The following is a 56,407-nucleotide window of genomic DNA, read 5'->3' as shown; positions in this document are numbered from 1 at the left end:
TTCAATATCGCACCGGCCGGAGGCCGCGGGTTCCACTCCGACGGACTGTGCGGTTAGGCTTCACCGGCCAGACCGACCGCCTCGATCCCGGCCATGGCCGCGGCGGCATCGTTGTCCGACGTGTCGCCGGTCACGCCCACGGCCCCGATCACGGCCCCTTTCTTGTCCCGCACCAGAACGCCGCCGGGCACCGGAACGACCTGGCCGCCATAGACACCGTTCACCGCCGCCATGAAATAGGCCTGCCCCTCCGCCCGCTGCATCTGCGCGGTTCCCGCCATGCCCAGCATGACCGAGCCGTACGCCTTGCCATGCGCGATGGCGAACCGCCCCGGCGCGGCGCCGTCCTCGCGTTCGAAGGCGATCAGGTGGCCGCCCGCGTCCAGCACCACCACCGAGAGCGGTTTCAGCTCCATCTCCCGGCCCTTCTCCAATGCCTTGCGGATGATCGTCCGCGCCCGCCGCAATGCGATAGCCATACCCGGTATCCTTCATCTGGCCACAAATATCCTCGGGGGAGCACGAGGGGGCAGACAGCCCCCTCGTTTCCGCCCTTGCCATCCCTATCCCAGGCTGGCCTTCAGTTCCAGACGCCGCGCATGCAGCACCGGCTCGGTATAGCCCGAAGGCAGTTCGCGCCCCTTGAAGACAAGATCGCAGGCGGCCTGAAAGGCGATCCCGTCGAAACCGGGCGCCATCGGCCGGTACGCGGGATCGCCCGCGTTCTGCGCATCGACGACGGCCGCCATCTTCCGCAGCGCCGCCATCACGTCCTGCCCCGAGACGATGCCATGATGCAGCCAGTTGGCGATGTGCTGCGCCGAGATCCGGCAGGTCGCGCGGTCTTCCATCAACCCGACATCGTTGATGTCGGGCACCTTGGAACAGCCGATCCCCTGATCGATCCAGCGCACCACGTAGCCCAGAATGCCCTGTGCGTTGTTCTCGACCTCGCGACGGATCTGGTCGGGCATCCACTTGCGGAAGGCCGCCAGCGGGATGTCGAGGATGCCGTCCACATGCGCGCGCCGTCCCCCCGCCCGCAGCCTGTCCTGCACGGCAAACACATCGATCTTGTGGTAATGCAGCGCGTGCAGCGTCGCGGCGGTGGGACTGGGCACCCAGGCGCAGTTGGCGCCGGATTTGGGATGCTCGATCTTGGCCTCCAGCATCGCCGCCATCCGGTCGGGCATCGCCCACATGCCCTTGCCGATCTGCGCCTTGCCCTGCAACCCGCATTCCAGTCCGATATCGACGTTCAGGTTCTCGTAGGCGCCGATCCACGCCTTGCGCTTGATGAAATCCTTGCGGCTGAACGGTCCGGCCTCCATCGAGGTGTGGATCTCGTCGCCGGTACGGTCGAGAAAGCCGGTATTGATGAAGGCCACCCGCGACTTCGCCGCGCGGATGCATTCCTTGAGGTTCACCGAGGTGCGCCGTTCCTCGTCCATGATGCCGATCTTCACGGTGTTGCGCGGCAGGCCGAGGATGTCCTCGACCATGTCGAAGGTTTCGACGGCAAAGGCCACCTCTTCCGGTCCGTGCATCTTGGGCTTGACCACATAGACCGAGCCCTGCACCGAGTTGCCGCCGTCACGGCCCAGGTCGTGCCTGGCGATCAGGACCGTGACCAGGGCATCCATCAGACCCTCGAAGATCTCGTTGCCGTCGGCATCCAGTACGGCCGGATTGGTCATCAGATGGCCCACATTGCGCACCAGCATCAGCGCGCGGCCCTTCAGGGTTGCCGTCGTGCCGTCGGGCCTGGTATAGCTCAGATCCCCGGCCAGCCTGCGGGTGAAGGTCTTGCCGCCCTTGCTCACCTCCTCGGTCAAATCGCCCTTCATCAGGCCCAGCCAGTTGGAATAGGCCAGCACCTTGTCCTCGGCATCGACGCAGGCCACCGAGTCTTCGCAATCCATGATCGCCGAGATCGCGCTTTCCAGCCGCACATCGGCCAGGCAAGCCTGATCGCGGCTTCCGATCGGATGGGCGCGGTCGAAGACCAGTTCCACATGCAGGCCGTTGTTGCGCAGCAGGACCGCGTCCGGCGCCCGCGGGTCGCCCCGGTAGCCTGCGAATTTCCCGGGCTGTTCCAGCGGCAGGTCGTCCACCAGCAGCTTGCCGTCCTTGACGTGATAGCGCCGCGCATCCGCGTGGCTGGTGCCCGCGACCGGAAAGGCGTCGTCCAGAAACACCCGTGACCAGGCCACGACCCGCGCGCCGCGCCCGCGGTCATAGCCGCCGCCCGGCGGCGGGCTGCCCAGCGCATCCGTGCCATACAGGCAGTCGTAGAGGCTGCCCCAGCGGGCATTGGCCGCATTGAGCGCGTAGCGGGCATTGGTGATCGGAACCACCAGCTGCGGCCCCGGAATCGAGGCGATTTCCGGATCGACATTGGCGGTCTCGATCTCGAAATCCTCGCCTTCGGGCAGCAGATAGCCGATTTCGGTCAGGAACGCCTTGTAGGCGTCGTGATCATGCGGCGCGTCCCGGTGTTCGATGTGCCAGGCGTCGATCCGGGCTTGCAGCGCGTCGCGTTTTTCCAGCAGCGCCCGGTTTTTGGGCGTCAGTTCTGCCACCATGCGCGCCAGCCCCTCCCAGAACGCCGCGGCCGTCACGCCACTGCCGGGCAGGGCCCGCGCCTCGATGAACTCCGCCAGTTCCGGGGCCACCTGCAGCCCGCTCCGTTCCTGCCTGTCGCTCATGCCCATGCCCCTCGGTTGTGTGCCAACGAATGCAGATGCTACTAACCCAGCCGCGAAACCTCGGCAACCGGAACCGGTCGGCCCCGATCGGACCCGGCTTGCGGGGCACCGGAAAACCGGCATAGGGTCGGCGCGCAATGCAACCGACATGACGCGAGGCCCCGAGATGCGCGATGCCGCCCCGACCACGATCCATCTCAAGGATTACACGCCGTTCGGATACCTCGTGGACAGCGTCCATCTGACCTTCGACCTGGCGCCAAATGCCACGCGGGTCGCCGCGCGCATCGCCTTTCGCCCCAACCCGGAAGCCACCGATGCGACCTTTTTCCTGCATGGCGAGGATCTGAAGCTGATCCGCGCCGCAATCGACGGTGCCGACATAACGCCGAATGTCACGGAAACGGGCCTGACCGCGGACGTGCCGGATGGCCCGTTCACCTGGGAGGCCGAGGTCGAAATCGACCCGGCGAACAACACCGCGCTGGAGGGGCTCTACATGTCCAACGGCATGTATTGCACCCAATGCGAAGCCGAGGGCTTCCGCAAGATCACCTATTACCCCGACCGCCCCGACGTGATGGCCCCGTTCACCGTGCGCATCAACGGCGACCTGCCGGTGCTGCTGTCGAACGGCAACCCGACCGGAGCGGGCGACGGCTGGGCCGAATGGACCGATCCCTGGCCCAAGCCCGCCTATCTCTTTGCGCTGGTCGCGGGCGATCTGATCGCGCATTCGGACGGTTTCACCACCCGCTCGGGCCGGGACGTGGCGCTGAACCTCTGGGTGCGCCCCGGCGACGAGGACAAATGCGCCTTCGGCATGGAGGCGCTCAAGAAGTCGATGACCTGGGACGAGGAGGTGTACGGGCGCGAATACGATCTCGACGTGTTCAACATCGTCGCCGTGGACGACTTCAACATGGGCGCGATGGAGAACAAGGGGCTGAACATCTTCAACTCGGCCGCCGTCCTGGCCAGCCCGGAAACCTCCACCGACGCCAATTTCGAGCGGATCGAGGCGATCATCGCGCATGAGTATTTCCACAACTGGACCGGCAACCGCATCACCTGCCGTGACTGGTTCCAGCTGTGTCTCAAGGAGGGGCTGACCGTGTTCCGCGACGCGCAGTTCACCTCGGACATGAGGTCGGCTCCGGTCAAGCGGATCCATGACGTGATCGAACTGCGCGCCCGCCAGTTTCCCGAGGACAACGGCCCGCTGTCACACCCGGTCAGGCCCGAAAGCTTTCAGGAAATCAACAACTTCTATACGTCCACCGTGTACGAGAAGGGCGCCGAGGTGATCGGCATGCTCAAGCGGCTGGTCGGTGACGACGCCTATGCGGCGGCGCTGGAGCTCTATTTCGACCGCCATGACGGCCAGGCCTGCACCATCGAGGACTGGCTGCAGGTGTTCGAGGACGTGACCGGTCGCGACCTCAGCCAGTTCAAACGCTGGTATTCCCAGGCCGGAACGCCGCGCGTGAAGGTCGAGGAGGACTGGACCGACGGCACCTATACACTCACCCTCAGCCAATCCACCCCGCCCACGCCCGGCCAGCCCGACAAGCTGCCGCAGGTGATCCCGGTCGCCGTCGGTCTGCTGGGTCCGAACGGCGACGAGGTGCGGGGCACCGAAATCCTGGAACTGACCGAGGATCGCCAGAGCTTTGTGTTCACAGGGCTGGCCGCGCGGCCGGTTCCCTCCATCCTGCGCGGTTTTTCCGCCCCGGTGATCCTGGAGCGGGACACCACCGACGGCGAACGCGCCTTTCTGCTGGCCCACGACACCGACCCTTTCAACCGCTGGGAAGCCGGCCGGACGCTGGCGCAGGAGTCGTTGCTGGCGATGATCACCGAGGACGCCACCCCCAACGCCGATTATCTGGACGGGATGCTGGCGGTGTTGCGTGACGACTCGCTCGATCCCGCCTACCGGGCCCTGATGCTGGGGCTGCCGACGCAGTCCGAGCTGGCCGGCACCCTTTTCGACCGCGACACAACCCCCGATCCCATGGCGATCTGGACCGCCGTCGAGACCCTCAGGCAGGCCACGGCGCAACACCTTCAGGACTTTCTGCCGCGGATACACAGCCAGTCGCAGGTCGATGCGCCCTATCGCCCCGATCCGGACCAGTCGGGCAAACGGGCTCTGGGCAGCGCCGCCCTGGGCCTGATCTCGCGCCTCGACGGAGGGGCGCTGGCGGCGGCGCAATACGCCCGGGCCGACAACATGACGCTGCAGCTGACCGCGCTGGCCCATCTGCTGAAGTCGGGCAAGGGCGAGGCGGAACTGGCCGCGTTCCACGACCAGTGGCGGCACGAGCGGCTGGTCATCGACAAGTGGTTCGCCCTGCAGGTTTCGATGGCGCCGCCTGAAGAGACGCCGGAAATCGCGCGCCGGCTTACCGAACATCCCGAGTTCCACTGGAAGAACCCCAACCGGTTCCGCGCGCTGATGGGGTCACTGGCCATGAATCACGCCGGATTTCACCATGACAGCGGCCTGTCCTATGCGCTGCTCGCGGACTGGCTGATCCGGCTCGATCCGGTGAACCCCCAGACCGCCGCCCGCATGTGTACGGCCTTTCAGACCTGGCGGCGCTATGACGCGCGCCGACAGGAGCAAATGCGCGCGCAGCTGCACCGCATCGCCGAAACCCCCGGCCTGTCCCGCGACACAAGCGAGATGGTCACGCGCATTCTCGGCCGCTGAACCGCGAGCAGGATCGGATGCAGGAGCCCTTTGTCTTTACCCGGCACAACCGCAATCCGCGGACGGTCACGATCCTGATCGCCATCTACGGCGCCCTGATCGCGCTGGTCATCCTGTTCGACGCGGCATGGTGGCTGGTCGCCCTCATGGCGCTGCCCACCCTGCCCAGCCTGTGGGATCTGTGGGCCGACACCAGCGCCGGCATGTCCCTGGATCACGAGGCGCTGCGCTGGTTCACGGGCCGGCGCAGCGGCGCGCTGGAGATCGCGGACATCGACCACATGCGCTTTGACACGCGATGGGACTTCTCGGTGCGCGTTTCCGCCTGCCTGACCTCGGACAAGCGCATCCGGCTGCCCGACGAGGCCATGCCGCCCCATCGCCTGTTCGAACGGGTTCTGGCCAAGCGCGGGATCCGCGTCGAGCGCCATCATTTCCGGGTCTTCTGACCAGGATTCAAACCAGTCGGAGACCGAATGGCGTCGTGCAACGATTTAATGACCCTGCCGCGTTTTGTCCTGCCCTGGCCTTGATTACGCCGCATTGGCCGGTCATCAAGGCGCATGTTCATGAGTGCGTCCACCACGGATTTCGTTATGTTTGGTTTCGCCAAGAGGTTCGCCTCGGCCATTCCCGGTGTTCCGGGTCTCCGCCGCACCGGTGCGGTTCACAATCCCGGCTATGAGCCGGTCAAATCCAAAAGCGCCGAAATGCAGTTGAGCATTCCGGTGGCAAAGCGCAGTGCCGACGATCTCGTGGGTCAGCAGATGCTGGAACGCGGCCGCCATCTGGCCCGTCAGGAAAACTGGCACGCCTTGTCGCAGGAACTCTCCGCGGCCGACGCCGCCCGCGCCAAGGCGCCCGGCGGCACGCCGATTGCCGAACTGCTCGCCTATGGCGCCAGATCCGACGTGGTTCTGGCCGTGGAGCACGCCTTGTCCGAAGGCGTGGCGGCCGATGACGCGGCCCTGCTTGGCGGGGTGTCGGAACTCGAAGCCATCCTGAATGAACACGGGGACGATCCGATGATCGCGCTGGTCGTCGCCCAGGCGCATATCGACATCGCCTGGGCCTGGCGCGGCACCGGGTGGGAAACGACGCTGCCCCAGATCAACCGCAGCCGTTGTGCGGCCCATTTCGACCGGGCCGCCGACATTCTGTCCCGTAGCCGCCAAGCGGCCCCGGAAAGCCCCGCGGTGCTGGCCGCCTTCTGTGCGCTGCTGGCCGGAGGCCGGACCCCGGGCGTCAAGGTCGCCGACCAGTACGAGGCGCTGATCTCCCTCGATCCGAAGAACCAGAAATCCATGCGCGCCATGGGCAATCACCTGCTGCCCCGTTGGTTCGGCAGCCATGCCGAGCTGGAGCTCGAAGCGCGCCGGGCCGCCTCATACACCCAGGATCATTGGGGCGCGGGGGGCTACACCTGGGTGCAGTTCGATGCCATCGCGCTGGACGAGGCGGCCTGCGCCCGCGTCGATGTGGATTTCTTCATCGACGGGCTGCGCGACATCGCCAAACGGCGTCCGGATCAGGAGATGATCAATCTGCTGGCCGCCTATTGCACGATCACACTGCAGAACGGCCTCGGCCTGAACGAAGAGGCCGACCTGGCGCGCGACCGGATCGGGCAAGCGGCCAACTGGCTGATCCGCGACCACCTGACCGAGCTGCACCCGCTGATCTGGGCCCATGCCGCCGACGGGTTCAACAACAACGCCCGCATCAATTCGCCCGCCCGGTTCGCGGCGCGCGGATACAATCAGGCGGTTGAGGCGATCTCGACCCTGTTCCGCGACGAATTGCGGGGCGGGCAGAGCATCACCTTCACCCCGTCCGGGCCGCAGTTCTGGACATCGTGACCCGCCCGGCACCGTCCGGATCGATCTGGCCCGCCCTGCTCGTGTTGCCGTTGCCCCTTGCTCCTCGCGCGCGCCGGGCCTAATACGCAGGCTCAAGACTTCTGCGGACAAGAGGCGCGCCATGCTGGACCTGACCTACGACCTGCCGAAACCCAAGACCATCGCCGGGGCCAAGCACGATTGGGAACTGGTGATCGGGATGGAGGTGCATGCCCAGGTCTCGTCCAATGCCAAGCTGTTCTCGGGGGCTTCGACGAAATTCGGGGCCGAGCCGAACGCGAACGTGTCTTTCGTCGATGCGGCCATGCCGGGCATGCTGCCGGTGATCAACGAGTTCTGCGTGGAACAGGCCGTACGCACCGGGCTGGGGCTGAAGGCGCAGATCAACCTGAAATCGGCCTTCGACCGCAAGAACTATTTCTACCCCGATCTGCCGCAGGGATACCAGATTTCCCAGCTTTATCAGCCAATTGTCGGCGAAGGCGAAGTGCTGGTGGAACTGGGCGACGGCACCGCGCGCAAGGTGCGCATCGAGCGCATCCACATGGAACAGGACGCGGGCAAATCGATCCACGACATGGATCCGAACATGTCCTTCGTCGATCTCAACCGCACCGGCGTCTGCCTGATGGAGATCGTCAGCCGCCCCGACATCCGCGGCCCGGAAGAGGCCGCCGCCTATATCGCCAAGCTGCGCCAGATCATGCGGTATCTGGGCACCTGCGACGGCAACATGCAGAACGGCAACCTGCGGGCCGACGTGAACGTGTCGATCTGCCGACCGGGTGATTACGAGAAGTATCAGGAAACACAGGACTTTTCCAATCTCGGCACCCGCTGCGAGATCAAGAACATGAACTCGATGCGGTTCATCCAGCAGGCCATCGAGGTCGAGGCGCGCCGCCAGATCGCCATCGTGGAAGCGGGCGGCGAGGTCGAGCAGGAGACGCGGCTCTATGACCCCGACAAGGGCGAGACGCGCTCGATGCGGTCCAAGGAAGAGGCGCATGACTATCGCTATTTCCCCGACCCCGACCTGCTGCCGCTGGAGATCGAACAGGCCTGGGTGGACGACATCGCCGCCAGGCTGCCCGAGCTGCCGGACGAGAAAAAGGCGCGTTTTATCAATGACTTCGGCCTGACCGACTATGACGCCTCGGTGCTCACCGCCGAGGTGGAATCGGCCGCCTATTTCGAGGAAGTGGCCAGGGGGCGGAACGGCAAGGTGGCGGCGAACTGGGTCATCAACGAGCTGTTCGGGCGGCTCAAGAAGGAAGACCACGACATCACCGAGTCGCCGGTCTCGCCGACGCAGCTGGGGGCGATCATCGACCTGATCGCGTCGGACGCGATCTCGGGCAAGATCGCCAAGGAACTCTTTGAGATCGTCTATGTCGAAGGCGGCGATCCCATTGAAATCGTTGAGAAACGCGGCATGAAACAGGTGACCGACACCGGCGCCATCGAGGCCGCGCTGGACGAGATCATCGCCGCAAATCCGGCCCAGGTGGAAAAGGCCAAGGTGAACCCGAAACTGGCGGGGTGGTTCGTGGGTCAGGTGATGAAGGCCACCGGCGGCAAGGCCAACCCCAAGGCGGTGAACGAACTGGTGAGCGCCAAGCTGGGGCTCTGAATCGTCCGTTTTGTACCGGCTCCGGCAGGGGCTGTGTCCGGTTTGTACATCTTGGAAGGGGCACCCGATCGGGCCGGTTCTTTTCCAGGAGTGTTGAAAACGGCGCGACCTAGTTTCCGAAAAACACTTGGGGAGCTAGGTCGCGAAAACAATTGTCCGACTTCAGCTTTGCGGACGAAGCTGACCTTTGTCATTTTGCTGTCAGCGCATAGTGTCCTTGTGTTCGTCATGAATTTATCTTGGAGATTGAGAAAATGAGCGAAGTGACGATCTTCGGTCTTGGATTGATGGGATTGGCACTTGCCAAAACCTACCAAAGAGGCGGCGTCCCTGTAACGGTTTGGAACCGCACGATCGAAAAAGCAGAGGCGTTGGAGCCTGTGAATATCGTCGTCGCTCAAACGGTTTCAGAAGCGATGGCTGCAAGTCCGGTTTCAATCATCTGTGTAGACAATCCCAATTCGGTTCTTACCCTCTTTGGGAACAGTCAGATCGAGCCGCTGCTGGATGGTCGAACAATTATTCAACTCAGCACCAGCCTGCCAAGACAGGTGAGAAAAGACCAAACATGGCTGGCAGAAAGAAACGCTGACTTTCTATACGGAGCTATTCACTGTGGCCCCCAAGAATTGGGAACGAAAGACGGTAATATCCTGATTTCCGGCCCTCGTTCCGTCTACAAGTCGGTTGAAGGTCTCCTGAGCCATCAGGGCGGGAAGATTGAGTATCTTGGCGACGACATCGCAGCCGTATCCGTGCTTGACCTGGCATGGTTATCGACCCGTTTCGGTGAGTTTATGGGAATGCTGCACGCTTCCAACATATGCCAATCAGAGGGGATCGAACTGCAAAAATTCATTTCGATGTTTCCTGATAATGCACGCATTCAGCATCATGTCGGAACGATACGGGATGGCACTTACGATCAAAGAACGGCCACGTTATCCGTTTGGCGGGCATCGCTCGAACTGTTGAAGCAGCAAGCCGATGACGCTGGCATGGATGCCGGCTTCCCAAACCACGTTGGCGGCCTTTTCGAAAGGGCAATCAAAGCCGGCTACGGCGAAGAACATGTGATGGCGTTGTTCAAAGTTCTGAAAGGCGATGGAAGAACGGTCGATTGACAGTTTGGCCTCAAAGTTCACCTTCGCCCCGAGTTCGCTTCCGACGCTCCCGACCATTCCTGAAAACCGGCAACATTGACCACAAAGGGCTGGCCGATGGACTCCCAATTCTGGTCGGCCCGCCCCTACCCCTCGAACAGCCTGCGCAGGGCGTCGGTGTCCGCTCCGTGCGTCAGCAGGCCCAGCATCAGGAGCAGGCGGGCCTTGCTGGAGGGCAGGTCTCCGCCCAGGATGCAGCCGGCCTTTTGCAGCGTCGCGCCGCCGCCCTGGTCGGCATAGATCGGCTCGACCCGGCCATGGTAGACGCGGGTGGTGATGACGACCGGGATGCCCTTGCCCAGCGCGTATTCGATGGCCTTGAAGGTCGGGGCGTTCACGTTGCCCGCGCCGACGCCCTGCACCACCAGCCCCTGCGCGCCGCCATCGACCGCCTGGCGCAGCAGGCGGCCGTCGGAGCCGGCATAGTCCTGCACGATCGGCACCTCGGGCAGCGCGGCCGGCAGCGGATCGGGCAGCGGCAGGCGGAGCCGGTGCAGGCGGTCGTTGAAGCGCCGCACCCTGTCGTCGAAGACATAGCCCAGATAGCCCTTTTCGCCGGACTGGAAGGTCTGGACATTGGTGGTCTGGGTCTTGCGCACGTCGCGGGCGGAGTTGACGTAGCGGTTCAGCGTGACGGTCACGCCCCAGTTCCGCGCATCGGGCGACAGCACCTGCGCCACCGCGTTGTGGATGTTGCCCGGCCCGTCGGCATTGGGGCTGGAGGCGACGTTCATGGCCCCGGTGAACACCACCGGCTTGTCGCTCTGCAGGGTCAGATCCACGAAGAACGCGCCCTCGGCCATGGTGTCGGTGCCGTGGGTGACGACGGCCCCGGCGATGTCGTCGCGGGCCAGGATCGCGTCGAGATCGGCGCTGAGCCGGGCCCAGTCCAACGGGGTCATCTGCGAGGAGTCGATGTTGCTGAACTGCAGCACGCCGATATTGGCCAGCCTGGACAGGCCCGGCACGGCGGCGACCAGATCCTGGGCCGAAACCGCCGGCACCGCGCCGCCGGTCTTGGGGTCGGTGCGTTCGGCGATGGTGCCGCCGGTGGCGACCACCGCCACGTTGGGCAGGTCCGGGCTTTGCGCCGCGAATTCCAGCTTGAGCGCCGCGTTCTGCGCCCTTGTCGGGCCGGTCAGTGCGGCGCCCAGGGCAAGGGCCAGCAGGGCCGCGGCGGCGCAGCGGATCGTCGTCGGCATGGAGTCCCCCCGTCTTCGGTCTCGAAACGCCAGTTTGGCAGGGCGCGGGGATTTGGCAAGCGTCAGGATTTCTCGGGGGCCGGGCGGGTGCGGTCGAGGACGCGCAGCGCGTAGAGCAGCACCGCCAGCGACAGGGCGGCGGTGATCCAGAACACCGCGGCGAAACTGCCGGTGGAGGTGTAGACCGTGCTGCAGATCGCCATGCCGACCGTGCCGCCCAGCAGCTGGCTGCTCAGCACGATCCCGCCCGCCTGCCCCTGCATCTCGGGCGGCACCGACATCATCACGGCGCGCTGCGGCGGCACGAACAGGAACGAGACCGCGATGCCCCAGAGCAGCAGGCCGCCGAAGACCGGCAGCGTTGCGCCCGCCGCCATGCCCAGCGCCATCGCGGCGATGCCGAGCGTGGTGCCCGCCACTCCCAACAGCGACGGCGCGCGGGTGCCGTAGCGGTCGGCGGCCTTGCCGGCGAAGGTGGCCATGAGCATCGGCGGCGCCACCGCCGGCAGCAGCGCCACCCCGGCCATCAGCGGCGACAGGCCCATCGCCTTCTGGAAATACATGGCGCCGAAGACGAAGGTGGCGATCTTGACGAACTGGGCCAGCAGCACGATCAGGTTGGAGGCGGCGAAGGTGGTGTTGGCGAACAGCCGCACCGCGATCAGCGGCGTCGCCGATTTCAGCTCGGCCGGGACCAGCAGGCTCAGCATGGCGAGGCCCAGGACCAGCGGCCCCCAGACATCCGGCCGCCCCCAGCCGCGGTCGGGCCCTTCCATGATCGCAAACACCGTCAGCGTCAGGCCGCCGACCAGCAGGAACAGGCCGGGCCAGTCGAACGCCTCGTCCGGCAGGTTGGGCGGGTCGCGCCAGTAGCGCCAGGTGACGACGGCCACCGCCAGGACGATCGGCGGGTTGATCCAGAAGATCCAGCGCCAGGACAGGTACTCGGTCAGCAGACCGCCGACCAGCGGGCCGAGGGCCAGAAAGGTCGTGCCGATCGCGCCGTAGATGCCCAGCGCCATGCCGCGTTCGGACTCGTCGAAGGACAGCGACACCAGCACCAGCGACAGCGGAAAGATGATCGCCGCCCCCACCCCCTGCACCGCCCGCGCCAGGGTGAGCGTGGTGCCGTCGCCCGCAAACCCCGCCACCGCCGAGGCGAGGCCAAAGACCATCAGGCCGCACACCACCAGAACCCGGGTGCCCAGAATGTCGCCCAGGCGTCCCGCCGCCCCGGCCAGCGCCGCCAGCACCAGCAGATAGATGTTGACCACCCAATGTGCCCCAAGTGCGGTCAGGCCGATCTCGCGCTGGATCGTGGGCAGCGCCACCCCGACCACCGTCTCGTCCAGCAGAATGACGCCGAGGATGACGCCCATCGCGCCCAGTATCCACCAGCGCGTGTCGGAAATCTCGGCCATTGTCGGTCTGCCTTCGATGACTGCGGGGCAAGGGGCGGTGGATCCGTGCATTAGGCCCGATGGCCGGACGCGGCGTCAAGGTCCGGCCCGGCGGAAATGCCGCCCCTGCCGCGGCAACGTCCCCGTGCCCTCTGGCCTTTCCGCGCCGGGTTGGAGTAGGGTGCGCGCAATCGACAGAGGCCCGAGCATGACCCGTTTCGAATACAAGGTGGTTCCCGCCCCTCAGAAGGGCACCAAGGCCAGGGGCGTGAAGACGCCCGAGGGGCGGTTCGCGTTGTCCGTGGAGCAGCTGCTGAACGCCATGGGGGCGGAGGGCTGGGAATATCTGCGCGCCGAACTGCTGCCCAGCGAAGAGCGCACGGGGCTGACCGGATCGACGGTGAACTGGCGCAACCTGCTGGTGTTCCGGCGCCCGGCGGAGGCCGCCGTGGTCCCGGCCCCGTCGCCCACCGAAACGCCCGAAGGGGTGCCGCTGGCCCGTCCGGTTCCGGGGCCGCAGACCGTGGCCGCGCCGGCGCCGATTTCGCAGGCGCCCGAGGATCCGCCGCTGTCGTTCAAATCGGAGCGCGAAGGCGACGGGCCGCCGGCGCCCGAGGATGACGCCGGCAAGGACGACAAGACCTGAGCGGCGGCGCCGCGCGGGCTGGATTTGAACCAAGAGCTTCGGGGAGGTGCGGCATGGACCGGTTCACCGGCGGCTGCCTTTGCGGCGACGTTCGATTCGAGGCGGCGGGGCGTCCCCATCGCGTCGGGCTGTGCCATTGTCTGGACTGCCGCAAGCACCATGGCGCCCTGTTTCACGCCTCGGCGATCTTTCCGGCCCACGCGGTGTCCGTCACCGGCGAGACCCGGGCGTTCCGGGGGCGGCATTTCTGCCCCCGCTGCGGCTCGTCCGTGTTCGGGCGCTCGGGCGACGAGACCGAGATCAACCTCGGCGCGCTGGACGCGGCCAACCGGTTCGAACCGACCTATGAGCTCTGGACCGTCCGGCGCGAAACCTGGCTGCCGCCCTTTCCGGTCGCCCGCCGGTACGAGACCGATCGCGGCCCCTCCGGGCGCACCGGGGCGTGAGGCCCCCGGCGCGCGCCCTCAGGCGTCGATATCCAAGGCCAGCGCGTGGATGCGCGGCACGATGTCGCCCAGCGCCGCATGCACCGCGCGGTGGCGGGCGACGCGCGACTGGCCCTTGAACGCCGCGGCGCGGATGCGCACGTTGAAATGGCTCTCGCCGCCCTCGCGATAGCCGGCATGGCCGCGATGGCTTTCGCTGTCGTCCACGACCTCCAGTTCGCGCGGATCGAAGGCGGCGGTCAGCCGGGCCCGGATGTCGTCGGTTATGCTCATTTCCGCTCGGCGGCAAGAATTTTGCCGCCCCCCTCTTCTATCTTCGGCCACTTACTTTAAACTGCTGCCTCCGAGTCGAGAAGACGAGTTCGCAAGGAGCCGCGCCATGGTAAAACCAGACCCGTTCGGGTTCGACATGTCCGTTTCGAGCGCCAAGAAAAAGAACCCGCGCGGGCGGCGGGGCATGTCCGGCGCGTCGGAGACCTCGGTGCGAATCTGCGACCACGAGGGCTGCAACGAACCCGGCAAGTTCCGCGCGCCCAAGGCGCCGGACGTGCTGGACGACTATTACTGGTTCTGCCAGCAGCATGTGCGCGAATACAATCAGAAATGGAACTTCTTCGACGGCACCACCGAGGCCGAACTGAACGCGCAGCGGTCCAAGGACAAGGTGTGGGAGCGCGAGACCAAGCCGTTCACCGACCCCGAGACGCGGGCCTGGGCGCGGCTGGGCATCGAGGATCCGCATCAGGTGCTGGGCGAGAACGCCACCAAGAATCCCGGCCGCGCCAGCGCCGGGCGCCGCCTGCCCCCGACCGAGCGCCGCGCCATCGAGATCCTCGAGGCCAAGGACAGCTGGACCAAGGCCGAGGTGCGCAAGGCGTACAAGAAGCTGATCAAGGTGTTGCATCCCGACATGAACGGCGGCGACCGCAGCCAGGAGGAGCAGCTGCAGGAAGTGGTCTGGGCCTGGGACCAGATCAAGGACAGCCGCAACTTCAAATAGGCGCGGGCTTCTATCTGGTCGAAAATACCCCGGGGTGAATTGCCCGCAGGGCAAGAGGGGCAGCGCCCCTTTCCCCCCGCGGCAGGAAAAGGGCGCCGGTCCGGCGCCCCTCCCGGTTCCGCATGTGCGACGGCCCTAGCCGCCCTGGTTGCGCTGCAGCGATTCCAGCACCTGGTCGATCGAGAAGCTCGCCGGTTTCTGGCGCGGCGGGTAGTCCTGGAACGTGCCCAGGAACTGCGCCACGAAGGCCTGCGCGGGCACCAGCAGATAGGTCCGGTCGAGCCGCCATTTCGAGTAGCCGATCGATTCGTGCTGCGCCCGTTCGAAGGGGTCGCTGTAGAGGTCGATGATCTTGGGCAGCCGCAGGAAGGTCAGCGGTTCCTGCCACACGTCGAACCCTTCGGCCCGCTGTTCGGCGAACACCACCTTCCAGCGGTTGTAGCGCAGGTTCACCAGATCGCCGCCATCGGAGAAATAGAGGAACTCGCGCCGTGGCCCTTCCTCGGTCTCGCCCTTGAAGTAGGGCAGGAAGTTGTAGCCATCCAGATGCACCGGCTCGTTGCCCTCGCCGAAGGGCGCTTCGGTCAGCATGGTCTCCTTCATGTTGGCGTCGCCCAGCGCGGCCATGAAGGTGGGGAACCAGTCGAGATGGCTGATGATCTGGTGCGACTTGCGTCCCGGTTCGATCACGCCCGGCCATTTCAGCAGCAGCGGCACCCGGTAGCCGCCTTCCCAGTTGTCGTTCTTTTCGCCCTTGAACGGCGTGGTGCCGCCGTCGGGCCAGGAAAACACCTCGGCGCCGTTGTCGGTGGAATACATCACCACCGTGTTGTCGGCGATGCCCAGCTCGTCGAGCTTGTCGAGCATCTGCCCAACCATCTTGTCATGCTCCACCATGCCGTCGGGATAGACGCCGAGGCCGGTCACGCCCTGGCTTTCCTCCTTGAGGTGGGTGAAGATGTGCATCCGGGTGGTGTTGTACCAAAGGAAGAACGGCTTGTCCTGCTCCACCGCGCGGTCGATGAAGTCGAGCGCGCCGGCGGTCACTTCTTCGTCGATGGTCTCCATCCGCTTGCGGGTCAGCGGGCCGGTATCCTCGACATTGCCGTCCGCGCTGGAGCGGATCACGCCGCGCGGGCCGAAGTTTTCGCGAAAGGCCGGATCCTTGGGATAATCCACGTTTTCCGGCTCTTCCTCGGCGTTGAGATGGTAGAGATTGCCGAAGAACTCGTCGAAGCCGTGATTGGTGGGCAGGTGTTCGTCGCGGTCGCCCAGGTGATTCTTGCCGTATTGGCCGGTCATGTAGCCTTTGGACTTCATGTATTCGGCGATGGTGGGATCCTTTTCGCTCATCCCCTCCTTGGCGCCGGGCAGGCCGACCTTGAGCAGACCGGTGCGAAAGCCGGACTGGCCGGTGATGAAGCTGGCGCGTCCGGCGGTGCAGGACTGTTCGCCATAGGCGTGGGTGAACAGCATGCCCTCGTCGGCGATGCGGTCGATGTTGGGGGTCTCGTACCCCATCATGCCCTGGTTGTAGGCGCTGACGTTCCAGTAGCCGATGTCATCCCCCCAGATGATCAGGAAATTCATCGGCTTGTCCTGCGCGAAGGCGGCAGTCCCGCCCGTCATCACGCCAGCGCACATCAACGCGACGGCCGCTGGCTTTTTCAGCCGTATCAGAGCCTTGAAAGAAATCATGGGATACTCCCCCCTGGTTCGTTGTAAGACTTGCTGATTGAAATACTACGATATTTGCGGGAAGATGCTTAGCATTTCCGGCCAAAAGGATTTGCTGCATTAGTATGTCGGACAATGCATTGAAGAGTTTTGGAAACGGTACGGGAGCTACGGAATGATCCGACTCGACCTTGTATTTGCGCCCGCACTGAGTCCGGTGTTCGGTGCGACGGACGTGCCAAGCAGCAAACTGGAACGGCTGGCCGAGCGGGCCGGGCTTCCCGGAAGTATCGTGGACAACCCGAATGGATTTGTTCCCCTTCACGCGACCGAGCTTTTTCTCGATTTGGTCCAGCGCACCAACGGTCAGCAGAACTTTCTTTTCGACAGTCTTTCGAATGACCCGACAGAGCGCGAGCAGACGAAGTCCGTCGTCGGCGTCCCCCTGCCCATCGGCGTTACCAACAAGGAAGCGCTGGAGGACATGACACAGGCCTTCAACGGGTTCATCACTGGTGCCCGTTTCTCCTGCGAGATCCGCGGTCTGCAGGTCTGGGTGCTGCGCACCACATCTGCTACCGAATGGTCCGACCAATGGTCCGTGCTGCAATACAACCTGAGCATCATGATCTCAGGTGCCCGACGCATCCTTGCGTCGGGCCTTGAGCCTGTTGCGCTTCGGCTGCCAATTGCCTTGCGGTCAAGGGATCTGCCAGAAAACCTGAAAGACCTGCCCGTGGAACTGGACGACACCCATTTCGGGTTGGCGTTTGATCTTGAGGATGTCATCCGTGCCGGCGCCAGCGTGGAAGACGCCGGAGAACGCGACATGTCACCTGAGGTCAAACCTTTGGACAGTCAGCCACTGGAAGCGCTGACGGCCTGCATGACCAAGTTCCTGGCATCGTCGCCGGTCGATGTTTCCGCACACAGGGTCGCCACCGCTTTCGGGATCAGCGAACGTAGTTACCGAAGGAAACTGGCCGCATACGGGACGCGTCACTCGAAACTGCTGTCAAATGCCCGACTGAATACCGCGCGCAGGATGCTCGCTTTGCCGGAGTGCAGCATTACCGATGTTGCCTATGAGCTGGGCTACGCCAATTCTGGTGATTTCACCCGGTTTTTCAAGCAACGGATGGGCTGTACACCCTTGGCTTACAGGCGGTTGCACGGCTGAGCCCTGATCCGCGCCGAAACGAAGCTGGGTCCGCCACCCTTGCGGAACGATGCGGTGTTGCGGCGAGACCAGCCGGTCACGGACCGGCAGGCCCGGTCCAAGCGCGCCGCGACTGATCCGCACCGGGCGCAAGCCTGGGCCGACGTGAAGCCGATCAGCGCAGAGTGTCTGTTGCCCCATCGAACTGAGTGTGGCCAGACCGCCATCTGCAAGCCGAAGCTGCTCGCTGGCAGCGATGTCTTGGACTGCAGCCCGGCCAGTTCGAAATGAAACGCTGTATCGGTCGGCGGACTGCACGGCTTTCCCTTGCCCTTGTCCGCGATATGTTGCACCAAGCACGGGTTCAGACGCCCATCGGATTTCGGGGCACAGGATAAGGACGGCACAGATGGCTGACGGATCGATCGACATCAATGCAAAACCCACCGAAGAGATCTCGGTCCGTGACGTATTCGGCATCGACACCCACATGACGGTGAAGGGATTCGCCGAAGCCAGCGAGCGCGTGCCGGTGATCGATCACACCTACAAGTTCGACCCCGAGACCACGCTGGCGATTCTGGCCGGGTTCGCCCATAACCGTCGGGTGATGATCCAGGGCTATCACGGCACCGGCAAATCGACCCATATCGAGCAGGTGGCCGCCCGCCTCAACTGGCCCTGCGTCCGGGTCAACCTGGACAGCCATATCAGCCGGATCGACCTGATCGGCAAGGACGCGATCAAGCTGCGCGACGGCAAGCAGGTGACGGAGTTCCACGAGGGCATCCTGCCCTGGGCGCTGCGCAATCCCGTGGCCATCGCCTTTGACGAATATGATGCGGGCCGGGCCGACGTGATGTTCGTGATCCAGCGGGTGCTGGAGCATGACGGCAAGCTGACCCTGCTGGACCAGAACGAGATCATCACCCCGCACCCCTATTTCCGCCTGTTCGCCACCGCCAACACGGTCGGTCTGGGCGACACCACCGGGCTTTATCACGGGGTGCAGCAGATCAACCAGGCGCAGATGGACCGCTGGTCGCTGGTCTCGACGTTGAACTATCTGAGCCACGACGCCGAGACGATGATCGTGCTGTCGAAGGCGCCGCATTACAACACCGAGAAGGGCCGCAAGACCGTCAGCCAGATGGTGACGGTGGCCGACCTGACCCGCACCGCCTTCATGAACGGCGATCTCAGCACGGTGATGAGCCCGCGGACGGTGATCAACTGGGCCCAGAACGCCGAGATCTTCCGCGACGTGGGCTATGCGTTCCGGCTGTCCTTCCTGAACAAATGCGACGAGCTGGAGCGGCAGACCGTGGCCGAGTTCTATCAGCGCTGCTTCGACGAGGAACTGCCGGAAAGCGCGGCGCGAGCGGCGTTGGGGTAATCGCCGACCCTGCCATGCTTGTCGGCCTGATCGGCGGGATCGGCGTCGCCGCGACGGTGGTCCAGTGTCAGCGGCCCAGCGCGGCGGGCGCCGATCTCTGACGCCTGGCCGGGCGGTCAGGTGATGCGATGCGGGCAATGCCGCGCCGCGGTTGGCGCGCAGCCGGCGCAATCCCATCTTGATACTTGTTTTCAGTATGATTGCGGCGCTTCTTCATCCATCGCGTGTGGCGGCCGGATCACATCCGGTCACGACTTTTGTATATACATATTTTATACAAAGTGATTCACTCGTATAGTCATTTCATGTCAGTATCACGACCCATAGTGCTGTGCGGCGTGGTCTTGGTTCTCGGTGCTTCCGCCGCCTCCGCCCTGCCCGACCGGCCATCGGAACGGGCCGAGATGTTCGCCACCTGTTCGGGCCGCATGGATGCGCTGGCGACACGTCAGCGGGCGCGGATGGATGGGGATGCCCGCACCAACGAGCGGTTGCAGGCCGAATTCGACTATCTGCTTGAAGCGGTGATGCCCAATGCCCTGTCCGAGGGGATCGACGCGGCCCAGCCGAAACGGTGGCGGGACCGCGGCTGGATCGAGATCGCCTTTCTGCTGGCGGATGTGGATTACAGCTTTGACGCGCGCCGGGCCGAAATGGCCCGCCGGCTGCTGACCCGCAAGATCACGGACTGCCGCAAGGTTCTGCTCTGACCCGGTGACGGGGCGGGCGGAAATGCGGGGCGGCCCTATGGTCAAGGCCGGGGAATGGTTCTAGGTTGCCGGGGCAGACCACAACCGGACCCGCAGCCGATGAACAAACCGTCAGACAACCCCGCCGATCCGTTCAAGAAGGCCCTGGCCGAAGCCACCAAGGTGATGGCCGACGATCCCGAACTGTCGGTCAGCTATTCGGTCGATCCGGCGGGCATGTCGGGGGATTCGATGCGGCTGCCGCAGGTCAGCCGGCGGATGAGCCGCGAAGAGGTGCTGCTGGCGCGGGGCACGGCGGATGCGCTGGCGCTGCAGCGCAGGTATCACGACGACGCGACCCATGCGCGCTATGCCCCGCCGGGGGACATGGCGCGCGACCTCTACGAGGCGATGGAGGTGGCCCGCTGCGAGGCGATGGGCGCGCGCGACATGCCCGGCACCGCCAGCAACATCGATGTCAAGATCGGCCACGAGGCGATCCGGCGCGGCTATGACCAGTGCAAGCAGCCCTCGGAGGCGCCGCTGCCGGTGGCGGCGGGCTATCTGATCCGGCATCTGGCCACGGGGCGCGACCTGCCGCCGGCGGCGGAGAACGTGATGAACCTGTGGCGCGGCTTCATCGAGGAGCAGGCGGGCGGGACGCTGGAGAACCTCAACGACATCCTGTCGGATCAGGCGGAATTCGCCAGGTTCTCCCGGCAGGTGATCAAGGATCTGGGCTATGGCGACCAGCTGGGTGAAGACCCGGACGAGCTGGACGAGGATCAGGACGATCAGGCCGAGGACGACGCCGAGGAACAGCCCGACCCGGACAGCACCGGCCAGGACGACCAGGACGAACAGGACGCCGACGCCACCCCCGAGCAGACCCAGGAAGAGCAGCAGGACAGCTCGCAGGCGCAGGTCTCGATGGACGAGATGGCCGAGGACGAGCTGGGCGAGGAGGCCGAGATGCCGGAGGGCGAGGCGCCGCTGGAGCCGCCCGCCCCGCCGCCGGCCTCGGAGGCCGATCCGGATTACCGGGTCTATCTGAACAGCCATGACGAGGAGATCGCGGCAGAGGATCTGGCCGAGCCGGCCGAGCTGGAGCGGCTGCGGGCCTATCTGGATCAGCAGCTGGAGCCCCTGAAGGGCGCGGTCAGCCGTCTGGCCAACAAGCTGCAGCGCCGGTTGCAGGCGCAGCAGAACCGGACCTGGGAGTTCGACCGCGAGGAAGGCATTCTGGATGCCGGCCGGCTGGCGCGGGTGGTGGCGAACCCCACGACGCCGCTGAGCTTCAAGGTCGAGAAGGACATGGAGTTCCGCGACACGGTGGTGACGCTGCTGCTGGACAATTCCGGCTCGATGCGGGGACGGCCGATCTCGATCGCGGCGATCTGCGCCGACGTTCTGGCGCGGACGCTGGAGCGGTGCAACGTCAAGGTCGAGATCCTGGGCTTTACCACCCGCGCCTGGAAGGGCGGACAGGCGCGCGAGGCGTGGCTGAACGATGGCCGCCCGCAGCAGCCGGGGCGGCTCAACGATCTGCGCCACATCGTCTACAAGAGCGCCGACGCGCCCTGGCGGCGGACCCGGCCCAATCTGGGGCTGATGATGAAGGAGGGGCTGCTGAAGGAGAACATCGACGGCGAGGCGCTGGAATGGGCGCATCGGCGGATGGTCCAGCGGCGCGAGCAGCGCAAGATCCTGATGGTGATCTCGGACGGGGCGCCGGTGGACGACTCGACGCTGAGCGTGAACCCGGCCAACTATCTGGAGAAGCACCTGCGCGACGTGATCGCCATGGTCGAGAAGCGCAGGATGGTCGAATTGCTGGCCATCGGCATCGGCCATGACGTGACCCGGTACTACGACCGCGCCGTGACGATCACCGATGTCGAGCAGTTGGCGGGCGCGATGACCGAGCAGCTGGCGGCACTGTTCGACAAGGATCCGCGCGCCCGCGCCCGTGTCATGGGGATCAAGCGCGCGAGTTGAGCCGCTCCGTCAGGGGCCAGTGGCGGAAAGCGGAGGTTTTGCACGCCATCGCGCGCCCCAGGATTTGCGCCCCCTCGCGCTGCCCCGGAGAGGTATCTGCAGAACGATGAGCCTGGTGAAGGGCCATCCGCAGACGTCCCGCCCATGTGGAGGGGCGCGCTCGGCTGCGCCGGGCGGCGCGCTCGGCATCGGAGGGCGGAAGGTGGCGGGCGGCGAGGTGGCGCAGCAGGGCGGTATCGGTCGGGATCATCGTGGGTCTCCTTTGTCCGGTCTGGCCCCAGATTGGCGAACGCAGGCACGCCTTGCTTGACGGAATCCCTTGGGAACCCCTGCGGTTTCCCTGTCTTTTGCGTTATTGCTTGCCACAGATCCGTACGGGAGATGTAGTTGTCCCATGCGATATGACTTCGCCGATTGCTGTCTCGATACCGAGACCTTGACCCTGACCCGCGCCGGGGCACCCGTGAAGGTGGAGCCACAGGTGTTCGACCTGCTGCGCCTACTGATCGAGAACCCGGGTCGCGTGGTGACGAAGGACGAGATCGTGGACCGCGTCTGGAATGGGCGGATCGTGTCGGAGAGCGCGATCTCGGCGCGGATCGCGGCGGCGCGCAAGGCGGTGGGCGACGACGGCAAGGCGCAGCGGGTGATCCGCACGGTGGCCCGGCGCGGGCTGCAGATGGCGGCGGCGGTGAGCGGCCGCGCGACCGAAGCGGCGGACGCGCCCCGCGTGGCCGACACAAAGGGCGACGCACCCCAGCCTATCCGTTACCTGCGCCTGCCATCGGGGCACTACATGGCCTATGCGGTGACGGGGTCGGGTCCGCCGGTGATCTCGGTCGGGCATGGGCGTACGGATATCGAAGCGTCATGGCAGTTGCAGTTCGAGCGCGCGCGCTTTGCCGCCCTGGCCCGACACAACACGGTGATCCGGTTCGACGCCATCGGATCGGGGCATTCGGACCGCAGCCCGGATCGCGCTGCAATCGCCGATCAGGCCGAGGATATCGGCCATCTGGCCGACGCGCTTGGGCTGGACCGCTTTGCGTTGTGCTCGCATTCCGGCGGGTGCAATGCCCTGATGCACTATGCCGCGCATAACCCCGACCGGGTGAGCCGGATCGCCATGACGGGCGCCTATGCCGAAGGCCGGCTGGTGCGCAAGGATGGCGAGTCGCTATCCACCGACCCGCTGCGGGAGATGATAGCGCAGGGCAAGGCCGCGCAGGACAGCGCCTTCTTTGCCGCGGCGATGCTGACCTATCAGCCCGAAGGACCGCTTGAGGACGTGATTGCCTTTGCGCAAATGGTCCAGAACGCCGCCAGCCCGGAATTCGAACTGCGCATCCGCGACATCATCAACCACCATTCCAGCATGGCGCTGTTGCACCGCATCGCCTGCCCGGCACTGATCCTGCATTCGCGCGGGGATTCGGTGCATCCGCTGTCCGAGGCACAAAAGCTCGCGCGTGGCATACCCGGCGCCGAACTGGTCGTGCTGGAATGCCGCAACCACATCCCGATGCCCGGCAATGCCGCGTATGAAACATATGTTGCGGCGCTGGCCGGGTTTCTTGCGTCAGGGGCGTGAGCGGTGCGACCGACCCCTTGATCCGGGCAGGCCGAGGGCGTATCTTTCGCCCATGCGACGACCCATCTCCTGACCCCACCCCTCCTTGCACGCCTCACGACAGCCGAAACGCGCGGTGCGTTTCGGGCGCGAGGTGCAATGGAGGACGATATGGACAAACGGTTCACCCATCTGCTGCGCGAGTATCAGGAGGCGCGGCAAGCCTATCTCAGGGCCAAGATCGCGCTTCTCGATCATCTTCTGAAGCTGCGCCGCAGGCATCTGGCGCGTCAGCCCCGGCCCATCGAACTGCCCGGCTACGAAGAGTGACCGCCCGGCCCTGCCCCCTTGCCACCGGGGGCGGGTGCCGCCATGATCCGCGCCGGCAGGCAGAGCAACCGGCAGGAGACCCCCATGTTCCAGAGTTTCGACGTTACCGCCCGGCCCGAACAGGGGCCGCCGCGCCTGAGCGCCCTGCGCGCCGAGATGGCGCGCGAGGGGCTGGACGGGTTTCTGGTGCCGCGCGCCGATGCGCATCAGGGGGAATATGTGGCGGCGCGCGACGAGCGGCTAGCCTGGCTGACCGGGTTCACCGGCTCGGCCGGGTTCTGCGCCGCCTTGGCGGATGCGGCGGGGGTGTTCGTGGACGGGCGCTATCGCACCCAGGTCAAGGCGCAGGTGGCGGATGTGTTCACGCCGGTGCCCTGGCCGGACGTGTCGCTGACCCAGTGGCTGAAGGAGAAGCTGCCCGAGGGCGGGCGCGTCGGCTTCGACCCCTGGCTGCACGCGGCCGAGCAGATCGCGACGGCGGGGGCCGAGCTTGCGGGGACGGGCATCGAGCTGGTGCGCTGCGACAACCTGGTGGATCGCATCTGGACGGATCAGCCCGAGCCGCCGATGAACCCGGTCCGGGCGCATCCGGTGGAGTTCGCGGGCGAAAGCGCCGAGGCCAAGATCGCGCGGCTGGCGGAGGATCTGGAGAAGGCCGGGCGCAAGGCGGCGGTGATCACCCTGCCGGATTCGATCATGTGGCTGCTGAACATCCGCGGTTCGGACATTCCGCGCAACCCGGTGGCGCATGGCTTTGCCATCCTGCATGCAGAAGGCCGGGTCGATCTGTTCATGGCAGCGCGCAAACTGGGCGATCTGGCCGTTGGGCTGGCGCCGCAGGTCACGCTGCACGCGCCGGACGGGTTCCTGGCGGCGGTCGCGGCGCTGGACGGCCCGGTGCAGGCCGACAAGGGCACCCTGCCGCAGATCGTGGCGGAGGCCCTGGGCGACCGGCTGGCGGGCGGCGGCGATCCCTGCGCCCTGCCCAAGGCGCGCAAGAACGCGGCCGAGATCGCCGGCACCGCCGAGGCGCATCTGCGCGATGCGGCGGCGGTGGTGGAACTCCTGGCCTGGCTCGACGCCCAGCCGCCGGGGAGCCTGACCGAGACCCAGGTCGTCACCCGGCTGGAGGCGTGCCGCCGCAAGGACAACGCGCTGCAGGACATCGCCTTCGACACCATCGCCGGAACCGGACCCAACGGTGCGATCATGCATTACCGCGTCACGGAGGAGACCGACAGCCGGCTGGAGGACGGGCATCTGCTGGTGCTGGACAGCGGCGGGCAGTATCTGGACGGCACCACCGACATCACCCGGACGATCGCGATCGGTACGGTGGGCGACGAGGAAAAGGCCTGTTTCACCCGCGTGCTCCGGGGCATGATCGCCATGTCGATGCTGCGCTGGCCGGTGGGGCTGGCCGGGCGCGACATCGAATGCGTGGCGCGGCTGCCCCTGTGGCAGGCGGGGCAGGATTTCAACCACGGGGTCGGGCATGGGGTGGGGGCCTACATGAACGTGCATGAAGGCCCGCAACGGCTGGCGCGCACCAGCCACGTGCCGCTGGAGCCGGGGATGATCCTGTCGAACGAGCCGGGCTATTACCGCGAGGGCGCGTTCGGCATCCGGATCGAAAACCTGGTGGTGGTGGAAGAGGCCCCCGCCCTGCCCGGCGGCGATTCCGAGCGGGCGATGCTGTGCTGGCGCACGCTGACCTTCGTGCCGATCGACCGGCGGCTGATCGTGACCGACCTGCTGAGCCCGGCCGAGCGCGCCTGGCTGAACGCCTATCACCGCGACGTTGCGGAAAAAGTCGGCCCCAGGGTAGGCAGCGACGCAAGGCTGTGGTTGGATGCCGCAACCGCGCCGATCTGACATGAGCGTGTGACATAGATTGGGCACAGGACAGGCAGCGGTACGCGAAGGAAAGGACAGGCAAATGGCAGATCACATCAGGATCCGGAAAGCGCCCGGCAAGTGGAGCGTGCGGTCGGGCGGCGCGGTGTTGGGCGAGACCACCAATGCGCTGGAACTGAGCGAAGGCGATCTGCCGCCGGTCATCTATTTCCCGCGCGCCGATGTGGCGATGGCTTTTCTGGACCCGTCGGACAAGGTGGCGCAGTGCGAGCACAAGGGCGAGGCGCGGTATTTCAACATCGTCAACAAGTCCTCGGTGACGCAGAACGCGGTCTGGAGCTACGAGAACCCGGCGCCCGAGGTCGCGGAGATCAAGGATCATCTGGCTTTCGTGACCGGCGATTCGGTCAAGGTCGAGCAGATCTAGGGCGCCGCGTCAGGAGTGCTCTTCGGCGGCGGTGGCCGCCAGGGCGCGATTGTAGGCCTTGAGCGCGTCCAGGTGATAGAGGACGCCCACCGGCGTTTCGCCGCTGCCGTCGTCGCGGATCACGACCGGAATGCAATCGACATCGTCGCGGTCGAAGAACGGCATCGCCGCCTCGAGCGTCGCGCTGGCCTCGATGCAGAGTCCCTGCGCGATCAGCGCGCGGCACGCTTCGGCGTCGAGGGCGCGGGGATCGCCCAGGGGGCGCATGACCGATCCCGCGCGCAGCATCGCCAGCAGGTAGGCTTGCGGGCCGGCGGCCAGGTGCACGTTGCGCCGTTCCAGCTGGGTCAGGAAGAACGACCGGTCCACCAGCCGCGAGGCCAGCGCGGTGGACATCGACACCGACACCATCACCGCCAGGCCGATCTGCCAGTCGCCGGTCAGTTCGAACACGATCAGGGTGGTCGAGATCGGCGCCCCCAGTACCGCCGCCGCCACCGCGCCCATCCCGGCAAAGGCATAGAGCGCGTCGGTGCCCGAGACCTCGGGCAGCAGGCCGGTGGCGATATGGCCGAAGGCCAGCCCGGTCAGTGCGCCGATCATCAGCGAGGGGGAAAACACGCCGCCGCCCATGCGGCCGCCCATGGTGATCGCCAGCGCCACGGTCTTGACCACGGCGAAGACGATGGCGGTGGTCAGCGCCAGTTCGCCGCTGAGGGCCAGGAGCGTGGTTTCATAGCCGACGCCGATGATGTGCGGAAACCAGATCGCGATCGCGCCGAGCATGGCGCCGGAGACCGCCGGGCGCAGCCAGCGCGGCAGCGACAGGCGGGCCTGGACGTGCGAGCCGATGTCCTCGGCAAAGAAGATCGAACGCATGAGCAGCAGCGAAACCAGCCCGCAGATCAGGCCGAGCAGCAGGAAGGCGGGGAGCTCGACGTAGAATTGCAGGGCGCCGGGGGTGTCGAGCACGAATTCGGTCACGTCGCCATAGGCCAGCCGGTTGATCACGGTGCCCGCCACCGAGGCGATGACGATGGGGGCAAAGGCGTGGACCGCGAAATGGCGCAGCACGACTTCGAGCGCGAAGAGCGCCCCGGCGATGGGAGCGTTGAAGCTGGCCGAGACCGCGGCGGCGACGGCGCAGCCCAGCAGGTCGCGCCCGGTGATGCCGTCGGCGTTGATCCTCTGGCAGACCCAGGTCGAGATGACGCCGGCCATGTGCACCACCGGCCCCTCGCGGCCCGAGGAGCCGCCGGAACTGAGGGTGATGAGCGAGGCGAACATCGAGGCGATGCCCTCGCGGGTCTCGACCCGGCCATCGGTCAGCGCCGCGCCTTCGATCACGTCGGCGACCGACCTGACCCGGCCGTCGTCGGTGTAGCGGTGCAGGATCACGCCGACGATCAGGCCGCCGACGATCGGGATGATCAGGATCCAGTACCACGGCAGCTTTTCGGCAAAGCTGTGCAGGAACTGCACGTTCTCGGTGCCGTAGAGCGTGGCCTGAAGCGCGGCGATGCCCTTGCGGAAGAGCAGGGCGGCAAAGCCGGCGGCGATGCCGATCAGCAGGGCGATGAACCAGAACTGGATCTGGCTGGGACCGCGGCGACGCAGGATGCGCCACGCATCCTTGATGGCGGCGAGAGCTTGGTGGAACTGGTTAATCAGAACGGTGCGGGTGGATTGCGTCATCTCGCCACTCGGTTCGTCGCTTGTCCCTTACTAGGCGACGGAGGGGCAACAGGAAAGGCGGTTCGCGACAGTCCGGCACGGGCGTTGCGGCAGGAGCGCGGTTCAGGCGTGCAGCAGGGCGCGGGCGGCGGCGCGAGCCTCGTCGGTGATGGTGTCGCCCGCGACCATGCGCGCGATCTCGTCCACGCGCTCTTCGGGGCCGAGCGGCAGGACGGTGGACAGGGTCTGGCCGTCGGCGACCCGTTTCTGCACCCGCCAGTGATGCGCGGCGCGGGCCGCCACCTGCGGCGAGTGGGTGACGACCAGCACCTGTCCGTCCTGCGCCAGCGCCGCCAGACGGCGCCCCACCGCATCCGCCGTGGCCCCGCCGACGCCGCGGTCGATCTCGTCAAAGATCATCGTGCGGGCGCTGTCGTCGCCGGCCAGGCAGACCTTGAGGGCCAGCAGGAACCGGCTGAGTTCGCCGCCCGAGGCGATCTTGTTGAGCGGCCCGGCGGGGGCGCCGGGATTGGTGGCGACGGTGAAGGCCACCCTGTCGCGCCCGTCGGGGCCGGGTTCGGCCTCGGCCATGTCGGTGCGGAACACGGCGCGTTCCATCTTGAGCGGTGCGAGTTCGGCCATCACCGCGGCGTCGAGCCGCCCCGCGGCCTCGGCCCGCGCCGCCGTGAGCGCCTGCGCCGCCGCGTCATAGGATTTCTGCGCCGCCGTCAGGGCGGCGCGCTTGTCGGCAAGGTCGGCATCGCCCGCATCCAGCCGGTCCAGCCGGTCCCGCAGCGTTTCGGCGAAGCCGCCCAGATCGTCGGGGGCCACGTCGTGCTTGCGCGCCAGCGCCCGGATCGCGAAGAGGCGTTCCTCGACCTGTTCGAGTTCGCCCGGATCGAAGTCCAGCGTTTCGAGACAGGCGGCGACGCCATCCTGCGCCTCGCCCAGTTCGATCAGGGCGCGGCCCAGCGCGGCGATGGGCTCGTCCAGCCCGCCGCCGGCCCTGTCCGCCACGCCTTCGAGCCAGCGCAGGGCGTCGGCCAGCGCGGTTTCGGCCCCCTCCCCGCCCAGCAGCGCAAAGGCGCGCGCCACGTCGTCGCGGATGCGCTCGGCCCCCTGCATCATGCGGCGGCGGGCGTCGAGTTCGGCATCCTCGCCCGGCTGCGGATCGAGCCTGTCGAGTTCGGCCACCGCGTGGCGCAAAAACTCTTCCTCCGACCGCATGGCGGCCAGGGCGGCCTCGGTCTCCTCGACCGCGCGGCGGGCGCGGGACAGCGCCGACCAGGCGCTGCGGGTTGCCGACAGCGCGGGGTCGAGCCCCGCGAAGGCGTCGAGCAGGACGCGATGGCCGCGTGGGTTGAGCAGGCCCCGGTCGTCGTGCTGGCCGTGCAGTTCGACCAGGGTTTCCGACAGCGCCCGCAGCACCTCGCCCGAGCAGCGGCGGTCGTTGACCCAGGCGGTCTTGCGCCCGTCCGCCGTGTTCACCCGGCGCAGGATCAGTTCGTCGCTGGCGGGGAGACCGGCCGCGTCGAGAACGGCACGGGCCGGGTGATCGGCGGCCAGGTCGAACACCGCGACGACTTCGCCCTGGTCGGCGCCCTGCCGCACCAGTTCGGCCCGACCGCGCCAGCCGAGAACGAAGCCCAGCGAGTCGAGCAGGATCGACTTGCCCGCCCCGGTCTCGCCGGTCAGCACGTTCAGGCCGGGCTGAAAGGACAGGTCCAGCCGGTCGATGATCAGCATGTCGCGAATGTCGAGCGCGCGCAGCATCGGTCCTAGATCCCCAGACCAGCCCGCATGGCGCCTACAACCATTGCCCCTTGATCGACTGGCGGTAGATCTGGCTGAGCCAGTTGTTGCCGCGATCCTTCAGCTCCAGCCCGCGCGAGGTCAGCAGCTGATAGCTGCGTTCGTACCATTCGGTGGACCGGTAGTTGTAGCCCAGGATCGCGCCGGCGCTCTGCGCCTCTTCGACCAGCCCGAGGGACAGATAGGCCTCGACCAGGCGGTGCAGCGCCTCGGCGGTGTGGGTCGTGGTCTGGAAATCCTCGACCACCACCCGGAACCGGTTGATCGCGGCGGTGTAGTGCTGCTGGCGCAGGTAGTAGCGGCCGATCTCCATCTCCTTGCCGGCCAGATGGTCGAAGGCCAGGTCGAATTTCAGGATCGCAGAGGTGGCGTATTCGCTGTCGGGATAGACCTCGATCACGGTGCGCAGCGCCTGCAGCGCCTGGAAGGTCAGGCCCTGGTCGCGGCCGACCTCGTCGATCTGGTCGTAATAGCTGAGCGCCAGCAGGTATTGCGCATAGGCCGCGTCCTCGTCCGTCGGATAGAAGTCGATGTACCGCTGGGCGGCGGCGCGGCTTTCCTCGTAGTTCCGGTCGGTGTGATAGGCGAAGGCCTGCATGATCAGGGCGCGCTTGGCCCAGCTGGAATAGGGGTAGAGCCGCTCGACCTCGGAAAAGTACCAGGCGGCGTCATCCTCGCGGTTCTGGGCAAGCTCGAACTCGCCGCGCGCGAAGATCTGTTCGGGGGTATAGGTTTCAAGGTTCTGTTCGCGGTCCGCGGCGCGGCGGAACAACCCGCCTCCGCCCCCGCTGCATGCCGCCAGAGTAGCTGTCAGAAGAATCGCGCATGTCAGTCTGACTGCCGCCTTGCTGCCAAGCATACTGCCCATCCTTGTCGTCTTGTCTTATGGGGCAAGCCCCCGATTGGGCATCGGTCTAGCACATAAAATTCCGGTGCAAAACGCCTTATGAACGCCGCCGGGCATTTGTGCCGGCCGGGTCTGGCGGTCAGGCAACGGCGGGGATTTCGCCCCACACGAGGCCCTGTCCCGGCAGGCGCGACGCCTGTTCCGGGGTGCACAGGACGGGGCGCACGGCGCCCGGCGTCTCGAACAGTTTGCGCAGCAGGGTGTTGGTCATGGTGTGGCCGGATTTCTCGCCGATGTACCGGCCCAGAATCGGGCCGCCCGCAAGGGCCAGATCGCCCAGCGCATCCAGCATCTTGTGGCGTACGGCCTCGTCGGCGTGGCGCAGGCCGCCCGGGGTCAGCACCTCGTCGCCCTGAACCACGACCGCGTTGTCCAGCGATCCGCCCAGGGCCAGCCCGGCGGCGCGCATGTCCTCGACATCCGAGCGGCGGCAGAAGGTGCGGCAATCGCTCAGTTCGCGGGCGAACGTCCCGTTGCGCATGTCGAGCACCTTGCTCTGGCGGCCGATCGCGGCGTCTTCGAAATCGATGTGGAACTCGATCACCAGCCCGTCATGGGGCAGCAGCGAGGCGCGGGCGTCGTCGCGTTCGACGGTGACGGGTTGCAGCACCTGATAGGCCAGGACCGGGCTGCTCTGCCGGCGCACGCCGCGCGCCATGATCCCGCGCACGAAGGACAGCGCCGAACCGTCCATGATCGGAACCTCGGGACCGTCGATCTCGATCAGCGCGTTGTGCACGCCGCAGCCGGCCAGGGCCGCCATGATATGTTCGACGGTCGAGACCGAGACGCCGGCATCGTTGACCAGGCGGGTGCAGAGCGGCGTGCGTTCGACCACGTCGTAGATCGCGGGGATCAGCGCGTTGCCCAGCTCGATGTCGGTCCGCTTGAACCAGATGCCGTGCCCGGACGCGGCCGGGTGCAGGACCATTCTGGCAGGCTGTCCGCCGTGCAGGCCGACGCCTTTGAACATGACCGGGGATTTGAGCGTGTGTTGCAAAACGAGCCTCTGCGCGCCGTGTCCGGCCTCGGGGGGCCGTGTTGATCCCTGAGTTAAGGAAGAGCCGCAGGAGTCACAATTCACTCTTTGTAACCGATTGAAACAAGTATGTAACACATCGGCAGAACCCTGCCGACAACCCTCCAATGCGCTGAATCGCAACGAAAACGGGCCGCGCAGAGGCGGCCCGAATTGCTTGATTTGTTACCGGCTTCAGTTGGCCTGGCGCCGCAGGAAGGCGGGAATCTCGATGCGGTCCTGCTCGGGGTCCGACTCGTCCGGCGCGGGTGCCGTAGCGTCACGCTGGCGCAGGCTGGGCTGCTGGCGCGGCGGCTGTGCCGGGGTGTCGGCGGCATGGCCGGTCATCCGGTCGATGAGCCGATTGAAGCCGAAACGCGCCTTTTCCTGGGCCGGCTGCGGCTGCGGCCTGGGCTGGGGCGCGGCGGGCCGCGCCTGCGACTGGGGCACCTTCTGAACCGCGGCCTGAAGCTTCCGCATCGCCTCGGGCGAGGCGGTTCCCGGCGCGGGCGCGCGCGGGGCGACGAAGGTCTCGGGCGTCGGGTCCACCGCATCCGGCTGCGGCTCGAAGGCGGCAACCTGCGGCTGGTAGGCCGGCGGCGGCAGGCCGTCGTCCTCGGCTGCTTCCGGCTCGTGGCTGGCGGCGGGCGGCTCCTGCGCATCGATCTCGTTGAACAGGGAGGGTTCGCGCTCGGCCTCGGCTTCGGCGGCGGGCCGGGTTTCGGCCGCCACCGGGGCGGGGTCGGCCTCCTTTTCCTCGGCCGAGACGGTCCGGGTCAGCGGCGCCGACATCGAGCGGCGCGCGACCGGGATCTCGGCCTGCACCTCGGAGGCGTCGATTCCGGTGGCGACCACAGAAACCCGCATCAGGCCCTGCATGTCAGGATCGAGGGTCGAGCCGACGATGATGTTGGCGTCGGGGTCCACTTCCTCGCGGATGCGGTTGGCGGCCTCGTCCAGCTCGAACAGGGTCAGGTCGTGGCTGCCGGTGATGTTGATCAGCACGCCCTTGGCGCCCTTGAGGCTGATTTCGTCCAGCAGCGGGTTGGCGATGGCCTTTTCGGCGGCCTGGATGGCGCGGTCTTCGCCGTCGGCCTCGCCGGTGCCCATCATCGCCTTGCCCATCTCGTCCATCACCGCGCGGACGTCGGCGAAGTCGAGGTTGATCAGGCCCGGACGCACCATCAGGTCGGTCACGCCCTTGACGCCCTGATAGAGCACGTCGTCGGCCATCGAGAACGCCTCGGTGAACGTGGTCTTTTCGTTGGCCAGGCGGAACAGGTTCTGGTTGGGGATGATGATCAGCGTATCGACGACCCTTTGCAGCGCCTCGACGCCGTCCTCGGCCTGGCGCATCCGCTTGGCGCCTTCGAACTGGAACGGCTTGGTCACGACGCCGACGGTCAGCACGCCCAGCTCGCGCGCGGCCTGCGCGATGATCGGCGCGGCGCCGGTACCGGTGCCGCCGCCCATGCCGGCGGTGATGAAGCACATATGCGCGCCGGCCAGATGATCGACGATCTGTTCGATGCTTTCCTCGGCGGCCGCGGCGCCGACCGAGGCGCGGGCGCCTGCGCCCAGACCCTCGGTGACTTTCACGCCCAGTTGCACCCGCGCCTGCGCGTGGCTTTGCTGCAGGGCCTGCGCATCCGTGTTGGCGACAACGAAATCCACGCCGTCGAGCTGTTTTTCAATCATGTTGTTGACGGCGTTGCCCCCTGCACCGCCGACGCCAAATACCGTGATCCGAGGCTTGAGTTCGTCCTGCCCGGGCATGGAAAGATTCAATGTCATGCTCTGTCCGCCTGTCTTATATGCCCGCCAATGCGGGGTTTTTCTTACCTATCCACAGCCAATCCTACCGTTGCAAACGCCAAACGTCACGTCAAAAACGCAAAAACGCCACAAAATATGGAAGGTTTTCCGTCCAGACACGCGGCATTTCGCCAATTGGCGCAAATGTTGCGGTTGATCGACCCGTGCGCACAACAGCAGAAAGGCCCGCGCCGCCAGGCTGCGGGGAATCAGGATGTCTTTCATGTCGTGGGCCTGCCCGACCCTCTTGCGCACCTCTTGATCCGGGTGCTGATCCGAGTTGTAGCATGCCCGGTTCGGACTGTCACCGGGCAAATCGGTGCCGCACCGGTGTCACCAGTTGTCCTTGAACCACCTGACCGCGCGTTTGAAGGGGCGGGCGTGGAAGGTGTCCGCCGGCAGTTCGAAATCCCACCACTCGTCCTGCGGATGGGCGGCGAACAGGCTCAGGCCGACGGCCGAGGAAAAGGCCGGGCCGGTCGCCGATTGCGGCAGGCCGTGGACCCGCAGAGGGCGTCCCAGGCGCACGCGCTGCCCGAGAATGCGGCTGGCCAGGCCGTCCAGCCCCATCACCTGGCTGGCGCCGCCGGTCAGCACGATCTGCTGGGACGGCAGGTGGTCGAAGCCCGCCGCATCGAGCCGCACGCGCACCTCTTCGAGGATTTCCTCGACCCTGGGGCGCATGATGCCGATCAGCTCGGCGCGGCTGACGGTGCGGCGGTCGTGTTCCCAGTCGCCGGTGTCGCCGCCGATGTCGATCAGGTCGCGGTCGTCCGCGCCGGTGGCATGGACGCCGCCATTGACGGTCTTGATCCGCTCGGCCACCGCGGCGGGGATGCCCAGCCCCATGGAAATGTCCGAGGTCACATGGTCGCCGCCCATGCGGACGCAATCGGCATAGATCATGTGTTTCTTGAGGAAGATCGAGACCGAGGTGGTGCCGCCGCCCATGTCGATGCAGGCGGCGCCCAGTTCCTGTTCGTCCTCGACCAGCGCCGAGATGCCCGACACATAGGCCGAATTGGCGATGCCGGCGAGTTCCAGGTCGCACCGCTTGATGCATTGCACCAGGTTGTGGATGGCGGCCGCATCGACGGTCAGCATGTGCATGTCCACCGCCAGGGTCTGGCCCAGCTGCCCGCGCGGGTCGATCAGGCCCGAGCGGTTGTCGAGCGCGAAATTGACCGGCTGGGCGTGCAGCACCTCGCGCCCGGTGCCGTAGTCCGGCACGTCGCAGGCGTTGAGCACCCGCCCGATCTCGGCCTCGGTGACGATCTGCGCCTCCAGCTCGACGCTGGCATCGAGACCGTAGGAGCGCGGGTTGGCCCCGGAAAAGCAGGCGATGACGTGATCGACGCGGATCTCGGCCATCTTCTGGGCCGCCTGCAGCGCGGTGCGGATCGCGCGCTCGGTCTCCTGCATGGCGGTGACTTCACCGAACTGCACCCCGCGCGAACGTGTGGTCGCGGCGCCGATGACGCGGAACCCGGTCTGGCCGGCCATCGACCCGATGGAATTGTCCTCGCTGAGCCGCCCGGTGCCGTCGAACCGCAGGACGAGGCAGGCGATCTTGGAACTGCCGACATCCAGAATGGCGACCACGCCGCGCTGCATCGCCTGGCGGCGCATCTGCCGCATGGCCCGTTGTGACTGGTACAGATCCGTCATCATCGTTCTATTGCCCGTTTTCCACAGTTGCTCTTGTTCGCCACCAGTCTTCGCTGGCGTTCCGGTTCATCCGGATGGTCGGCCGCGCGCGCAGGCGCATGTCCACCACCGCGACGTCGCGTTCCAGCAGATCCTGCACCTCGGTCACGGCCAGCACGTGTTCCAGCGCCTGCACCGGACGCTCGGGCGGCAGCATGATGCGCTGGTTGCGGTCGAGCACCAGATCCCAGCGCCGCTCGCCGATGCGCACCAGGCCCCGAACCCGCTCGCCCAGGCCCTGCGCCACCCGCAGCAGCGTCAGCGCCTCGGCCACGTGGGCGTCGGCGCCGGTTCCGGCGATCAGCGGCAGGTCGGCGCGGTCGGCGCGGGCCGCGATCTCGGCCACATGCGCGCCGGTCTCGTCCAGCAGTTCCAGCCCGTCGCGGGTGCGCCAGACCACGGCCGGCTGGCGTTCGATCACGTCCACCTGGAGGATGCCGCCGGGGCGGATGCGGACGCTGACCGACTTGACCGGGTTCAGGCCGGCGATGGTGTCGCGGATCTGGTCGGCGTCCAGATCGAAGGAGCTGATCGGAAAGTCGAGCGGCACCACCTCGCGAATGTCCTCGGCCAGGGTCGGCCCGGCCCCGTCGATGGCCATCAGCTTGACCATGAATTCCGGGCGCTCCTGGATCGAGGTGCGGATGTTCGACACATAGGCGTGCACCGCGTCGCGGCGGGCTTCATCGGCGAAAAAGGCGCTGCCGGCCACGAAGACCGCGCAGAACGGTATGCCGATCCGCAGGCTCAGGCGGATGCCCGGCGTGAGCATCCAGCGCTGGAACCGGTAGCTGAGGCGCGACGGGGCCGGGTCGGACTTGCGCGCGGCCCGGTTCAGCCTGCCCCGGCCGCGCAGCCGCAGGCGCGGACGCGCCTCCGATGTCCCGGCGCTGGCGAAATCGGCGTCGTCGCCGGCCAGCGGCTTGTCCCGGTAGGCGACAAGTTCGCGGTGTGATCCTACCTGTCGCATGAGGCGTCCTTTACCATCCAGTCGCACAGCCGGCCAAAGCTCATGCCCAGCAGTTCCGCCTGTTCGGGCACCAGCGAGGTGGGCGTCATGCCGGGCTGGGTGTTGGTTTCGAGCAGGATGAGCCCGTCGGCGCCGCGCGACTCGTCCCAGCGGAAGTCGGTGCGGCTGACGCCGCGGCAGCCCAGAACCCGATGGGCGCGCAGGGCGTAGTCCATGCACAGGCCGAAGATCGCGGCCGGGATCTCGGCCGGCAGGACATGCTGCGACCCGCCGGGCTTGTACTTGGCGTCGTAGTCGTACCAGCCCTCGGTCAGGATTTCGGTGACGGTCAGCGCCCGGTCGCCCATGACCGTGGTGGTCAGTTCGCGCCCGGCCACGTATTCCTCGACCATGACCTCGGCGGGCATGTCGTCGGACAGGCGCGGCGGCGCGTTGGCGCCTTCGTGCACGATGTAGATGCCGACGCTGGAGCCTTCGTTGTTGGGCTTGACCACGTAGGGCGGCGGCAGGACATGGGCGGCCATCGTGTCGGCCTTGGGCGCGATCACGCTTTCGGCCACCGGCAGACCCTCGGCCAGATAGGCCGCCTTGGTGCGTTGCTTGTCCATCGCCAGGGCCGAGGACAGAACCCCGGAATGGGTGTAGGGAAGGCCGATCCATTCCAGCATCCCCTGCACGCAGCCATCCTCGCCCCAGCGCCCGTGCAGGGCGTTGAACGCCACGTCCGGCTTGATGTCGTGCAAACGCGCACAGAGATCGGGGCCGGCATCCAGCTCGATCACCTCATAGCCTTCACCCCTGAGGGCGGCTGCGCATTCGCGCCCGCTGCTGAGCGAGACCTCGCGTTCGCGCGAGGGTCCGCCCATCAATACCGCCACTTTGGGGGTTGTCCTGCTCGACCTACCCACCGTTGTGCGCCTCAATGTCCCCGGACCTTATCCAGCGGCCCGTATCGTTGTCTTATGCCTTTGTTCCGCTGCCTGGAATTGCCTGTTTTGGTCAACGGTTTGGGCTGTTATTTCACCAGCGGATCGCCGACCCGCATGATTTCCCACTCTAGCGTGATGCCGCTTGTTTCGTAAACCTTTTTTCGCACCTCTTCGCCCAGTCCTTCGAGGTCCGCGGCGCTGGCGCCACCGGTGTTGATCAGGAAATTCGGGTGCTTTTCGCTCATCTGCGCGCCGCCCCTGCGGGCGCCGCGCATGCCGGCGTCGTCGATCACCTTCCACGCCTTCAGCTCGTGGGTGTCGTCGGCCCGCCCGGTCGAGGAGAACCCGGCCGGATTGCGGAAGGTCGATCCGGCGCTGCGGTCCCGGGTGGGCTGGGTTTCGTCGCGTTTCCTGAGCTGCGCCTCCATGCGGGCGTGCAGATCCTCGGGATCACCCGGGGGGCCTTCGAGCGTTGCCGAAACCAGCACCGCACCTTCGGGCAGGTCGGACTGGCGGTAGCGGAAGTTCAGATCGGCGGCGCCGAGGTCCGCGAGTTCGCCGTTGCGGGTGACGACCGTGGCCGAGACGAGCACATCCGCCACGTAGCTGCCATAGCAGCCGGCGTTCATCCGCACCGCGCCGCCGATCGAACCGGGGATGGTGCGCAGAAAGGTCAGGTCAATGCCCGCATCCGCCGCCCTGCGCGCCACATGGGCGTCCAGCGCGGCCGCGCCCGCGGTGACGGCGTTGCCCGAAACCGTGATCGCGTTGAACCCCCGCCCGAGGCGGATCACCACCGCGCGCAGCCCGCCGTCGCGCACGATCAGGTTCGAGCCGACGCCCATCGGGAACACCGGTACATCGGCGGGCAGGTCGCGCAGGAACTGTCGCAAGTCGTCCAGATCGGCGGGCTGAAACAGCCAGTCCGCCGGGCCGCCGACGCGCAGCCAGGTCAGGTCGGACAGGTCGCGGCCCCGGGTCAGTCGGCCGCGGACCGGGGGCATCGCGGTCATGCGCCGGACCGCGCGGCGAGGCTGCGCCCGCCCAGCCCGCCCATGATCACCGTGAGAAGGAAGGGCAGCACGCCGCCGGTCAGCCAGATGAAGGGGGCGAAGGCGCGTTCCTCTTCCCCGGTGCCGACCGAGGCCAGCATCACGATCAGGACCAGCGCCGCAGCCGAGGTCAGCCCGATCAGCCACAGCAAGACCCGTGTGCCCAGCCATCGGCCCGACACGAAACCGGCCACGGCGCCGAGGGCAAGGGCGATCAGGGGCAGATAGGTGAGTGTGGCGGTTGTGACCATGGCGAAGGCTCCGAAGGCGTGGGTTTATTTCTTGGCCGCCTTCATGCCCTGCATTTTCGCCTTTGTCCAACGGGTCAGGTAGATCACCGGCCAGCGCAGCACGGAGATGCCCGCGGCCAGCACGATCAGGCCGATCCACGGCCCGTTTTCGTAGGTGACGTAGCCCAGCAGCGGAATGCCCACGATGATCAGGGCATAGGCGCGGCTCCAGTGGTTGTCGCGGCTGGGGGTCAATGCCAGCACGTTGGCGACGATGGCCCAGAGGCAGGCGAGGATCAGCGACGTGGTCATTCCGCCTCCTCCCGCAGGCCGCGCCATCTGCGCCAGAAATAGATCAGCGGGTGTCGGAACATCGACACGAAGGCCGCGACCGCCAGAAGCGCCGGCAGCCAGCCGTGCTGATGCCACAGCAGGCCGATCACGGCCGGCGCCGCCACCAGCAGGATGCTGCCCGGAATGTACTGGCGGCGCATCGGCAGAAACGCCACGAGCGTCGCGACGAAGACCCAGGCGATGGCAAGGGCGATGGACAGGCTCACACGATCCCTCCTATGGCGACGGCCAGTGCGATCAGCGCCAGGACGAGGCCCAGCACCGGCACCGCAAGGGGCACCCGGAATCGGGCGGCGGGTTCGCGCCGCTTCTGGACGATCAGCGCCAGATTGACCAGAGCAAAAACGGCAAGGAGGATGGCCGAGGTGGTCTCGGCCAGGGTGGCGACGGTGACGAAGAGCGCGGCGCCGATCACCAGCGCGCCGATCAGCAGGGTCGCCAGCACCGGCGTGCCGAGCCGCGGATGCGCCCGATGGAACACCGCGAGCGCCGGGGATCGGCGGCCGAGGCCGAACAGCACCCGGCTGGCCATGACGATCTGCGCCAGCACCCCGTTGAGCGCGGCGAAGACCGCGATGGCCGACAGGAACTCGCCCGAGCCGCCGCGCCCGCTCTGCCAGACCAGCACCAGCGGGCTGCCCGAGCCGGCCAGGTCCGCCGCCGGCACGGCGCGCACCGCCGCCCAGCACACCAGCGCGTAGATCACCGAGGTGATGGCCAGCGAGATCAGGATCGCGCGCGGCATGGTCCGTTCCGGCCGGTCCACCTCTTCCGCCATGTTGACGATGTCCTCGAAGCCGATGAAGGCGAAGAAGGCCAGCACCGCGCCCAGCCCGATCCCGGTCCAGGCCGGGGCGGCGGCGGCGGTCCAGTCGGCGGTAGGCGCGGCGCTGAACCCCGCCCAGATCACCAGTCCGAGCCCGGCAAGCTCGATCACGGTGAAAACGGCGGCGAGCGCCAGGCTTTCCAGAACCCCAAAGGCGGCCACGGCGGTCAGGGCGAGGCCGAGGCCCAGAACCGCCATGTCCGACGGCACGTTGACGGCATGGGTCAGATAGCCGACGCCGCCGCGCAGGACCGCTCCGGCCGACACCGTACCGGCGGCCACCACCGCCAGTCCGACCAGCACCGCCAGCGCCTGGCTGTTCAGCCCGGTTCCCACATAGGCGGCCTCGCCCGCCGCTTCGGGCAGGCGGGTGGAGAATTCGGCGTAGCTGAGCGCCGTCGGAGCGGCGATGAGACCGGCCAGGACGAAGGCAAGCGGGGCATAGATCCCGGCATCGCCGGCGATCGCACCGACGAGCACGTAGATGCCGGCGCCGACCATCACGCCGACGCCATAGGCGGTCAACAGACCCAACCCGATACGGCGCTTGAGGGTCTGCGCCATACGTGTACCCCTTATGTCTCTGCGACATTGCCGGATCGTTGTCCGGCGCAGGCAGGATAGTCCGAACGGCCGGATCAGCCAACCTGCAAGTTGTGCCGACGCAAAAAATTCATGTGCGGCTAGACACTTGGCGTTTTGATCGCATCGTTCTTGCGCGGTTTCGCCGGAGCCAGGCGCTGCGGCAGACCGTTGGCCCAGGCGCTGATCGTGCCTGCGCCGAGGCAGACGACCATGTCGCCGGGACGGGCCTGTTCGCGCACCAGGCGCTCCAGGTCGTCCTCGTTCAGGATGGCCCGCGCGTGGCGGTGGCCGTGGCGGATCAGGCCGGCCACCAGATCGTCGCGGCTGGCGCCCTGGATCGGGTCTTCGCCGGCGGCATAGACCTCGGCGATGGCGACCACGTCGGCATCGTTGAAGCAGGTGCAGAAATCTTCGAACAAGTTGGACAGCCGGCTGTAGCGGTGCGGCTGGTGCACGGCGATGACGCGGCCCTTGCTGGCCTGGCGCGCGGCCTTGAGCACGGCGGCGATTTCCACCGGGTGATGGCCGTAGTCGTCGATGATGGTGACTCCATCCACCTCGCCCACCCTGGTGAAACGGCGGTTGACGCCGCCGAAATGGGCCAGCGCATCGCGGATCTCGGCCGATTTCATGCCCAGATGCCGGGCCACCGCCGCGGCGCCGAGCGCGTTCGAGACGTTGTGATCGCCGGGCATGGGCAGGCTGCAGCCTTCGATCACCGTGTCCTCGTATTGCAGGTGGATGTCGAAATGCGCCACCCCGTCCTTGTAGGTCAGGTTCACCGCCCGCACGTCGGCCTGCGCGTTGAACCCATAGGTGCGCACACGGCGGTCGGTGATGCGGCCCACCAGTGCCTGCACTTCGGCATGGTCGGTGCAGCACACGGCCAGCCCGTAGAACGGGATGTTCGAGACGAATTCGTGAAAGCCGGCGCGCAGGGTGTCGAAATCGCCCCAATGCTCCATGTGCTCGGGGTCGATGTTGGTGACGATGGCGATGGTGGCGGGCAGGCGGTTGAACGAACCGTCCGACTCGTCGGCCTCGACCACCATCCATTCGCCCTGCCCCATGCGCGCGTTCGAGCCGTAGGCGTGGATGATGCCGCCGTTGATGACGGTCGGATCGAAATCGCCGGCCACCATCAGCTCGGCCATCATGGTGGTGGTGGTGGTCTTGCCGTGGGTGCCGGCGATGGCGACGTTGGATTTCAGCCGCATCAGTTCCGCCAGCATGTCGGCGCGGCGCACCACCGGCAGGCCCTGCGCCCGCGCGCCGTCAAGCTCCGGATTGCCGGGCTTGATGGCGGTGGACACGACGACGACCTTGGCGCCGTCGAGGTTTTCCTCTTTCTGCCCGATGAAGATTTCGGCGCCCAGCCCGGCCAGCCGCTCGGTGATCTTGGAGGCTTTCAGATCCGAGCCCTGCACCCGGTAGCCGAGGTTCAAGAGCACTTCGGCAATGCCCGACATGCCGATCCCGCCGATCCCGACGAAGTGAATGGGGCCTACATCCTGCGGCAGTTTGGTGGCGGGTGTCATGCGGTCTCCTTCTGCGCCAGGGCTTCGACCAGGGCGACCAGACGCTCGGTTGCGTCGGGCGCCCCGGCGGACAGGGCGGCGCGTGCCATTTTCTGGGCGGCTTCGGGATTGCCCAGAACCGTGGTGATTTGCGCGGTCAGCGCGGGAACGTCAAGGGCGCTTTCGGGAATCATGATGGCCGCGCCCGCCTGCACCAGCCCGCGCGCATTGGCGGTCTGGTGGTCTCCGGCGGCGGCGGCATAGGGGATCAGGATCGACGGGCGGCCGATCACCGAGATGTCGGCGACGCTGGAGGCGCCCGAGCGCGAGATGACCAGCTGCGCCTCGGACATGCGGCGCGGCACGTCGTGAAAGAAGGCCTCGACATCCGCGAGGATCCCGTTTTCGGCATAGAAGGCCGCGACGCGGGCGCGGTCCTCGTCCCGGGCCTGATGCGACACCCGCAGGTGGCGGCGCAGCTCCGCGGGCAGCGCGGCGATGGCGCCGGGCACCGCGTCGCTGAGAATGCGCGCGCCCTGCGAGCCACCCATGACGAGGATCGACATCGGATAGTCGCCGGGCGGGATATAGGGTGCGGCGGCGCGGTCCAGCACCGCCGCGCGCACCGGGTTGCCGGTGTGGACGCCATGCGCGCCCTCGGGCAGGTCGGTCGGCCAGACGCCGCAGGCCACATGCGCGACGCGGGTGGCAAACAGCCGGTTGACCTGCCCCAGCACGCCGTTCTGTTCGTGGATCATCCGGGGCACGTTCAGCAGCGTCGCCGCGCCGAGCGCCGGAATCGACGGATAGCCGCCGAAGCCCACCACCACGTCGGGTTTGTCGCGCAGCATCTGCCAGGTCATGCCGGTCACGCCACCGGCGATCCGCGGGCCGGCCAGCGCCTTGGCGGCCATCCCGCCGCGGGCGAAGGTGGCGGACGAGACCTGCGCGATCTCGGTCGAATGGGGGAACCCGCCGGTATAGCGCGCGCCGCGCGCATCGGTCGAAAGCCGCACCCGCCAGCCCTTTTTCAGCATGGTCTCGGCCAGCGCCTGCGCCGGGAACATGTGCCCCCCGGTGCCGCCCGCCGCGATCATGAGATAGGGCCGCGCCATCAGCCCCGCCCGCGCAGGATGTCGCCCAACTCGCCCTGCGGCCGCGAGCGGGTGAAGGCCAGCAGCATCCCGATGGCGATCCCGCCCGCGATCAGCGACGAGCCGCCATAGCTCACGAAAGGCAGGGTCATGCCCTTGGCCGGCAGGAGCCGCACCGCCACGCCCATGTTGATCATCGCCTGCACGCCGAACATGCAGGCCAGGCCGGTGCCGGCCAGGCGGATGAACATGTCGCGCTCGCGCATCAGCCGCAGAAGCGAGCGCACCACGATCAGGCTGTAGAGCGCGATGATGATGAGCACCAGGATCAGGCCGTATTCCTCGGCCGCGACGGCGATGATGAAATCGGTATGGGCATCGGGCAGCGACCATTTCACCTGACCCTCGCCCACGCCGACGCCGAACAGGCCGCCTTCGCGTATGGCGTTGGTGGCATAGCCGAGCTGGGTGGTCGGATCGACGTCCGGGTTCAGGAACCCGTCGATGCGGCGCGCGAAATGCTCGGAGTTGGAATAGGCCAGCATGCCGCCCAGCACCACCGCGCCGGCCATGCCCACCATCAGCAGCATCGGTGCCCCGGCCACGAAATAGATCACGCCCCAGCCGAACAGCACCAGGCAGGCCTGGCCGAAATCGGGCTGCATCACCAGCATGAGCGCGATCGCCATGCACAGCAGGAACGACCACAGCCGCCCCGGCGGCCCGTTGATCTCATGCGCGGCGGCAAACAGCCACGCGGCGACCACGACGAAGGCGGGTTTGAGGAATTCGGACGGCTGCAGCGAGGCGAAGCCCAGCGAGTACCAGCGCACCGCGCCCTTGCCGAAATCGGTGCCGAAGATGGGCAGCAGCGCCAGCGCCACGAAGGAAGCGACGAAGCCGAGAACCGCCAGCCGCCGCACCAGCGTCGGCGACATCATCGAGGTCAGCAGCATCGCGATCAGCGCCAGCCCGCCGAACAGCGCCTGCCGTTCGACATAGTGGAACGGTTCGAACCCGTTGCGGTTCGCCAGCGGCGGCGACGAGGCCAGCCCCAGCAGCAGCCCGATCACGAACAGGATCAGGACGCAGGACATCGTCCACTTGTCGATCGTCCGCCACCATTTGGGAAGGATCGGCTCGCCGCCCCGGTCCGGGGCCGCGCCATACACCATCTCAGTCATGAGATCACCGCCACTCTGCTGCCTCGTCAACGTCCCGTTTTCGGGATCTGGGCGCGATTCTACAGGCAAATGCGCGTTCAGACCACCCTCTTCCTCTTGTCTTTGGCATCAATCCGCGCCAAGGCCGCACCATGCGATACGACACCGTCATCCTGGGCGCCGGCGCCGCCGGCATGATGTGCGCCACCGCGTGCGGCGGGCGGGTTCTGATCGTGGACCACGCCCGCGCGCCGGGGGAAAAGATCCGCATTTCGGGCGGCGGGCGCTGCAACTTCACCAACCTGCATGCGGGCCCGGAGAACTTCCTGTCGCGGAACCCGCATTTCTGCAAATCGGCGCTGGCCCGCTACACCCAGTGGGATTTCATCGACCTGGTGGACCGCCACGGCATCGCCTGGCACGAAAAGACCCTCGGGCAGCTCTTCTGCGACGGCTCCTCGAAGCAGATCATCGCCATGCTCGTGGCCGAGATGGAGCGGGCGGGGGCCGAGCTGTGGCTCTCGACCGCCCTGCGCGACCTGCGCAGGACCGAGGCCGGCTTTGCGCTGGATCTGGACCGCGACGGTGCGCGCCGGACCGTCACCTGCGCCAACCTGGTGCTCGCGACCGGCGGCAAGTCGATCCCCAAGATGGGCGCGACCGGGCTGTCCCATGACATCGCGCGGCACTTCGGGCTGCGCGTGACCGAAACCCGCGCCGCGCTGGTTCCCTTCACCTTTTCCGATGGCCGGTTCGGGGCGCTGTCCGGCGTCTCGGTGCCCGCCCGGCTGTCGAACCCGCGCGCCAGTTTCGACGAGGCGCTTCTGTTCACCCATCGCGGGCTCAGCGGCCCGGCGGTGCTGCAGCTGTCGTCCTTCTGGCGCGAGGGCGAGGCGGTCTCGGTCAACCTGATCCCGGACCGGCCGCTTTTCGACCTGCTGCGCGCCGAGCGGCAGGCGGCGGGCCGCAAGGCGCTGACCACCGCGCTGGCGCGCCACCTGCCCGCGCGTCTGGTGGAGTTCCTGCGCGACGAACTGAAGCTCGTCGGCCCCCTGGCGGACCAGTCCGACGCCCGGCTCGCCGAACTCTGCGCCGCGCTCGCCGATTGGCGCCTGACGCCTTCGGGCACCGAGGGCTACCGCACCGCCGAAGTGACGCTGGGCGGCATCGACACCGGCGCGCTGTCCTCGAAAACGATGGAGTCCCGCTCCGTCCCCGGCCTCTATGCCATCGGCGAGGCGGTGGACGTCACCGGCTGGCTGGGCGGCTACAACTTCCAGTGGGCCTGGTCCTCGGGCCATGCCGCCGGGACCGCGATCGCCCGGCGCCGCGCCTGACCCGCTTCATCTTGCCCGAAATACTCCGGGGGAGATCCGCCGCGGCACGTGGCGGATCGGGGGCAGCGCCCCCTACCCGGCCAGCCGCCTTTGCACCTCGGCCACGAAATCCGAGCCGCGCTGCTCGAAATTGTCGTACTGGTCGAAACTCGCCGCCGCCGGGGCGAGCAGCACCGTGTCGCCCTCTTCGGCCTCGGCCATCGCCCGTTCGACCGCCGCGGCCATGGTGGTGCAGATCTCGGCCTCCACGTCGAGCTGCATGGCGAATCCGGCCGCCTCGCGCCCGATCACGTACGCCTTGCGCACCTCGCCGGTCGCGCCGTTCAGCGCCGCCAGCCCGCCCTCCTTCTCCAGCCCGCCGCAGATCCAGCGGATCCGCTTGAAGGCGCCCAGCGCCTTGACCGCGCTGTCCACGTTGGTGGCCTTGGAATCGTTGACATAGGTCACGCCGCCGGCCTCGGCGACGATCTGGCTGCGATGCGGCAGACCCGGATAGCTGTGCAGCGCCGCCTCGATCTCCCTGGGGGCCAGGCCGAGGGCCCGGCAGGCGGCATAGGCGGCGCAGGCGTTCTGGTGATTGTGCACCCCCGGCAGGCCGCGGATGTCGCGCAGGTCGATCGCGGCGGCCTGCCGCCCCTTGCGGTATTCCGACAAGAACCCCTTGCGCGCAAAGACCTGCCAGCCCGGCGCGGTCAGCTTGCGCGCGACCGAGACGCGGATCACCCGGTCGTCGGTCGGCCCCTCGGCCAGTTGCCCGGCCAGAAACGCGCCTTCGGTCTCGTCCACGCCGATCACCGCGCGGTCCGGGCCGCCCTCGGCGAAGAGCCGGCGCTTGGCGGCGAAATAGCCGCCGATACCGCCATGCCGGTCCAGGTGATCGGGGGTCAGATTGGTGAACACCGCCACGTCGGGGGTCAGCGCGCGGGCCAGCTCGGTCTGATAGCTCGACAGCTCCAGCACCACGACCGCGCCGTTGGCGCCCGGGTCGATGTCCAGCACCCCGCGCCCGATATTGCCGGCCAGCTGCGCCGGGCGCCCGGCCTCGGTCAGGATGTGGTGGATCAGGGCGGCGGTGGTGGATTTGCCGTTCGAGCCGGTCACTGCCACCACCCGCGGGGCCACGTCGAACCCGTCCCATTCGGGTCCGGCGAAGGAGCGGAAGAACAGCCCGATGTCGTTGTCCACCGGCACGCCGGCCGCGAGTGCCGCCGCGACGACCGGGTTGGGTTCGGGATAGAGATGCGGAATGCCGGGCGACACGATCAGCGCGGCGATCCCGTCGAAGGCCCCCTGCCGCCGCAGATCCGCGCAGGCGAAGCCTTCGGCCTCGGCCGCTTCGCGCGCGGCCGGATTGTCGTCCCAGCAGATCGGCGCGGCCCCGCCCGCGCGCAGTGCCCGCGCCGCCGCCAGGCCCGACCGGCCAAGCCCCAGAACCGCGACCTTCTGGCCCGAAAACCCTTTGACCGGGATCATCTCGCCCCTTCCTTTCCGCCGCCCGCAATCCGCGCACACACTGCACCGATGCGATTCCGCTTGGCAAGAGCGGGCGCAGGCTCACGCCCCCGGCGTGAGCCGGGCCCAACGGGTGGCAGGCGGGCCGCGCCCGCCGAACCCGGCGGGAGCCTTACCTGACCTTGAGCGTCGCCAGCCCGATCATCGCCAGGATCAGCGAGATGATCCAGAACCGGATCACGATGGTGGGTTCCGCCCAGCCCTTCTTCTCGTAGTGGTGATGGATCGGCGCCATCAGGAACACGCGCTTGCCGGTGCGTTTGTAATAGAGCACCTGGATGATCACGCTCAGCGCCTCGACCACGAACAGGCCGCCGACCACCGCCAGCACCAGTTCGTGCTTGGTCGCCACCGCGATGGCGCCCAGCGCGCCGCCCAGCGCCAGGCTGCCGGTGTCCCCCATGAACACCGCCGCGGGCGGGGCGTTGTACCACAGAAAGCCCAGGCCCGCCCCGAACAGCGCGGCGGTGAAGATCAGGATCTCGCCGGTGCCGGGGACGTAGTGCACGTCCAGGTATTCGGTGAAGTCCACCCGGCCCACCGCATAGGCGATCACTCCCAGCGTCGAGGCCGCGATCATCGCGGGCATGATCGCCAGCCCATCCAGCCCGTCGGTCAGGTTCACCGCATTGGCCGCCCCCACGATCACGCAGATCGCGAAGGGGACGTAGAGGATGCCGAGATTGATCAGCGTGTCCTTGAAGACCGGCAGCGCAAGCTGGTTCTGCAGCGCGCCCGGGTGGTTGTAGGTGGCCCACAGCGCCGCGACGATCGCGATGATGACGCCCAGCGCCAGCCGCAGCTTGCCGGGCACGCCCTTGGTGTTCTGCTTGGACACCTTGGCGTAGTCGTCGGCAAAGCCGATGATGGCGTAGGACACCGTCACGAACAGCACCAGCCACACGAAGGGATTGGTCAGCCGCGCCCAGAGCAGGGTGGACGTCACCAGCGCGCCGACGATCAGCAGCCCGCCCATCGTGGGGGTGCCCGCCTTGGAGAAATGCGCCTCGGGGCCGTCGTCGCGGATCGGCTGGCCCTTGCCCTGCCTGCGGCGCAGCACGTTGATCAGCGGTTTTCCGAACAGAAAGCAGAACACGAGCGCGGTCAGGAACGCACCGCCGGCGCGGAAGGTGATGTAGCGGAAGAGGTTCCAGAAATCGCCTCCGTCCGACAGGGCGGTCAACCAGTAAAGCATCTAAACCTTCCTTACGCGCGCACTCATTGTTCAGGCGCGGGGCCTTGCCCCATTTTTCGCACGCCGTCAACAATGCGCGCCAGCGCCATGCTGAGCGATCCCTTGGCCAGAACGGCATCGCCGCCCCGCACCAGCCGCGGCAGCTGCGCGGCCATCTCGTCGCTGGTTTGGGTCCAAAGCCCGCGCTGGCGGGCCGGCAGCGCATCGTGCAGGGCGCGCATGAGCGGGCCGATGCAGTGGACCTGATCGATCTTCTCCATCGCCGCCAGCGCGGCCATTCCGGCATGCATGGCCTCGGCCTCGGGGCCCAGTTCCTTCATGTCGCCCAGAAAGGCGATGCGGCGGGTGGCGGCGGCGGCGGCCAGCACGTCGAGCGCCGCCGCCATCGAGGTCGGGTTGGCGTTGTAGCTGTCGTCCAGGAGCTCGATGCGGCCGCCATCGGCCAGCGCGATCCGCTCGCGCACGCCGCGTCCCGTGTAGGGCGTCCAGTTGCCGAGGCTTCGGGCCGCCCGGTGCAGATCGACGCCCATCTCGGCGCAGGCGGCCAGCGCGCCCAGCCCGTTCATCGCGAAATGCGCGCCGGGCGAGCGGATCTCGAAGCGCAGGTCCACATCCCCCACCTGCGCCCGCGCGCGGGTCACGTCGCCATCCCCCGAAACGCCCGCCAATCGGTAGTCGCGCCCGGTGCGGCCGAACTCCACGATCCTCGCGCCGTTTTGCGCCGCGCAGTCGCGCAGGATGCCGGCATGTTCGATATCGGCATTCACGATGGCCGCGCCGCCCGGTTCCAGCCCCTCGAAGATCGCCGCCTTTTCATGCGCGATCCCGGCCACGGACTCGAAGGCTTCCAGATGCACGGCGGCCACGGTGGTCACAAGCGCCACGTGCGGCCGGGCCTGGCGGGCCAGCGGCGCGATCTCGCCGGGGTGGTTCATGCCGATCTCGATCACCGCGAATTCGGTGTCGCGCGGCATCCGCGCCAGCGTCAGCGGCACGCCCCAGTGGTTGTTGTAGCTGGCGACGCTGGCATGGGTGCGGCCCTGCTCCGCCAGGATGGTGGCCAGCATTTCCTTGGTCGAGGTCTTGCCGACGCTGCCGGTCACGGCGACCACCCTGGCCCCGGACCGCGCCCGCCCCGCGCGACCCAAGGCTTCGAGCGCGGTCTGGACATCATCGACGATCAGCAGCGGCGCATCCGGCGCCACGTCGTCGGGAACCCGCGACACCAGCGCCGCGCCGGCGCCCTTGCCCAGTGCCTGCGCCACGAAATCGTGCCCGTCCCGCGCCGCCTTCAGCGCCACGAACAGATCGCCCGGTTCGATGGTACGGGTGTCGATGGAGACGCCGGCCACCGCCCAGTCGCCGGTGGCGCGGCCACCGGTGGCGGCGGCGGCCTCGGCTGCGGTCCAGAGCGTCATGCCACCCTCCCGTCCAGCGCGGCCACGGCGATGCTGGCCTGTTCGGCATCGTCGAAGGGCAGTACCTGGTCGCCCACGATCTGCCCGGTTTCGTGCCCCTTGCCGGCGATCAGCAGCGCGTCGCCGGGCTGCAGCGCATCGACGCCGCGCAGGATGGCCTCGGCCCGGTCCCCGACCTCGGTCGCCTCGGGCGCGCCCTGCATCACCGCGGCCCGGATCGCGGCCGGATCCTCGCTGCGCGGGTTGTCGTCGGTGACAAAGACGATGTCGGCATTCTCGGCCGCCGCCCGCCCCATCAACGGGCGTTTTCCGGCATCGCGGTCGCCGCCCGCGCCGACGATGGCGATCAGCCGGCCCATCACATGCGGGCGCAGCGCCCGAAGCGCGGTCGCCACCGCGTCGGGCGTATGGGCATAATCGACGAAGACCGCCGCGCCGTTGGCGCGGGTCGCCGCAAGCTGCATCCGGCCCCGGACCGTGGTCAGGTGCGGCAGCGTCGCGAACACGCGGTCCGCATCGTCGCCGCAGGCGATGGCAAGGCCGCAGGCGAGCAGCACGTTCTCGGCCTGGAATCCGCCGATCAGGTCGAGCCGGGCCTGATGCGGCCGGCCCTGCCAGGAGAATCTGAGATCCTGCCCGGTCGCGTCGAAGCGTTGGTTCAGCAGGCTCAGATCGCCGCCTGCCCGGCCGATGGTAAGGATCGCCTGACCGCGCGCCGCGGCCACCGCCCGCATCTCGGCGCCCTTGGGGTCGTCGAGATTGATCACCGCCGTTCCGTCCGGCGGCAGCACGCGTCGGAACAGACCCGCCTTGGCGGCGAAATACGCCTCGAACGTGTCGTGGTAGTCCAGATGATCCTGGCTGAAATTGGTGAACCCGGCCGCTTTCAGATGCACCCCGTCCAGCCGGCGCTGCTCCAGCCCGTGCGAGGACGCCTCCATCGCCGCGTGAGTCACGCCGTTGGCCGCGGCCTCGGCCAGGCAGCGGTGCAGGGTGATGGGTTCGGGCGTGGTATGGGCCAGCGGTGCGGTCCAGAAGCCCTCGACGCCGGTGGTGCCCAGATTGACGGCATTGTGGCCCAGCGCGGTCCAGATCTGGCGCACGAAGCTTGTCACCGAGGTTTTGCCATTGGTGCCGGTGACGGCCACGATGGTGTCGGGCTGCGCGCCGAACCACAGCGCGGCGGTGAAGGCGAGCGCCTGACGCGGGTCTTCGGCCACCACCAGCGCGGCCTGGGACGCCGCCAGTTCGCGCGCGGCGATCTCGGCCCCTTTGGCGTCGGTCAGGATCGCGGCGGCGCCCATGCGCAGGGCGAACTGGATGAACTCGCCCCCGTGCACGCGGGTTCCGGGCAGGGCCGCGAAGAGATAGCCGTCCTTGACATCGCGGCTGTCCACGGCCAGCCCGGTGATGACGGGATCGCGGCCGCCGCGCGCGGTCAGGGCCAGTGCACTGAGTTTTTTCGACCTTGCGCCCATGCCCCGCCCACCTTGTGCTGCCTAGTTTGAGGTCAGCGTTATAGCAGCGCCCGCCTGAGGCTCAAGCCGGGGGCGCAGGCCCAGAAGCGGCGCGATCCGCCCGATCAGTTCGGCAGCGACCGGCACCGCCGTCCAGCCCGCGGTGCGGCGCTTTTCGCCATGGGCGACGATCGAGGGTTCGTCGAGCGTGACGATCAGCACGTATTTGGGATCGAAGGCCGGAAACAGCGAGGCAAAGGTGGCGATGACCTTGTCTTCGTAATACCCGCCGCGCGGCTTGGGCTTGTCGGCGGTGCCGGTCTTGCCGGCAATGTCATAGCCCGGAACCTCGCCGAAACTGGCGGTGCCGCCGGTGACCACCTTGCGCAGCATCTGCTGGGCCTGGCGCGCGGCGTTTTCCGACATGACGCGGGGGCCGTATTGCGGCCCGCGTTTCCTGAGGATCGTGGGGCTGACATAGCGACCGCCATTGGCGATGGCGGCGTAACCCGCGGCGAGATGCATCGGGCTGGTCGAAAGTCCGTGGCCGTAGGAAATCGTCACGGTGCTGAGTTCGCCCCAATTCTTGGGCTTGAGCGGCGCGCCGCCCGTCGCCTCGACGATCTCGAACGGGGTCGGCTCGAACATGCCCAGCGCCTCGAGGAAATCCTGCTGGCGCTGCGCCCCGATCTGAAGCGCCAGACGGCCGGTGCCCCGGTTCGAGCTGTGCATGATGACGTCGGAGACGCTGATCTTGCCGAAGTTCTTGTTGTCGAACTCGCCTATGGGATAGCGTCCGATACGCATCGGGCCGGAGGTGTCGATGATCGTCTCGGAATTGACCAGCCCCAGATCGATGGCCTGCGCCGCGGTGAAGATCTTGAAGACCGAGCCCAGCTCGTACACGCCCTGAACGTAGCGGTTGAACAGCGGGCTGTCGGACGGGTCGAAGCCCGAGGTCGGCGGGCGCGGCCGGTCGTTGGGGTCGAAGGATGGCAGCGAGGCCGCCGCGATCACCTCGCCGGTATGGGCGTGCATCAGCACCGCCGAGGCGCCCTTGGCGTTCATGATCTTCATGCCGCCGTGCAATACCTGTTCGACCGCCGCCTGCACCGTCAGGTCGAGCGAAAGCTGCAGCGGTTTGTCCCCGTTGGCGGGATCGCGCAGGTAGCCGTCGAAGCGTTTCTCGACACCGGCCACGCCGATCACCTCGGCGGCGCTCACCCCCTCGCGGCCGAACCCGGCACCGCCGAGGATGTGCGCGGCCAGCCGGCCATTGGGATAGAGCCGCATCTCGCGCGGGCCGAACAGGATGCCGGGGTCGCCGATGTCATGCACGGCCTGCTTCTGTTCCGGCGAGATCCGTTTCTTGATCCAGAGGAACTTGCGCTTGCCTGTGAAGTCGCGGATCAGACGGTCCTTGTCGAGATCGGGAAAGATTTCGACCAGCTTTTCCGCCGCCGCCACCGGGTCGATCATGTGGGGCGGCTGGGCATAGACCGAGTAGGTTTCCAGATTGGTCGCCAGGATGCGCCCTTCGCGGTCCACGATGTCGGCCCGTTGCGTCGCGATATTGGCGCCCGGCGCGCTGGCCAGCGGCTCCTGCGCCTCGGAGGTGGCGAGCAGCCCCATGCGGACGCCGACCACGGCGAAGGCGCAGAAGAAGAAGACGCCGAGAACCAGAAGGCGCCCTTCGGCGCGGGCGCGGGCGCGGTCCTTCATCTCTTCGTGGCGCTTGCGGATGTTCTCGCGTTCGATGGCGTCCGGGTTTTCGCCGCGGGCGCGGGCGTCGAGGATTCGGGCAAGCGGGCGCAGCGGTGTCCGGGTCATGGGATCTGCACCTCGCCCAGCGCCCGCAACTCGGTGATCGCCTGCAATTCGATGGGATCGACGATGGGCAGGTCGGGATCCTCGCCATAGGCGATCTGGTCGGCGCGGCCGAACTGTTCGGCGCGCAGCGGCAGAAGGCCGAGGCGCTCGAAGTTCAGATCCGCCAGCTCGCGCAGCCGGTCCGGGCGGTTGAGATAGGCCCATTCGGCGCGCAGTACGCTCAACCGCGCCTGCGCCGCGCCGATCTGGCGCTGCAGGGCCTGGGTCTGCTTGAGAACCTGCTGGGTCCGGTAGTTTTCCTGATAGGCCCAGAGCGCCAGCCCGAACACGGCAAGGGCGGTCAGCACATACATCACACTCTTCATCTCGCTCCCCCACTCAGTTGCGGCATTCCCAGGGCGCCGGCGTCGATGGGGCCCGCCGGGGCGCCGGTGCGCACCGCGACGCGCAGCTTGGCCGAGCGCGCGCGTGGATTCTCTGCCAGTTCCTGCTCGTCCGGGCCGATGGCCTTGCGGGTCTTCAGCGTGAACTGCGGCTGCTCCTGCGGCGCCTCGGGCGCGTAGCGGTTGGCGCGGCCGGACCTGCCCGCGCGGGCCTGCAGAAACCGTTTCACCATCCGGTCCTCGATCGAATGAAAGGTGACGATGGCCAGGTGCCCGGCTGGTTTCAGCGCGCGTTCGGCGGCCATTAGCCCCCGGAACAATTCCTCGTATTCGCCATTCACCGCGATCCGCAGAGCCTGGAAGGTGCGCGTCGCGGGATGCGACTGGCCCGGCTTGGCCCGCGACAGGCAGGATTCGACGATGCCAGCCAGTTGCAGCGTCGAGGTGATCGGCGCCTCGGCGCGGGCCCGCACGATGGCGCGGGCGATGCGGCGGCTGGCGCGTTCCTCGCCGTAGTGGAAGAGAATGTCGGCCAGCAGCGCCTCGGACGCGGTGTTCACCAGATCGGCGGCGCTGTCGCCCGTTTGGCTCATCCGCATGTCGAGGGGGCCGTCCTTGATGAAGGAAAAGCCGCGTTCGGCCCGATCGAGCTGCATCGAGGACACGCCCAGATCGAGCACCACCCCGTCGAGGTCGCGGGCGTAGCTGTCCATCTGCGAAAAGATCCCCGGCTGCAGCACCAGGCGGTCGCCGTATTCGGCGGCCCAGTCTGCCGCCATCTCGAAGGCCAGCGGATCGCGATCGACTGCGATCACCCGCTCGGCCCCGGCTGCGAGAAGGCCGCGCGTGTAGCCGCCCGCGCCGAAGGTTCCGTCGAGCCAGACACCGGAGACCGGCGCGACCGCGGCCAACAGGGGGCGCAGCAGGACGGGAATGTGCGGATCGCCGGTTCGGGAGCGGTCAGCCGCGGACATGCCGTCACGCGTCCCGTGGCCCGTCGAGGAACTGCATCGGGTCGAAATCGTCCGGCAATTCGTCCAGCCACTCTTCGGCGGCGGCCAGTTCCTCGCTCTCGTAGGTTTCCGGTTTCCAGATCTGGAAGGTGTCGCCCGCGGCGATGAAGAACGCCTCGTCCTCGAGCCCGATCTTCTTGCGCAGCTTGGCGGGCAGGACCAGCCGGCCGGTTTCATCGACGTTGGTCGGGAAGGACTGGCCGTGAAACATGCGCTGGAGCATCTTGCGTTCCATCGAGCCGCGCGGCAGCGCGTCGATCTTGGCATCGACCTCGTCGATGGCCTCCATCGTGTAGCATTCCAGATATTTCCGGCGGTGGTCGCCGTAGACGATCACCAGTTCGGGGTTGCCGCCGGGTTGCCAGTTGGGATCGCCCGCTTCGAGCACACGGCGAAACGAGGCCGGGATCGACACCCTGCCCTTGCTGTCCACCTTGTGGTGGCTTTCGCCTCTGAACCTGCGCGCCAAGCCGACTGTCCCTTTCGCTTGCGCCCCCGTTTGAATTCCGTCCCCAGAAGTCGAAAACGGCGGGTTGATCTGCTGCCACTGATCAACCCGCCGCATTTGCCCGCCTTGCGGGATGTCCAGCTGCGCGCGCCACCTGGGGGGATGTCTGCTCGCTCGCGCGCCGGATCTCTTGGTTCGATGAAAGCGAGATGCCTGTATGAAACCTTTTGTTTTCTGCTCGGGGTCGTTTGGTGCCCCTGTCGCCTCGTCCTCATCGGATGAATTAGGGATGCCATGGGAATTTATGGAAATCAACAGTTTTCTGAAGCGAAATTCTTGGAGCACGCCTCAGGAGATGGCCAATTTGCCTGAATCATTTCGGGAATTTGGCACAAGATAGCACTTATATAGATGTTGTATGGCTAGACACTACAATATATAGGCACATCTGAAGTGGTCGAAAATTTCCCACGCATTCCCAGAAATTTTCATCCATCACACAGGATTTGTCCATTGTTCTATTTTTGTTCTTTATTGCAGCCTCGAATCACCGGAAAAAGGCTCGCCCCGTTCCAGCTCTGAGGGTCGCGTTTTCGAGGATTCGCGCCATGTCCCACAATTTCCCGTGGCGTGTGGTTTTCCGCGCCCAGGGGCACGACCCGATCCAGAGGCCGGTCAGAATCTGACCACCCGCCGAAAATTTCGGCACTTCAAGGCCCGTTTTTCGGGCATGTCGCGCAAGGCCGTCAGGCCCTGCGGCGGAACCGGGCCGGAAACCGGATCCGCACGCCCGGCCCCGTCCGGCGGAAACCCCAACAAAACATGCACCCAAACGGCCGCTTTCCGGAATATCCAGTCAATCTATGCATTTGCTGCATAGCAGCATTGCCGCCGAAACCCATTGTGCACGCGCAGCATTCGCCTATCTTCGGGGTCAAGCAGTGCCGCAGCGATGCGGCGGAACCAACGAGATCAGGTGACGAACCATGGCAGCAACGAGCGAACATCTCGCCCACAAGGGCACCCGGTCCTTCGGCCTCTCCGCGATGATCGAGGCGGCGAAGACGCGGTTCATCCGCCACCGGATGTACCGCCGGACCTTCAACGAGCTGTCGGCCCTGTCCGCTCGCGACCTCGAGGATCTGGGGCTGAACCGGTCGATGATCCGCCGGGTCGCGCTGCAGGCGGCCAACGACTACGTGGCGCGCTGAGCGCACGGGACTTTCGGGATTCAGGCCACTTCCTCCTCCCTGGCGGCCTGAAGATCGGCGGCGGCATCCTCCTCCTCCCTGATGCCGCCGTACCGGATACCGGCCCCACGGCCGGATGCAGATACATCGGGCTTCCTCCTCCCTGCCCGGTGTTGCAAGAGCACGGCGATGCCCTCCTCCTCCCTGGCATCGCCGTGGCCCCATACCGGGATCGAACCCGGGTTCGGATGCATCGGGGCGTCCTCCTCCCTGCCCCGGTGCCGACAAGAACGGCGGTTCCCTCCTCCTCCCTGGGAACCGCCGTTTTTCTTTGGAAGGAAAGAAAGGGGGCGCCGCCCCCGTCGCGGCAGGCCGCGACTCCCCCGGAGTATTTCCGGCAAGATGAAGAACACGGGAAGCAGGCCTCGGGCCCGCGCGGTCAGAACGGCACGTCGTCTTTGGCGGTCAGGAAGCGGGCGACGACCTTTTTCGTGCCCGCCTTGTCGAAGGCCACTTCGACCTTGTCGCCTTCGATGTCGAGCACTTCGCCATAGCCGAACTTCTGGTGGAACACGCGCTCGCCCAGCGTGAAGCTGGCCACGGCGTCCAGATCGATGACGGTGTTCCGGGTCTCGCGCGGCTGCGACATGCCGTATTGCCCCTGTCGCGCCTGCATCCGCTTCCAGCCGGGCGAGTTGTAGACATTGGCCTCGGCCGCGCGGGTCTCGATGCCCGGGCTGCGGCCGCCGCCGCCATAGAGACCCGGCGGGGTCAGCACCTCGACATGGTCCTCGGGCAGTTCGTCGATGAAGCGGGACGGCATGGCGTTCTGCCATTGGCCGAACACCCGCCGGTTGGCGGCGAAGGAGATGGTGCAAAGCTCCTCGGCGCGGGTGATGCCGACATAGGCCAGCCGGCGTTCCTCTTCGAGGCCCTTGAGGCCGGTTTCGTCCATCGAGCGTTGCGAGGGGAACAGCCCGTCCTCCCAGCCCGGCAGGAAGACGGCGGGAAATTCCAGCCCCTTGGCGGCGTGCAAGGTCATGATCGAGACCTTGCTTTCGGCATCCTGGCTGTCATTGTCCATGATCAGGC

General features: G+C 67.0%; 50 protein-coding genes and 1 pseudogene (1 of these 51 only partly in view). 18 read left to right on the top strand and 33 right to left on the bottom strand.

The window, feature by feature from the left end; genetic code table 11:
- Window positions 1-53 precede the first annotated feature (53 nt).
- Window positions 54-479, bottom strand: a complete 426-nt coding sequence (locus tag AC2FNJ_RS03955) for a GlcG/HbpS family heme-binding protein (protein ID WP_496762590.1) — start codon at window positions 477-479, stop codon at window positions 54-56.
- Window positions 480-563: 84 nt separating this feature from the next.
- On the bottom strand, window positions 564-2,708 hold the full coding sequence (locus AC2FNJ_RS03950) for a malate synthase G (protein WP_496762588.1): 2,145 nt from the start codon (window positions 2,706-2,708) through the stop codon (window positions 564-566).
- Between the two features lie 166 nt (window positions 2,709-2,874).
- Here AC2FNJ_RS03950 and pepN point away from each other — a divergent pair, with 166 nt between their 5' ends.
- From pepN to AC2FNJ_RS03925, 5 genes are all read left to right on the top strand, one after another.
- On the top strand, window positions 2,875-5,427 hold the full coding sequence (gene pepN, locus AC2FNJ_RS03945; RefSeq protein WP_496762615.1) for an aminopeptidase N: 2,553 nt from the start codon (window positions 2,875-2,877) through the stop codon (window positions 5,425-5,427).
- A gap of 17 nt (window positions 5,428-5,444) precedes the next feature.
- A complete protein-coding gene (locus tag AC2FNJ_RS03940) occupies window positions 5,445-5,876 on the top strand; it encodes a hypothetical protein (RefSeq protein WP_496762586.1) in 432 nt (143 codons plus the stop codon).
- 120 nt (window positions 5,877-5,996) lie between these two features.
- On the top strand, window positions 5,997-7,286 hold the full coding sequence (locus AC2FNJ_RS03935; RefSeq protein ID WP_496762584.1) for a hypothetical protein: 1,290 nt from the start codon (window positions 5,997-5,999) through the stop codon (window positions 7,284-7,286).
- Window positions 7,287-7,407: 121 nt separating this feature from the next.
- The gene (gene gatB, locus AC2FNJ_RS03930; protein WP_496762582.1) at window positions 7,408-8,919 is read left to right on the top strand and encodes an Asp-tRNA(Asn)/Glu-tRNA(Gln) amidotransferase subunit GatB; all 1,512 of its coding nucleotides are present in this window, start codon (window positions 7,408-7,410) and stop codon (window positions 8,917-8,919) included.
- Between the two features lie 254 nt (window positions 8,920-9,173).
- Window positions 9,174-10,043: an NAD(P)-dependent oxidoreductase gene (locus tag AC2FNJ_RS03925; protein ID WP_496762581.1), complete on the top strand. Its 870-nt coding sequence runs from the start codon at window positions 9,174-9,176 to the stop codon at window positions 10,041-10,043.
- Between the two features lie 125 nt (window positions 10,044-10,168).
- Here the strand turns inward: AC2FNJ_RS03925 and AC2FNJ_RS03920 are convergent, their stop codons facing one another.
- Both AC2FNJ_RS03920 and AC2FNJ_RS03915 read right to left on the bottom strand, forming a co-directional pair.
- Window positions 10,169-11,284 (bottom strand): asparaginase, encoded by a 1,116-nt coding sequence (locus AC2FNJ_RS03920; RefSeq protein WP_496762580.1) that lies wholly within the window; start codon window positions 11,282-11,284, stop codon window positions 10,169-10,171.
- A gap of 62 nt (window positions 11,285-11,346) precedes the next feature.
- Complete coding sequence (locus AC2FNJ_RS03915; protein WP_496762579.1) at window positions 11,347-12,705, bottom strand: MFS transporter; 1,359 nt, start codon at window positions 12,703-12,705, stop codon at window positions 11,347-11,349.
- 187 nt (window positions 12,706-12,892) lie between these two features.
- On the opposite strand from AC2FNJ_RS03915, the gene AC2FNJ_RS03910 reads away from it, so the two are divergent.
- Window positions 12,893-13,330: a DUF4177 domain-containing protein gene (locus tag AC2FNJ_RS03910; protein ID WP_496762577.1), complete on the top strand. Its 438-nt coding sequence runs from the start codon at window positions 12,893-12,895 to the stop codon at window positions 13,328-13,330.
- Between the two features lie 53 nt (window positions 13,331-13,383).
- Window positions 13,384-13,776, top strand: coding sequence for a GFA family protein (locus AC2FNJ_RS03905; RefSeq protein ID WP_496762575.1), 393 nt, complete (start codon window positions 13,384-13,386; stop codon window positions 13,774-13,776).
- A gap of 18 nt (window positions 13,777-13,794) precedes the next feature.
- Here the strand turns inward: AC2FNJ_RS03905 and AC2FNJ_RS03900 are convergent, their stop codons facing one another.
- Window positions 13,795-14,049, bottom strand: a complete 255-nt coding sequence (locus AC2FNJ_RS03900) for a BolA family protein (RefSeq protein WP_496762573.1) — start codon at window positions 14,047-14,049, stop codon at window positions 13,795-13,797.
- 106 nt (window positions 14,050-14,155) lie between these two features.
- Between AC2FNJ_RS03900 and AC2FNJ_RS03895 the strand changes: the two genes are divergently transcribed.
- The gene (locus tag AC2FNJ_RS03895) at window positions 14,156-14,776 is read left to right on the top strand and encodes a J domain-containing protein (RefSeq protein ID WP_496762572.1); all 621 of its coding nucleotides are present in this window, start codon (window positions 14,156-14,158) and stop codon (window positions 14,774-14,776) included.
- Window positions 14,777-14,911: 135 nt separating this feature from the next.
- Here AC2FNJ_RS03895 and AC2FNJ_RS03890 read toward each other — a convergent pair whose 3' ends face one another.
- Window positions 14,912-16,474, bottom strand: coding sequence for an arylsulfatase (locus tag AC2FNJ_RS03890; protein ID WP_496762571.1), 1,563 nt, complete (start codon window positions 16,472-16,474; stop codon window positions 14,912-14,914).
- 154 nt (window positions 16,475-16,628) lie between these two features.
- Between AC2FNJ_RS03890 and AC2FNJ_RS03885 the strand changes: the two genes are divergently transcribed.
- Window positions 16,629-17,633, top strand: a complete 1,005-nt coding sequence (locus tag AC2FNJ_RS03885) for a helix-turn-helix transcriptional regulator (protein ID WP_496762569.1) — start codon at window positions 16,629-16,631, stop codon at window positions 17,631-17,633.
- A gap of 15 nt (window positions 17,634-17,648) precedes the next feature.
- Here the strand turns inward: AC2FNJ_RS03885 and AC2FNJ_RS03880 are convergent.
- Window positions 17,649-18,044: pseudogene (locus AC2FNJ_RS03880) on the bottom strand (Hint domain-containing protein); the annotation flags it as partial.
- On the opposite strand from AC2FNJ_RS03880, the gene cobS reads away from it, so the two are divergent.
- From cobS to AC2FNJ_RS03845, 7 genes are all read left to right on the top strand, one after another.
- Window positions 18,022-19,008 (top strand): cobaltochelatase subunit CobS, encoded by a 987-nt coding sequence (gene cobS, locus AC2FNJ_RS03875; RefSeq protein WP_496762568.1) that lies wholly within the window; start codon window positions 18,022-18,024, stop codon window positions 19,006-19,008. The pseudogene AC2FNJ_RS03880 and the gene cobS sit on opposite strands and share 23 nt — an antisense overlap.
- Window positions 19,009-19,313: 305 nt before the next feature.
- A complete protein-coding gene (locus AC2FNJ_RS03870) occupies window positions 19,314-19,718 on the top strand; it encodes a hypothetical protein (protein WP_496762567.1) in 405 nt (134 codons plus the stop codon).
- Window positions 19,719-19,817: 99 nt separating this feature from the next.
- Window positions 19,818-21,695: a cobaltochelatase subunit CobT gene (gene cobT, locus AC2FNJ_RS03865; protein WP_496762566.1), complete on the top strand. Its 1,878-nt coding sequence runs from the start codon at window positions 19,818-19,820 to the stop codon at window positions 21,693-21,695.
- Between the two features lie 394 nt (window positions 21,696-22,089).
- Window positions 22,090-23,286 (top strand): alpha/beta hydrolase, encoded by a 1,197-nt coding sequence (locus AC2FNJ_RS03860; protein WP_496762564.1) that lies wholly within the window; start codon window positions 22,090-22,092, stop codon window positions 23,284-23,286.
- Window positions 23,287-23,436: 150 nt separating this feature from the next.
- On the top strand, window positions 23,437-23,595 hold the full coding sequence (locus AC2FNJ_RS03855; RefSeq protein ID WP_496762563.1) for a hypothetical protein: 159 nt from the start codon (window positions 23,437-23,439) through the stop codon (window positions 23,593-23,595).
- Window positions 23,596-23,679: 84 nt separating this feature from the next.
- The gene (locus AC2FNJ_RS03850; protein ID WP_496762562.1) at window positions 23,680-25,470 is read left to right on the top strand and encodes an aminopeptidase P family protein; all 1,791 of its coding nucleotides are present in this window, start codon (window positions 23,680-23,682) and stop codon (window positions 25,468-25,470) included.
- A gap of 64 nt (window positions 25,471-25,534) precedes the next feature.
- Window positions 25,535-25,879: a DUF427 domain-containing protein gene (locus AC2FNJ_RS03845; protein WP_496762561.1), complete on the top strand. Its 345-nt coding sequence runs from the start codon at window positions 25,535-25,537 to the stop codon at window positions 25,877-25,879.
- A gap of 9 nt (window positions 25,880-25,888) precedes the next feature.
- On the opposite strand, the gene AC2FNJ_RS03840 is transcribed toward AC2FNJ_RS03845, so the two are convergent.
- The 16 genes from AC2FNJ_RS03840 to ftsW form a co-directional block, all read right to left on the bottom strand.
- Window positions 25,889-27,574, bottom strand: coding sequence for a chloride channel protein (locus AC2FNJ_RS03840; RefSeq protein ID WP_496762559.1), 1,686 nt, complete (start codon window positions 27,572-27,574; stop codon window positions 25,889-25,891).
- Between the two features lie 102 nt (window positions 27,575-27,676).
- Window positions 27,677-29,326: a DNA repair protein RecN gene (gene recN / locus AC2FNJ_RS03835; protein ID WP_496762558.1), complete on the bottom strand. Its 1,650-nt coding sequence runs from the start codon at window positions 29,324-29,326 to the stop codon at window positions 27,677-27,679.
- A gap of 34 nt (window positions 29,327-29,360) precedes the next feature.
- Window positions 29,361-30,224: an outer membrane protein assembly factor BamD gene (locus AC2FNJ_RS03830; protein WP_496762614.1), complete on the bottom strand. Its 864-nt coding sequence runs from the start codon at window positions 30,222-30,224 to the stop codon at window positions 29,361-29,363.
- A 127-nt stretch (window positions 30,225-30,351) separates the two neighbouring features.
- The gene (gene lpxC / locus AC2FNJ_RS03825) at window positions 30,352-31,272 is read right to left on the bottom strand and encodes a UDP-3-O-acyl-N-acetylglucosamine deacetylase (RefSeq protein ID WP_496762557.1); all 921 of its coding nucleotides are present in this window, start codon (window positions 31,270-31,272) and stop codon (window positions 30,352-30,354) included.
- 213 nt (window positions 31,273-31,485) lie between these two features.
- Window positions 31,486-33,084, bottom strand: coding sequence for a cell division protein FtsZ (ftsZ, locus tag AC2FNJ_RS03820; protein WP_496762556.1), 1,599 nt, complete (start codon window positions 33,082-33,084; stop codon window positions 31,486-31,488).
- A 354-nt stretch (window positions 33,085-33,438) separates the two neighbouring features.
- Complete coding sequence (gene ftsA, locus AC2FNJ_RS03815) at window positions 33,439-34,773, bottom strand: cell division protein FtsA (protein WP_496762613.1); 1,335 nt, start codon at window positions 34,771-34,773, stop codon at window positions 33,439-33,441.
- A gap of 7 nt (window positions 34,774-34,780) precedes the next feature.
- Window positions 34,781-35,782 (bottom strand): cell division protein FtsQ/DivIB, encoded by a 1,002-nt coding sequence (locus tag AC2FNJ_RS03810; RefSeq protein ID WP_496762555.1) that lies wholly within the window; start codon window positions 35,780-35,782, stop codon window positions 34,781-34,783.
- Window positions 35,770-36,690 carry a D-alanine--D-alanine ligase gene (locus AC2FNJ_RS03805; RefSeq protein ID WP_496762553.1) on the bottom strand — a complete coding sequence of 307 codons (921 nt, stop codon included), beginning with the start codon at window positions 36,688-36,690 and terminating at the stop codon, window positions 35,770-35,772. Before AC2FNJ_RS03805 ends, AC2FNJ_RS03810 begins: the two co-directional genes overlap by 13 nt.
- A gap of 107 nt (window positions 36,691-36,797) precedes the next feature.
- Window positions 36,798-37,724, bottom strand: a complete 927-nt coding sequence (murB, locus tag AC2FNJ_RS03800; RefSeq protein WP_496762552.1) for a UDP-N-acetylmuramate dehydrogenase — start codon at window positions 37,722-37,724, stop codon at window positions 36,798-36,800.
- Window positions 37,721-38,014, bottom strand: coding sequence for a hypothetical protein (locus AC2FNJ_RS03795; RefSeq protein WP_496762551.1), 294 nt, complete (start codon window positions 38,012-38,014; stop codon window positions 37,721-37,723). Before AC2FNJ_RS03795 ends, murB begins: the two co-directional genes overlap by 4 nt.
- Before the next feature lie 24 nt (window positions 38,015-38,038).
- Window positions 38,039-38,305, bottom strand: coding sequence for a DUF2484 family protein (locus AC2FNJ_RS03790; RefSeq protein ID WP_496762550.1), 267 nt, complete (start codon window positions 38,303-38,305; stop codon window positions 38,039-38,041).
- Window positions 38,302-38,553 (bottom strand): DUF2484 family protein, encoded by a 252-nt coding sequence (locus AC2FNJ_RS03785; RefSeq protein WP_496762549.1) that lies wholly within the window; start codon window positions 38,551-38,553, stop codon window positions 38,302-38,304. The genes AC2FNJ_RS03790 and AC2FNJ_RS03785 overlap by 4 nt, the downstream gene beginning before the upstream one ends.
- Window positions 38,550-39,737 carry an APC family permease gene (locus tag AC2FNJ_RS03780; RefSeq protein ID WP_496762548.1) on the bottom strand — a complete coding sequence of 396 codons (1,188 nt, stop codon included), beginning with the start codon at window positions 39,735-39,737 and terminating at the stop codon, window positions 38,550-38,552. Before AC2FNJ_RS03780 ends, AC2FNJ_RS03785 begins: the two co-directional genes overlap by 4 nt.
- A 119-nt stretch (window positions 39,738-39,856) precedes the next feature.
- A complete protein-coding gene (gene murC, locus AC2FNJ_RS03775; protein WP_496762546.1) occupies window positions 39,857-41,296 on the bottom strand; it encodes a UDP-N-acetylmuramate--L-alanine ligase in 1,440 nt (479 codons plus the stop codon).
- Window positions 41,293-42,390, bottom strand: a complete 1,098-nt coding sequence (locus AC2FNJ_RS03770) for a UDP-N-acetylglucosamine--N-acetylmuramyl-(pentapeptide) pyrophosphoryl-undecaprenol N-acetylglucosamine transferase (protein ID WP_496762545.1) — start codon at window positions 42,388-42,390, stop codon at window positions 41,293-41,295. Before AC2FNJ_RS03770 ends, murC begins: the two co-directional genes overlap by 4 nt.
- Entirely contained in the window at window positions 42,390-43,553 is a 1,164-nt protein-coding gene (ftsW, locus tag AC2FNJ_RS03765; protein WP_496762544.1) for a putative lipid II flippase FtsW, read from the bottom strand. Before ftsW ends, AC2FNJ_RS03770 begins: the two co-directional genes overlap by 1 nt.
- A gap of 131 nt (window positions 43,554-43,684) precedes the next feature.
- Here ftsW and AC2FNJ_RS03760 point away from each other — a divergent pair, with 131 nt between their 5' ends.
- A complete protein-coding gene (locus AC2FNJ_RS03760; protein WP_496762542.1) occupies window positions 43,685-44,869 on the top strand; it encodes a BaiN/RdsA family NAD(P)/FAD-dependent oxidoreductase in 1,185 nt (394 codons plus the stop codon).
- A gap of 72 nt (window positions 44,870-44,941) precedes the next feature.
- On the opposite strand, the gene murD is transcribed toward AC2FNJ_RS03760, so the two are convergent.
- From murD to mraZ, 8 genes are all read right to left on the bottom strand, one after another.
- The gene (gene murD, locus AC2FNJ_RS03755; protein ID WP_496762541.1) at window positions 44,942-46,342 is read right to left on the bottom strand and encodes a UDP-N-acetylmuramoyl-L-alanine--D-glutamate ligase; all 1,401 of its coding nucleotides are present in this window, start codon (window positions 46,340-46,342) and stop codon (window positions 44,942-44,944) included.
- 151 nt (window positions 46,343-46,493) lie between these two features.
- A complete protein-coding gene (gene mraY, locus AC2FNJ_RS03750) occupies window positions 46,494-47,576 on the bottom strand; it encodes a phospho-N-acetylmuramoyl-pentapeptide-transferase (protein ID WP_496762540.1) in 1,083 nt (360 codons plus the stop codon).
- A 23-nt stretch (window positions 47,577-47,599) separates the two neighbouring features.
- On the bottom strand, window positions 47,600-48,994 hold the full coding sequence (locus tag AC2FNJ_RS03745; RefSeq protein WP_496762538.1) for a UDP-N-acetylmuramoyl-tripeptide--D-alanyl-D-alanine ligase: 1,395 nt from the start codon (window positions 48,992-48,994) through the stop codon (window positions 47,600-47,602).
- Entirely contained in the window at window positions 48,991-50,472 is a 1,482-nt protein-coding gene (locus AC2FNJ_RS03740; protein ID WP_496762537.1) for a UDP-N-acetylmuramoyl-L-alanyl-D-glutamate--2,6-diaminopimelate ligase, read from the bottom strand. The genes AC2FNJ_RS03745 and AC2FNJ_RS03740 overlap by 4 nt, the downstream gene beginning before the upstream one ends.
- 21 nt (window positions 50,473-50,493) lie before the next feature.
- Window positions 50,494-52,281, bottom strand: coding sequence for a peptidoglycan D,D-transpeptidase FtsI family protein (locus AC2FNJ_RS03735; protein ID WP_496762536.1), 1,788 nt, complete (start codon window positions 52,279-52,281; stop codon window positions 50,494-50,496).
- The gene (ftsL, locus tag AC2FNJ_RS03730) at window positions 52,278-52,646 is read right to left on the bottom strand and encodes a cell division protein FtsL (RefSeq protein WP_496762535.1); all 369 of its coding nucleotides are present in this window, start codon (window positions 52,644-52,646) and stop codon (window positions 52,278-52,280) included. The genes AC2FNJ_RS03735 and ftsL overlap by 4 nt, the downstream gene beginning before the upstream one ends.
- The gene (gene rsmH / locus AC2FNJ_RS03725) at window positions 52,643-53,638 is read right to left on the bottom strand and encodes a 16S rRNA (cytosine(1402)-N(4))-methyltransferase RsmH (protein WP_496762534.1); all 996 of its coding nucleotides are present in this window, start codon (window positions 53,636-53,638) and stop codon (window positions 52,643-52,645) included. The genes ftsL and rsmH overlap by 4 nt, the downstream gene beginning before the upstream one ends.
- A gap of 4 nt (window positions 53,639-53,642) precedes the next feature.
- Entirely contained in the window at window positions 53,643-54,146 is a 504-nt protein-coding gene (mraZ, locus tag AC2FNJ_RS03720; protein ID WP_496762532.1) for a division/cell wall cluster transcriptional repressor MraZ, read from the bottom strand.
- A 965-nt stretch (window positions 54,147-55,111) separates the two neighbouring features.
- Here mraZ and AC2FNJ_RS03715 point away from each other — a divergent pair.
- A complete protein-coding gene (locus tag AC2FNJ_RS03715) occupies window positions 55,112-55,336 on the top strand; it encodes a DUF1127 domain-containing protein (RefSeq protein WP_496762530.1) in 225 nt (74 codons plus the stop codon).
- Window positions 55,337-55,356: 20 nt separating this feature from the next.
- Here AC2FNJ_RS03715 and AC2FNJ_RS03710 read toward each other — a convergent pair whose 3' ends face one another.
- The gene (locus AC2FNJ_RS03710) at window positions 55,357-55,569 is read right to left on the bottom strand and encodes a hypothetical protein (protein WP_496762529.1); all 213 of its coding nucleotides are present in this window, start codon (window positions 55,567-55,569) and stop codon (window positions 55,357-55,359) included.
- 185 nt (window positions 55,570-55,754) lie between these two features.
- Window positions 55,755-56,407 carry the end of an ATP-dependent helicase gene (locus AC2FNJ_RS03705; RefSeq protein WP_496762528.1) on the bottom strand. The gene runs 1,744 nt beyond the window's last position, so only the last 653 of its 2,397 coding nucleotides appear in the window; its start codon lies off the right edge, out of view; its stop codon occupies window positions 55,755-55,757.

Source organism: Ruegeria sp. BHSB196 (assembly GCF_059613135.1).
Note: the sequence above shows the minus strand (reverse complement) of the source record. Positions and strands in the feature narration are given on the sequence as shown.

Coding starts and splice junctions, on each gene's coding strand:
- AC2FNJ_RS03955 (WP_496762590.1), bottom strand. CDS start 479: ATGGCTATCGCATTGCGGCGGGCGCGGACGATCATCCGCAAGGCATTG.
- AC2FNJ_RS03950 (WP_496762588.1), bottom strand. CDS start 2,708: ATGAGCGACAGGCAGGAACGGAGCGGGCTGCAGGTGGCCCCGGAACTG.
- pepN (WP_496762615.1), top strand. CDS start 2,875: ATGCGCGATGCCGCCCCGACCACGATCCATCTCAAGGATTACACGCCG.
- AC2FNJ_RS03940 (WP_496762586.1), top strand. CDS start 5,445: ATGCAGGAGCCCTTTGTCTTTACCCGGCACAACCGCAATCCGCGGACG.
- AC2FNJ_RS03935 (WP_496762584.1), top strand. CDS start 5,997: ATGAGTGCGTCCACCACGGATTTCGTTATGTTTGGTTTCGCCAAGAGG.
- gatB (WP_496762582.1), top strand. CDS start 7,408: ATGCTGGACCTGACCTACGACCTGCCGAAACCCAAGACCATCGCCGGG.
- AC2FNJ_RS03925 (WP_496762581.1), top strand. CDS start 9,174: ATGAGCGAAGTGACGATCTTCGGTCTTGGATTGATGGGATTGGCACTT.
- AC2FNJ_RS03920 (WP_496762580.1), bottom strand. CDS start 11,284: ATGCCGACGACGATCCGCTGCGCCGCCGCGGCCCTGCTGGCCCTTGCC.
- AC2FNJ_RS03915 (WP_496762579.1), bottom strand. CDS start 12,705: ATGGCCGAGATTTCCGACACGCGCTGGTGGATACTGGGCGCGATGGGC.
- AC2FNJ_RS03910 (WP_496762577.1), top strand. CDS start 12,893: ATGACCCGTTTCGAATACAAGGTGGTTCCCGCCCCTCAGAAGGGCACC.
- AC2FNJ_RS03905 (WP_496762575.1), top strand. CDS start 13,384: ATGGACCGGTTCACCGGCGGCTGCCTTTGCGGCGACGTTCGATTCGAG.
- AC2FNJ_RS03900 (WP_496762573.1), bottom strand. CDS start 14,049: ATGAGCATAACCGACGACATCCGGGCCCGGCTGACCGCCGCCTTCGAT.
- AC2FNJ_RS03895 (WP_496762572.1), top strand. CDS start 14,156: ATGGTAAAACCAGACCCGTTCGGGTTCGACATGTCCGTTTCGAGCGCC.
- AC2FNJ_RS03890 (WP_496762571.1), bottom strand. CDS start 16,474: ATGATTTCTTTCAAGGCTCTGATACGGCTGAAAAAGCCAGCGGCCGTC.
- AC2FNJ_RS03885 (WP_496762569.1), top strand. CDS start 16,629: ATGATCCGACTCGACCTTGTATTTGCGCCCGCACTGAGTCCGGTGTTC.
- cobS (WP_496762568.1), top strand. CDS start 18,022: ATGGCTGACGGATCGATCGACATCAATGCAAAACCCACCGAAGAGATC.
- AC2FNJ_RS03870 (WP_496762567.1), top strand. CDS start 19,314: ATGTCAGTATCACGACCCATAGTGCTGTGCGGCGTGGTCTTGGTTCTC.
- cobT (WP_496762566.1), top strand. CDS start 19,818: ATGAACAAACCGTCAGACAACCCCGCCGATCCGTTCAAGAAGGCCCTG.
- AC2FNJ_RS03860 (WP_496762564.1), top strand. CDS start 22,090: ATGCGATATGACTTCGCCGATTGCTGTCTCGATACCGAGACCTTGACC.
- AC2FNJ_RS03855 (WP_496762563.1), top strand. CDS start 23,437: ATGGACAAACGGTTCACCCATCTGCTGCGCGAGTATCAGGAGGCGCGG.
- AC2FNJ_RS03850 (WP_496762562.1), top strand. CDS start 23,680: ATGTTCCAGAGTTTCGACGTTACCGCCCGGCCCGAACAGGGGCCGCCG.
- AC2FNJ_RS03845 (WP_496762561.1), top strand. CDS start 25,535: ATGGCAGATCACATCAGGATCCGGAAAGCGCCCGGCAAGTGGAGCGTG.
- AC2FNJ_RS03840 (WP_496762559.1), bottom strand. CDS start 27,574: ATGACGCAATCCACCCGCACCGTTCTGATTAACCAGTTCCACCAAGCT.
- recN (WP_496762558.1), bottom strand. CDS start 29,326: ATGCTGCGCGCGCTCGACATTCGCGACATGCTGATCATCGACCGGCTG.
- AC2FNJ_RS03830 (WP_496762614.1), bottom strand. CDS start 30,224: ATGCTTGGCAGCAAGGCGGCAGTCAGACTGACATGCGCGATTCTTCTG.
- ftsZ (WP_496762556.1), bottom strand. CDS start 33,084: ATGACATTGAATCTTTCCATGCCCGGGCAGGACGAACTCAAGCCTCGG.
- ftsA (WP_496762613.1), bottom strand. CDS start 34,773: ATGACGGATCTGTACCAGTCACAACGGGCCATGCGGCAGATGCGCCGC.
- AC2FNJ_RS03810 (WP_496762555.1), bottom strand. CDS start 35,782: ATGCGACAGGTAGGATCACACCGCGAACTTGTCGCCTACCGGGACAAG.
- murB (WP_496762552.1), bottom strand. CDS start 37,724: ATGACCGCGATGCCCCCGGTCCGCGGCCGACTGACCCGGGGCCGCGAC.
- AC2FNJ_RS03795 (WP_496762551.1), bottom strand. CDS start 38,014: ATGGTCACAACCGCCACACTCACCTATCTGCCCCTGATCGCCCTTGCC.
- AC2FNJ_RS03790 (WP_496762550.1), bottom strand. CDS start 38,305: ATGACCACGTCGCTGATCCTCGCCTGCCTCTGGGCCATCGTCGCCAAC.
- AC2FNJ_RS03780 (WP_496762548.1), bottom strand. CDS start 39,737: ATGGCGCAGACCCTCAAGCGCCGTATCGGGTTGGGTCTGTTGACCGCC.
- murC (WP_496762546.1), bottom strand. CDS start 41,296: ATGACACCCGCCACCAAACTGCCGCAGGATGTAGGCCCCATTCACTTC.
- AC2FNJ_RS03770 (WP_496762545.1), bottom strand. CDS start 42,390: ATGGCGCGGCCCTATCTCATGATCGCGGCGGGCGGCACCGGGGGGCAC.
- ftsW (WP_496762544.1), bottom strand. CDS start 43,553: ATGACTGAGATGGTGTATGGCGCGGCCCCGGACCGGGGCGGCGAGCCG.
- AC2FNJ_RS03760 (WP_496762542.1), top strand. CDS start 43,685: ATGCGATACGACACCGTCATCCTGGGCGCCGGCGCCGCCGGCATGATG.
- murD (WP_496762541.1), bottom strand. CDS start 46,342: ATGATCCCGGTCAAAGGGTTTTCGGGCCAGAAGGTCGCGGTTCTGGGG.
- mraY (WP_496762540.1), bottom strand. CDS start 47,576: ATGCTTTACTGGTTGACCGCCCTGTCGGACGGAGGCGATTTCTGGAAC.
- AC2FNJ_RS03745 (WP_496762538.1), bottom strand. CDS start 48,994: ATGACGCTCTGGACCGCAGCCGAGGCCGCCGCCGCCACCGGTGGCCGC.
- AC2FNJ_RS03740 (WP_496762537.1), bottom strand. CDS start 50,472: ATGGGCGCAAGGTCGAAAAAACTCAGTGCACTGGCCCTGACCGCGCGC.
- AC2FNJ_RS03735 (WP_496762536.1), bottom strand. CDS start 52,281: ATGACCCGGACACCGCTGCGCCCGCTTGCCCGAATCCTCGACGCCCGC.
- ftsL (WP_496762535.1), bottom strand. CDS start 52,646: ATGAAGAGTGTGATGTATGTGCTGACCGCCCTTGCCGTGTTCGGGCTG.
- rsmH (WP_496762534.1), bottom strand. CDS start 53,638: ATGTCCGCGGCTGACCGCTCCCGAACCGGCGATCCGCACATTCCCGTC.
- AC2FNJ_RS03715 (WP_496762530.1), top strand. CDS start 55,112: ATGGCAGCAACGAGCGAACATCTCGCCCACAAGGGCACCCGGTCCTTC.
- AC2FNJ_RS03710 (WP_496762529.1), bottom strand. CDS start 55,569: ATGCATCCGAACCCGGGTTCGATCCCGGTATGGGGCCACGGCGATGCC.